35 protein-coding genes (1 of these 35 running past the window's edge) are annotated in these 42,965 nt (G+C 71.8%); 9 read left to right on the top strand and 26 right to left on the bottom strand.

Annotated features, from left to right (window positions below; all coding sequences use genetic code 11):
* Positions 1 to 473: 473 nt before the first annotated feature.
* The 4 genes from A6A27_RS10440 to A6A27_RS43100 form a co-directional block, all read right to left on the bottom strand.
* Positions 474 to 947: a mycothiol transferase gene (locus A6A27_RS10440; protein WP_241825216.1), complete on the bottom strand. Its 474-nt coding sequence runs from the start codon at positions 945 to 947 to the stop codon at positions 474 to 476.
* Between the two features lie 154 nt (positions 948 to 1,101).
* Positions 1,102 to 7,230, bottom strand: coding sequence for a DNRLRE domain-containing protein (locus A6A27_RS10435; RefSeq protein ID WP_143193963.1), 6,129 nt, complete (start codon positions 7,228 to 7,230; stop codon positions 1,102 to 1,104).
* Between the two features lie 130 nt (positions 7,231 to 7,360).
* Entirely contained in the window at positions 7,361 to 10,582 is a 3,222-nt protein-coding gene (locus A6A27_RS10430) for an AfsR/SARP family transcriptional regulator (RefSeq protein WP_073834347.1), read from the bottom strand.
* Positions 10,583 to 10,783: 201 nt separating this feature from the next.
* Complete coding sequence (locus A6A27_RS43100) at positions 10,784 to 11,401, bottom strand: helix-turn-helix transcriptional regulator (RefSeq protein WP_073834346.1); 618 nt, start codon at positions 11,399 to 11,401, stop codon at positions 10,784 to 10,786.
* A 740-nt stretch (positions 11,402 to 12,141) separates the two neighbouring features.
* Between A6A27_RS43100 and A6A27_RS10415 the strand changes: the two genes are divergently transcribed.
* Complete coding sequence (locus A6A27_RS10415; protein ID WP_241825215.1) at positions 12,142 to 12,981, top strand: SDR family NAD(P)-dependent oxidoreductase; 840 nt, start codon at positions 12,142 to 12,144, stop codon at positions 12,979 to 12,981.
* A gap of 186 nt (positions 12,982 to 13,167) precedes the next feature.
* Complete coding sequence (locus A6A27_RS10410) at positions 13,168 to 13,689, top strand: cyclophilin-like fold protein (protein WP_206745058.1); 522 nt, start codon at positions 13,168 to 13,170, stop codon at positions 13,687 to 13,689.
* A gap of 226 nt (positions 13,690 to 13,915) precedes the next feature.
* Here A6A27_RS10410 and A6A27_RS10405 read toward each other — a convergent pair whose 3' ends face one another.
* Complete coding sequence (locus tag A6A27_RS10405; protein ID WP_073834342.1) at positions 13,916 to 15,199, bottom strand: hypothetical protein; 1,284 nt, start codon at positions 15,197 to 15,199, stop codon at positions 13,916 to 13,918.
* A 249-nt stretch (positions 15,200 to 15,448) separates the two neighbouring features.
* Positions 15,449 to 16,126, bottom strand: coding sequence for a Crp/Fnr family transcriptional regulator (locus A6A27_RS10400; protein ID WP_158073977.1), 678 nt, complete (start codon positions 16,124 to 16,126; stop codon positions 15,449 to 15,451).
* Positions 16,127 to 16,496: 370 nt separating this feature from the next.
* Between A6A27_RS10400 and A6A27_RS10395 the strand changes: the two genes are divergently transcribed.
* Positions 16,497 to 17,552, top strand: a complete 1,056-nt coding sequence (locus A6A27_RS10395; protein ID WP_443189962.1) for an LLM class F420-dependent oxidoreductase — start codon at positions 16,497 to 16,499, stop codon at positions 17,550 to 17,552.
* 60 nt (positions 17,553 to 17,612) lie between these two features.
* Here A6A27_RS10395 and A6A27_RS10390 read toward each other — a convergent pair whose 3' ends face one another.
* The 19 genes from A6A27_RS10390 to A6A27_RS10300 all read right to left on the bottom strand — a co-directional run bounded on the left by A6A27_RS10390 (position 17,613) and on the right by A6A27_RS10300 (position 34,957).
* Positions 17,613 to 18,941 (bottom strand): LLM class flavin-dependent oxidoreductase, encoded by a 1,329-nt coding sequence (locus tag A6A27_RS10390; RefSeq protein ID WP_073834340.1) that lies wholly within the window; start codon positions 18,939 to 18,941, stop codon positions 17,613 to 17,615.
* 66 nt (positions 18,942 to 19,007) lie between these two features.
* The gene (locus tag A6A27_RS10385; protein WP_073834339.1) at positions 19,008 to 19,688 is read right to left on the bottom strand and encodes a peroxiredoxin-like family protein; all 681 of its coding nucleotides are present in this window, start codon (positions 19,686 to 19,688) and stop codon (positions 19,008 to 19,010) included.
* A 34-nt stretch (positions 19,689 to 19,722) separates the two neighbouring features.
* The gene (locus A6A27_RS10380; protein ID WP_241825214.1) at positions 19,723 to 21,003 is read right to left on the bottom strand and encodes a cytochrome P450; all 1,281 of its coding nucleotides are present in this window, start codon (positions 21,001 to 21,003) and stop codon (positions 19,723 to 19,725) included.
* A complete protein-coding gene (locus tag A6A27_RS10375; RefSeq protein ID WP_083672534.1) occupies positions 20,991 to 22,553 on the bottom strand; it encodes an AMP-binding protein in 1,563 nt (520 codons plus the stop codon). The genes A6A27_RS10380 and A6A27_RS10375 overlap by 13 nt, the downstream gene beginning before the upstream one ends.
* 2 nt (positions 22,554 to 22,555) lie before the next feature.
* Complete coding sequence (locus A6A27_RS10370; protein WP_073834337.1) at positions 22,556 to 23,290, bottom strand: class II aldolase/adducin family protein; 735 nt, start codon at positions 23,288 to 23,290, stop codon at positions 22,556 to 22,558.
* Positions 23,290 to 24,027: a 2-hydroxychromene-2-carboxylate isomerase gene (locus A6A27_RS10365; protein WP_073834336.1), complete on the bottom strand. Its 738-nt coding sequence runs from the start codon at positions 24,025 to 24,027 to the stop codon at positions 23,290 to 23,292. The genes A6A27_RS10370 and A6A27_RS10365 overlap by 1 nt, the downstream gene beginning before the upstream one ends.
* Positions 24,024 to 24,962 (bottom strand): thioesterase family protein, encoded by a 939-nt coding sequence (locus A6A27_RS10360; protein WP_073834335.1) that lies wholly within the window; start codon positions 24,960 to 24,962, stop codon positions 24,024 to 24,026. The genes A6A27_RS10365 and A6A27_RS10360 overlap by 4 nt, the downstream gene beginning before the upstream one ends.
* Complete coding sequence (locus A6A27_RS10355) at positions 24,959 to 25,756, bottom strand: alpha/beta fold hydrolase (protein ID WP_073834334.1); 798 nt, start codon at positions 25,754 to 25,756, stop codon at positions 24,959 to 24,961. Before A6A27_RS10355 ends, A6A27_RS10360 begins: the two co-directional genes overlap by 4 nt.
* A complete protein-coding gene (locus A6A27_RS10350) occupies positions 25,753 to 26,805 on the bottom strand; it encodes a beta-ketoacyl synthase N-terminal-like domain-containing protein (protein WP_073834333.1) in 1,053 nt (350 codons plus the stop codon). Before A6A27_RS10350 ends, A6A27_RS10355 begins: the two co-directional genes overlap by 4 nt.
* Positions 26,802 to 27,920 (bottom strand): beta-ketoacyl synthase N-terminal-like domain-containing protein, encoded by a 1,119-nt coding sequence (locus A6A27_RS10345; RefSeq protein ID WP_073834332.1) that lies wholly within the window; start codon positions 27,918 to 27,920, stop codon positions 26,802 to 26,804. Before A6A27_RS10345 ends, A6A27_RS10350 begins: the two co-directional genes overlap by 4 nt.
* A gap of 3 nt (positions 27,921 to 27,923) precedes the next feature.
* A complete protein-coding gene (locus tag A6A27_RS10340) occupies positions 27,924 to 28,997 on the bottom strand; it encodes a beta-ketoacyl synthase N-terminal-like domain-containing protein (protein ID WP_073834331.1) in 1,074 nt (357 codons plus the stop codon).
* Complete coding sequence (locus A6A27_RS10335; RefSeq protein ID WP_073834330.1) at positions 28,994 to 30,199, bottom strand: beta-ketoacyl-[acyl-carrier-protein] synthase family protein; 1,206 nt, start codon at positions 30,197 to 30,199, stop codon at positions 28,994 to 28,996. Before A6A27_RS10335 ends, A6A27_RS10340 begins: the two co-directional genes overlap by 4 nt.
* Before the next feature lie 3 nt (positions 30,200 to 30,202).
* Positions 30,203 to 30,457, bottom strand: a complete 255-nt coding sequence (locus tag A6A27_RS10330; RefSeq protein WP_073834329.1) for an acyl carrier protein — start codon at positions 30,455 to 30,457, stop codon at positions 30,203 to 30,205.
* Entirely contained in the window at positions 30,447 to 30,998 is a 552-nt protein-coding gene (locus A6A27_RS10325; RefSeq protein ID WP_073834328.1) for a 3-hydroxyacyl-ACP dehydratase FabZ family protein, read from the bottom strand. The genes A6A27_RS10330 and A6A27_RS10325 overlap by 11 nt, the downstream gene beginning before the upstream one ends.
* On the bottom strand, positions 30,995 to 31,456 hold the full coding sequence (locus A6A27_RS10320) for a hypothetical protein (RefSeq protein ID WP_073834327.1): 462 nt from the start codon (positions 31,454 to 31,456) through the stop codon (positions 30,995 to 30,997). Before A6A27_RS10320 ends, A6A27_RS10325 begins: the two co-directional genes overlap by 4 nt.
* Entirely contained in the window at positions 31,453 to 32,193 is a 741-nt protein-coding gene (fabG, locus tag A6A27_RS10315; protein ID WP_073834326.1) for a 3-oxoacyl-ACP reductase FabG, read from the bottom strand. Before fabG ends, A6A27_RS10320 begins: the two co-directional genes overlap by 4 nt.
* 163 nt (positions 32,194 to 32,356) lie before the next feature.
* On the bottom strand, positions 32,357 to 33,550 hold the full coding sequence (locus tag A6A27_RS10310) for a CaiB/BaiF CoA transferase family protein (RefSeq protein WP_073834325.1): 1,194 nt from the start codon (positions 33,548 to 33,550) through the stop codon (positions 32,357 to 32,359).
* 1 nt (position 33,551) lies between these two features.
* The gene (locus A6A27_RS10305; RefSeq protein WP_073834324.1) at positions 33,552 to 34,727 is read right to left on the bottom strand and encodes a steroid 3-ketoacyl-CoA thiolase; all 1,176 of its coding nucleotides are present in this window, start codon (positions 34,725 to 34,727) and stop codon (positions 33,552 to 33,554) included.
* Positions 34,724 to 34,957, bottom strand: a complete 234-nt coding sequence (locus tag A6A27_RS10300; protein WP_241825212.1) for a ferredoxin — start codon at positions 34,955 to 34,957, stop codon at positions 34,724 to 34,726. The genes A6A27_RS10305 and A6A27_RS10300 overlap by 4 nt, the downstream gene beginning before the upstream one ends.
* A 137-nt stretch (positions 34,958 to 35,094) precedes the next feature.
* On the opposite strand from A6A27_RS10300, the gene A6A27_RS10295 reads away from it, so the two are divergent.
* From A6A27_RS10295 to A6A27_RS10275, 5 genes are all read left to right on the top strand, one after another.
* Positions 35,095 to 36,726: a (2,3-dihydroxybenzoyl)adenylate synthase gene (locus tag A6A27_RS10295; protein ID WP_073834323.1), complete on the top strand. Its 1,632-nt coding sequence runs from the start codon at positions 35,095 to 35,097 to the stop codon at positions 36,724 to 36,726.
* 12 nt (positions 36,727 to 36,738) lie between these two features.
* Positions 36,739 to 38,124: an NAD(P)/FAD-dependent oxidoreductase gene (locus A6A27_RS10290; RefSeq protein WP_073834322.1), complete on the top strand. Its 1,386-nt coding sequence runs from the start codon at positions 36,739 to 36,741 to the stop codon at positions 38,122 to 38,124.
* Between the two features lie 23 nt (positions 38,125 to 38,147).
* A complete protein-coding gene (locus A6A27_RS10285; protein ID WP_073834321.1) occupies positions 38,148 to 38,639 on the top strand; it encodes a VOC family protein in 492 nt (163 codons plus the stop codon).
* Positions 38,636 to 39,844 (top strand): cytochrome P450, encoded by a 1,209-nt coding sequence (locus A6A27_RS10280; RefSeq protein ID WP_073834320.1) that lies wholly within the window; start codon positions 38,636 to 38,638, stop codon positions 39,842 to 39,844. The genes A6A27_RS10285 and A6A27_RS10280 overlap by 4 nt, the downstream gene beginning before the upstream one ends.
* Positions 39,845 to 39,909: 65 nt before the next feature.
* Positions 39,910 to 41,319, top strand: coding sequence for an NAD(P)/FAD-dependent oxidoreductase (locus tag A6A27_RS10275; protein ID WP_073834319.1), 1,410 nt, complete (start codon positions 39,910 to 39,912; stop codon positions 41,317 to 41,319).
* 89 nt (positions 41,320 to 41,408) lie between these two features.
* On the opposite strand, the gene A6A27_RS10270 is transcribed toward A6A27_RS10275, so the two are convergent.
* The gene (locus A6A27_RS10270) at positions 41,409 to 42,467 is read right to left on the bottom strand and encodes an MBL fold metallo-hydrolase (RefSeq protein ID WP_241825211.1); all 1,059 of its coding nucleotides are present in this window, start codon (positions 42,465 to 42,467) and stop codon (positions 41,409 to 41,411) included.
* A gap of 150 nt (positions 42,468 to 42,617) precedes the next feature.
* Here A6A27_RS10270 and A6A27_RS10265 point away from each other — a divergent pair, with 150 nt between their 5' ends.
* On the top strand, positions 42,618 to 42,965 hold the 5' portion of the coding sequence (locus A6A27_RS10265; protein ID WP_083672533.1) for an aldehyde dehydrogenase family protein. 1,179 nt of this gene lie beyond the right edge of the window; 348 of the gene's 1,527 nt are visible here — the first part of the coding sequence; it begins with the start codon at positions 42,618 to 42,620; its stop codon lies beyond the right edge, outside the window.

Genomic DNA, 42,965 nt, shown 5'->3' with positions numbered 1-42,965 from the left:
AAACGCTTCGAGGTCTTTCTACTGCCCGCAATGTTTGACCCCGCTACAGCACCGTAAAGCCCCCGACAAGCGGACCGTCGCGGGCTGGAAGTGGGCCATCTGCCCCAACCAGTCCTGCCGCTGGCAGGGCGACCGTGACCACGGCGCATGGCGGCGGATCGCCGCCCGCGGCCTCACCCATCAGGGCAAGACCGTCATCGACAAGACCAGCGGGCAGATGGTGATCCGCTCGGTCGTGGACACGCGCGAAGCCGCAGCCGTTGTCACCCCGAGCACCTTCAAGACCAGTCGGAGGGATCGGTCGAAGACCGGCCCCACCCGGCCCCGCACCTCACGCCCCGCGCCCAGGCGACGCAGGGCACCCTCCCCCACCCGGCCCCACAGCCGAGCGGGAAAGCGTCCGGAGGGACACGCACCAACGGACCGGCCGAGGCTGCCCCGCGCAGCCCACCGACACCAGAGCGTGAACACGATCAGCACACCCACCACCACCGGCCACCGGCCCCGAGGAGCCGCACTGGGCGCGGGATTCCATCTCCACGCCCATGCAACTCCACCACGGTGGGAAACGATCCCGGAAACCCCATCCGACTCAGGATCGCTAAGCTAATCAGAGACGCTTTGCGGTGTGCGTGCTGGACGGTGGCGATCGTGTCGTCGTCATCGAGGATTAACGACTCCTCAGACGTCGCAGGGATGCCGATCTCAGCGCGCGACTGGCGCGTGACGGCTTCGTCGAACCAGACCTTCTCGACGAAGGTCGCGTGCTTCACAAGACCCAGGAGCGTGGTCCGGGAGGCCACCAGCGACCGGCGCGCCTGTTCCTCTGTCAGCCCGTCCAAGCAGCCGTTGAGCGCGCCGCGGTGCTCGTCGAGGAACGCCTCGAACTGGGCACGGGCTGGCTGTGCGATGACGTGGTCGGCGAAGGTAGGCGGGTAGGAAGGCATGGGCGGAGCATTCCAGACCGTCGCCCAGGAGAACCAGCGGACGTGCGGGCGAGCCGGCGAAGTGGACGGGCATTCTCGGGGCCGGTACGGCGGTGGCCGCCAAGCCTGGTTGGCTTGGCGGCCACCGCTGGGCCGAGCTGCGCGACAGCAGAAGCTAGCGGCGGACTCGGATCGGACGGTAGTAGATGTAGGTCTGGATCCAGGTCAGGTATCCGCCGAACTTCGGGACCGGCATGGGAATCCAGGGCGTCGTCTTGCAGCGCCACACGCAGTGCTTGGTCTTGAAGGAGAACGACCGCTTGGTGAGGATCTGGTAACCGACGATCCAGGTGCGACGCTTGCTGGTGTATATCCAACGGAACAGGCGCATGTCGCGCTGCCGGAACTTGATATACACGCGGTAGATGCCCCGCTTGATCTGTTTCCAGCCGCTCTGCCACACCTTGTTGGGGAGCCACTGCCACTTCCCCGTGGCGTACTGCCCGTTGAGGTCGGTGCAGTTGACCGGGTCGCCGACGCAGTACTCGTAGTTGTTCGCACTGCCACCCGGCACCGGATCGACCTGCAGGAACCGGCCGGTGGTGGGGTTGTAGAGGCGGACACCCATCAACAGGATCCCGCCCGGCGTGTCGGCGGCGCGCTGTTCGGCGCCGAGCCAGCCGTACCGCTGGTTGCCCACGTTTGTCGAGTCGAGCGGGGTGCCGTACTCGGTGGCTTCGCTGGTCCTGCTCAGGCCGGCGTCGTTGCCGCTGATAGTGGCGACGATGTCACCGTGCAGGTTGGCGATCTGCCAGTCGACCACGCCGGTGCCGCTGTTCCAGGTCCCGGCCACGCCGGCCAGCCCGCTGACCGCGCGGGTGTAGCTGCTCGGCGTCTCCTGCGTCCAGACCGGGCTGTCCTCGTCGTCCGCGTAGTGGTGGATTGAGGTGGCGGCCGCACCCGAGACGTTGTCGGTCCACGACCGGACCCGCTCGCCCTCGACGTCGATCAGGTAGTCGGTCGTGCGTCCGCCCTGGGTGATGGTGTCGACCAGGTCGGTGGCGTGGTAGGTGACGGTCACGTTGCCGCCGGCCGGGTTCGCGGTGTCGACCGCCGGGACGGTGGTGGTGCGGGCGAGCGTGTCGTAGGTGTACCCGGCGGTGTTGACCCGGTCCGCGGTGTCGTAGGTCCAGGTCCGGGTGGCCGCCGCCGTCGTGGTCTGGCATGACCCGTCCGAGGCCGGGGCGTACTCCGTCGACGACGTGCGGTTGGTGGCCGCGTCGAAGGCGTACGCCCGGGTGGTGCAGCGGTCTCCCAGGATGTTGCGGACCTGGGTCAGCCGACCGGCCGGGTCGTAGGCGTACTCCTGGTTGGAGAGGGTGGAGCTGTGCACCCGTACCTGGTTGTGGGTCGAGGTCTGGACGGATTCGCGGTAGAGGGTGCAGTCCGCGGCGCCGCAGCCGGTCCTGAGGTACGACCGTCCGACCTCGGCGCCGGTCGCGTCGATGTCACGGCTGACCACTACGCCGTTGGGCCAGCTCTCCGACTTCAGTCTGCCGTCCCCGTCGTAGCTGCCGGCGAACATGCCGGCCTGGCTGTCGTTGACGGAGGTGAGCAGGCCGCGTCGTTCGCTGCCGCCGTCGTAGGTGTAGGTGCGGGTGGCCTTGCCGTCGGTGCTGGTGGCGACCCGGCCGAGCAGGTCGTACGTGGTGGTCGACACGTTCCCGTCGGCGTCGGTGTACGACGTCAGCCGGCCCAGGCTGTCGTAGCCGCGGATGATCTGGGCGGATACCGTGCCACCGCTGATCGACTGGGTACGCAAGAGCTGCCCGCTGGCCTGGTCGTAGATCCTACGCACGACCGGCACGGTCGTGCCGGGGCCGGTGACCACGGTCTCGTAGGCCCGCCCCGCGCCGTCGTACGTCGTGGTGGTGGTGCGCAGCGTGGCGGCACTGGTCTTCTCGGTGACCACTCGGGGCTGGTTGAACATGTCGTAGGTGGTCACGGTGGCGGGCACCTCCGGTCCGCTGGCCGCCTGGCCGCCCGGCTGCACCCGGCAGGGCAGGTTCGCCCATTCGGGCCGGAGGTCGCACTCGCTGTAGCCGGAGCCGGAGGTGGCCCGGTAGTTGATCGCGCGGGTGGTGGCCGGGGTGTTCGTGCTGGTGCCGCCCGCCGGGGTGGTGTTCAGCACCTCCAGCCCGGTGCCCGGGTCGTAGGTGCTGCGGGTGGTCTGGCCAAGGCCGCCGGGGTCCACGGTGGTCACCGTCGGTTCGCGCAGGGACCAGTCGTACTTCGTCGTGGTGGTACGCAGCTCGGCGTCGGTCTCGGTGCCGGTCGGTCCCCAGTAACGCACCAGCTCTTCCTGCTTGGTGACCAGGTTGTACGGCCCGCCCGTGAGCGGCGCACCCTCGTCGTAGGTGCTCCGGGTCATCGGTCGGCCGCGTACCGTACTTCCGTCGGCCAGCATCACGTCCCGCTCGGGATTGAGGGTGTAGAGCAGCCGCTGCCCGTCGCCGCTGAAGACATTGCGGATGGAGTAGCTCTGCGCCAGCATCGTCTCCCGTGCCGCATCGTCGGTGGACGAGTCGGCCAGTGCCCGGGCCCGGTTGGCCGCCGTCAACGAACGCACGGTGTTGCCGAACTCGTCGTACCAGGTGGCGGCGATGTATCCGCCCGGCGCGGCGGCGTTGACCTCGCGGGCGTTGGCGTCCAGGTACGTCACCGATGCGCGCTCCCAGGACGAGGGCATGGTGCCGGTGGCCGGGTTGCCGTTCGGTATCTGGTTGGCCGGGAAGATGGCCGTGGCGTCGGTCGGCGCTTCCGGCTGACCCCACCGGGCGGTCTGCCCGGGCGACAGATCGTACGGCGCACCGGCACCCGAAGGCGGCACCTGGTAGACCATGGTGCTCGTCGCGGTACCCGCGGCGAGCGCCGTGCGGGTCACCTTGTGCAGCCGTCCCGCGCCCGGGTCACCCGGGACCGTGGTGTAGCTGAACTGCCACGACTCCTCGCCCACCGGCTTGGTCGCGGTGAGCACTCCGGTGGCGTCGTAGTCGTACGTTTTCCACAGGTGCCGCGTCGTGCCGGCGTCGGTCCAGTCCAGCCGCGGATCCCAGGCGGCACGGAGCCGGCCGGTGTTGTCGTACGCGTACCGGGCCAGTGGCACGGTACGCATGGCCGGGGTGGGCAGATCCGGGTCCCAGGCGGTGAAGGAGATCTCCTTGACCCGGCCCGGGTAGTCACCCCAGGTGGCCTCGGTGGTGCCGGTCGCGGTGGCGGTGGTGGCGTAGGTGAAGGTCAGCGCCCGGCAGCCCCGGGTCAGGGTGGCGCAGTTGACCCCGTCCGGCACCGGTGCCAGCATCCGGGTCGGCCGGACCACTTCCGCCCCAGCGAGGGTCACCCGCTCCCAGCTGTACGTGGTGGTCTGGTTGCTGGCTGACTCGGCCACCAGCGTCGGGAAGTACTTGCCGGTCGCGGTGCCCGCGACGCGGGTGAACATCACGGTGTCGCCGTCCTCGTCGGTCAGGGCGTAGGAGTCGGTCGCGCTGTCGTACGTCAGCATCATCGACTCCAGCCCGATCTCCGGGTCGAAGGCGGTGCTGGTGCGTTTGGTGAAGCCGATCGTGTCGCCGTCCGGCAGACCCACCTGCACCAGCGACCCGAACACGGTCAGCGACGTGTAGTTGGCCTCAGCCCCGTCCACCGTCGCACCGGACACCCAACCCGGGCCGAACATGTTCGCCGAGTCGGTCTCCGCCGCCCGTCGGCTGTGGTACGAACGCTCCACGGTCAGTTCGGTGCCGTACGAGGCCACCGACACATCGCTGTCCGACAAGGTGTAGTTGCCGGTGATCAGGTTCACCTCACCCGGACCGATCTTCTCGGCCGCCGCGGACGCCTGGTTCCGGTCAAAGGTGATCTTCACTGCGCCCGAGGACGCGGCTGTACCGCCGGTGAAGCTGCCCCGTACCTGCAGGGGGCCGTCCCGGGGCACCTGCTGGGCGTCCACCGCGGCGAGGGTGGCCTCGACGTCCCAGTTCAGCTTCGGGAATTGGCCCCCGCCGCTGGTCGGCAGCGGCCAGATCACCGCCGCGCCCCCGGCCGCGACCGTCACGTGCCCGGCCGGGATGTTGGTCCACGTGTCGCTGTCGCCGCGCCGCCACTGGTAGGTCACCCCGGTGGCGTCCGGCCGTCCCACCCCGCTGATCGCGGTCTTCGCCGCAGTGATGTCACCGGTCTTCGGTGCGGTCACCGCGCCGCCGCCGACCGAGAACGCGTAGGAGCGGATCGGCGACAGGTTGCCCGCCCGGTCGCGGGTGCGTACGTACAGCGTGTGTGGGCCGTCCGAGGTCGGCGTGATCGAAATGGTGGTGGCGGCACCGAGACTGGGCGCGTTCACGGTCTGGTTCGGCGGGTTGACGTCCACGCCGTACTCGTAGGCTGACACGTCGGCGACGCCGCCGGCGCCGAGGGTGAAACTACCGGCAGTGCCCGCCGCGCCGGACCACGCACCCGAGGGGTAAGCCGTCGAGGACACCGACGGCGCCACCCTGGGCGCCTCCGTGTCCACCGTGAACTCACACCACTGCGACCACGAACCCGCCTTCGTGCCGTCACTGCCCTGTACCCGCCACGCGTACGAGCCGTCCTCCACGAACGCGCCGGGCGGCACGTTCGTCGCCAACCACGACCCGGACGCGCCGGGCCCCTCCGTGGCCGAGCCGATCAGCGACCCGCCCGCGACGGACCACTCGAAGGTGGCGTAGAGCGACGCGGCCGCGGAATCGGTGATCTGCGCCCGCAACTGCGGAGTCAAACTCGCGATGTACGGCCGCTGCGCCCCGGTGGCGCACACCGTCGTCGGCGCGGTCGCCATCGCGGTCACCTGCGCCCCCGACTGGTAGGTGATGGTCACCGACGGCGGGTAGGTGCCCTCCTTGGAGTTGAACCGCTTCCAGGTGTAGCTGTCGGTCTCACTCGTCGCCCGGATACCGATGGTCGTCTTGGCCAGATGCCCGGTCGCGGTGCTCTGGAACGCGCCGGTGACCGGGATCGTCACCCAGCCGCCACCGCAGGCGCTGCTGTAGCCCTTCGTCTGCGTCGACGTACCCACCTGCTGCAACCAGGCCGGCTGCGCCGTCCACCGCACCGTGCTGGTGACATCACCGACCCGCCACGCCTGCCACTCCCGCGCCGTACACGAGTACGAGTGGTGATTCCACAGGCTCAGCGTCGCCGACTGCACCTGCTTGTCCCACAACCAGTTCATGTTGTCGAACCGCAGGAACGACCGTGCCTTGTCCGTTCCACCGTTGTAGGTACCCAGCTTCAGCTCGGTCGCCGTCGACTGATCCGACGTGTACGTGTTCTGCACGAACGCGTCGAAGTTCGGCCCGATCGACTGCGACGGGTCGATCGTCACCGGATACACCGTCGACTCGTCGGCCAGGAACTTCGCGTCCGGCGTCAACACCAGCCCGGTCCGCTCGCCCAGGCCGTCCAGTCGCGTGCCCACCGGCGCCCGCCGCACGTGCTCACCCGAGGCCGGGTCCACCCGCGCGTCCCACATCAGCGCCGGCAACTCACCGACCCGCGTTGCGGTCGCCTTCCCGCCCGACGGGCGCCACGGCATCCGGAACTGCCGCACGTGCGCGGCAGCCTTGCGGTCCTTGACTACCAGCAACTGCTCAAATCCGGTACGCGTCGCCGACACGACCAGGTCGACACCTGGACGCACCTCGGGGTACGTCGCCTTCGCGCCTTCCAGCACCGGCGTCGGCAACGCGCCGGTCCAACCCAACGTCGAACGCCGTCCCGCCGTGCCCAGCGACACTAGGTCGTGCTCGCCGGGGCCGGCCGGCCCGGACAGCGTCAGCCCGGCCGGGTGTGCCTTCGGCACCACCGAGCCGTCCGCCTTCCGCTGCAGGGTCAGGTCGACGGCCACCCAGCCGCCCTGGTCATCGCGCATCCGCACCGGCCCGGCGCTGACCTTCGCCTCCACCGACCCCGAGGGCAACGCCCAGAACTCCGTGGTCTCCGTCGTCAGCCCGCTGATCAGCACCCGTTTGCCGGTCATCCGCGCCGTCACCACGGCCGCCGCCTCGTCGGGGCGCTCCAACGGCTCAGCCGGTTGCTGCGCCTGGGTCACCGGCGGCCTTGCCTGCGCCGGGCGCGAGACCACGCCGGCCAGCAGTGCGGCCACCAGCGTCGTGGACAGGCCGACAGCCAGCCCGTAGCCGACCTTCCCCGTGGGTAACTGATCGAGCCGAACGCCTGATCTCCGTCCGCGTGCGCGACCTCTCATCACGACCTCCCTCGGGCGCAGCCGATGGCAGATCACTGCCATCAATGGGGTTCTCGCCCACGCGGACCGTAGGGCACGTGCCGGCAGGACGTCGTGTCCCCGATTTACGGGACACGGGACGGGGTCAACGTCAGGGACGCCGCGCGGCGTCCGCCCCTCGTCGCAATCGACGTGCTTGCCTGAGTAGCGCCAGGGTCCGGATCTTCGCCCGCCGCTGGCCCGACCTCCGCTGCGTCTGCAGGGCCTGCTGGCAGTGGCTGATGCATTGATCGGGGTCACCCATGCCGAGGTAGGCCGCGGCCAGGGCAGTGTGTGCGGCGGCTACCTCGACCATCGCCCCTGATTCCGAGGCCAGGCTCAAGGCCCGGGACGCGTAGCGGTGCGCGGATCGGTACTCGACGAGCGCGCAGTGCGCCTCGGCGAGCGTGAGCAGGACCTTGACGTGACCGCCGCTGTGGCCGGTACGCGCCGCTACCTCCAGTGCGGTGTCGAGCCGTGCCACCGCGGTCGAGACCCGGCCGGCCCGGATCTCGATGCTGGCCAGTCCATTGAGTGCGAGCATCTGGAGTCGCGGGTTGCCGGTTTGCTGCGCGATGTCCAGCGCCTCGTCCAGCCCCTGCTGAGCCTCTCGGTGCCTGCCGGCATCGCGATGGACCTCTGCCGCCGTAATCAACGCCTCCGCCGCCTCGTGGCGCAGCCCGACTTCCCGGCAGATCGCCAGCGACTCACGGACGGCGGCCAGGGCCTCGTCGAGGCGGCCCTGTTCGCGCCGGAGTTCCCCCAGGTTGATGAGGGCTATCGCTTCGCCGGGCCGGCGACCGACCCGACGCAGCAACGGGATAGCCACGCTGAGGTACCGTGCGGAGAGTTCCAGGTCACCGAGATCCTTGTAGGTTCCGGCAATGTTCTGGAGGCTGGCCGCCTCGCCAGGTTCGTTGCCGATCTCGCGGTCGAGCGCCAGCGCCTGCGTGAACCGGTCCAGAGCCGGCCGCAGCTGCCCCAGGTGTGCCAGCGAGACGCCCATGCTGCGCAGCGTCGTGGACTCGCCCGGCTTCCACCGCGCCTGCCGGTAGAGCTCCACGGCGCGCTCATGCTCGCGGATCGACTCGGCGAACTCCGCCGCCTGGTAACGCAGGAAGCCGAGGCAGAAGCGCATGGCCGCCTCGCCGACCACATCGCCCTCCGCTATCGCAGCGGCCAAGCCCGTCTCGGCGATGGCCAGCCACTGGGGCCGCGACGCCGTCAGATACAGGTGACTGCGCAACGCGTCCGCGAGATGCCAGGCCAGCTGACGCAGCCCCCGCGCCGCCGCGTGGCGCAGCCCGGCGACCACGTTGTCCCACTCTGCGATCATCCACTCCCTGGTGCCGGTCACGTCGGGGAACTTCACCGGCACTACGCCGGCCGGTAAAGGTGGGCGGGGCAGTCGGGAGACGGCCGGGACGGTGGCGGTGGCGGCCTGATCGGTGGTGTGCAGGTAGAAGGCGAGCAGGCGGTCCACGGCAGCGTCCCGCTGTGCGGGCGGATCGTCGGCGGCGAGTTCCGCGGCGTATTCCAGCAGCAGGTCGTGGCAGACGTATCGACCGGCCGCGGTGGCCGTGATCAGGTGTAGCCGGGCCAGGGTGTCGAGCAGTTGGCCGGCGTCGTCCACCGCCATCCCGGCGAGCGCGGCGCCCGCTTCGGCCGACCACCCGGCCGGCGCCGGCACGAGGCCCAGTAGCCGGAAGAGCCGCTGCGCCGGGCGCGGAAGCGCCCGGTAGGACAGGTCGAAGGCACCTCTGACCGACGCCCGTCCGTCACCGGAAACCCGCAGGCCGGCCATCCGCCCGCGCCGGGTCAGCTCGTCCACCTGCCGGCGGATCGAATGGTGCGGCTGGTCAGCGAGCCGGCCGGCGGCGATGCGCAACGCCAGCGGAAGGTGGCCGCACAGCCTCGCCAGCTTGGCCGTGGCGTCCGGATCCGCCTCAATCAGCTCGCCGCCGGCCGTGTGCGCCAGCACCTCGATCGCGTCCAGCGGTGGCAGCACGTCGACCGTCATGCGGCAGGCACCGTTCAACGCCACCAGGCCACCAAGCCGATCCCGACTGGTGACCAGGGCGAGACAGCCAGGGCCGCCGGGCAGCAGGGGTCGCACCTGGTCCGGCTCGGCCACGTTGTCGAGGATGACCAGCAGCCGCCGTCCGGCGAGGGCCGAGCGGTACTGGGCGATCTGCGCATCGCCCCCGACCGGAATCTCCGCAGTCGCCACCCCGAGCGCATGCAGCAACTGCGGCAGTGCGTCCATAGGCGAGATGCGGGCACCGGGATCGAAGCCACGCATGTCCACGAAGAGTTGACCATCCGGGAATCGATCCATCGCGGTGTGGGCCCAGTGCACGGCCAGGGTGGTCTTGCCGGCGCCGGCTGGACCCACCACCAGTACCGGGCCGTCACCCCGCGCGGCGAGCGCGTCGAGCTGCTCCAGCTCCCGCACCCGGCCGACGAGCCGTCCAGGGGCCGGCGGCAGCTGGCGCGCTGGCATCCTGGCCGGCGGCGACGACTGGCGGACGGTCGACGCGGCCGACCGCACCGCGGGGAGCGGCGGGTTCAGCGCTGGGTCGCCGGCGAGAATCTGTTGCTGCAGACGCTGCAGCTGTGGCGTCGGTTCGAGCCCCAGCTCTTCGACCAGGCGCTCCCGCAGGCGGGCGTAGAGTTCGAGCGCATCACCACGCCGGCCCGACCGGTACAAGGCCATCATCAGCTGGGCATGGGGCCTCTCCCGCAGCGAATGCCCAGCGACCAGATGCCCCAACTCGGCGACGAGTTCGGCGTGTCGTCCCACCGCCATCATGACCTCGGTACGGTCTTCTGCGACCCGCTCCCGCAGCTCGGTCAGGCGCGCCGCCTCGGTGTCGACGAACGCGCCGCTCACGCCGCCCAGCGCCACGCCACGCCACACCGCGAGCGCCTTGTCGTACTGCTCGACCGCGATCTCCGGCCGGCCTCGGGCCGCCGCCTCCTTGGCCTGGTCGACCGCGTGCCGGAACCTGTCCACGTCGATCTGGCCGGGGCTCGCGCGCACCAGGTATCCGGGCTGCCTGGTCAGAATGAGCCGTTGACCTTCACTTGCGAACGCTCTGCGCAGCTCGGATATCAGCAGCCGCACCCGCGCCTCGGGTGACGCTGGCAGCCGCTGACCCCAGACCGCTTCGGCGAGCTGCCTGGTGGCGACTACCCGATTGGCATTGAGCAGCAGGACTACCAGCAGCGAGCGCTGCTTTCCGTTGAGCGGGAGCTGAATGCCGCCCCGGTACGCCTCAACCGGGCCGAGGAGGCGGAACTCCCACTCACCGTCGCCGCCCACGATGGTCACATTGTTTGATCCTGCCCCACCCGATCCCGGACAACAAGATCATAAATTTGTGACCGCACATCGGCCGATTGTTCATCCCGTTTCTCCGGCCGGCCCCCGAACGGCCCGAATCTGGCAGACGTCGCTTTGTGCATTCAGTACGCACGGCCCGGTCCGGTCATAACCGAGGGGCACCAGGGCGCAGGCCGGTAGCACGACCGATCAGGAGGCGTCGGCCGTCGCCTCCGGGAACGCACCGACCAGCGCCGCCCGCGTCAGCTCGGCCTTGTTGCCGAGGTCGAGCTTGGACCTGACGCGCTTGACGTAGGTGTCCACGGTGTGTCGGCTGATGCCCAGTACCCGGGCTATCTGAGTGTGCGTCAGCCCCCGTGCGATCTGCCGGAGCACCTGCCGTTCACGCATCGAGAGCGGGACGGACTCGACACCAGGCGGATTCGGCTGGCCCGGCGGCTGCGCCCTGCCGAAAAACCGTCCACCGTCGGCCACCGCCCGGACCGCCCGCACCACGATGTCGGCGGGCGCGTAGCGGTCCACGTAGCTCACCATACCCGAGCCGGGGCAGCGCTCGCCGGGCGTCTGGTGGCCGCCAAAGGGAGCGAGCACCAACACGGGTGCCACCAACGACACCTCCGCGGCGAAGGCCCAGAGGGTGCCCACCCGGACCGCTGCCGGGTCGACCAGAAAGATGTCTGCCTGCCGGCAGTAGTCCCCGTCCGTGCTGGATCTGACCTCAATTACCTCGAAACCCTCCACCGCCAGCAACCCGGCGAGCCCACGGGCGAAGACCGGGCTCGTATCGAAGATGCTGACCTTGTTCATCCCGCCTCCTCCTGATCTTCCGCGCCGCCATCCGATCCGCCGCGGCCGGATCATCGGCTCGCCCGCCATGAGGCAGTGCCCGGTGGGCATTCGGGCATTCGGATGAATCGCTGCGTTGAGTCTCGCCAGCGCCTGCATAAAGGGCGCATGTTCGCCGCATACCAGGCGCTTCGCACCACCTTGAGGGCGACCTGATACGCCAACGCGGCGGTGCAGCGGCGAAGCGGATCGCCCCGCCGTTGGCCCGGTAGGCGTCCCGGACGTGCCAGAAGTCGCTGAGGTGGTCATCGTGGACGCCCCCGTCGCCGCCTCGTGCACCCACCTGGTCATGGTCGCCGGCGGCCAGCTTCGAGTTCGAGGTGTTCAGCAGGATCTCCCGATCCTGGGTGGCCGGCCTGCTCGCGCTCGGACTACTCACCCCCGGCGATGCTGTTCGCGCCGCCCCTGGCCGTAGGCGGCCACCGCCGTGCTCTTCGGGGTCGTCGTCCTTGCCGAACTCCGCGCCCACCGCGAAACATCCGAGTAGCCCACCCCATCGATCTGACCTGCGGCCCGACGTCGGGATGCCTTATCAGTACACCTTCCAGCAGAAACTCCTCGCCCGGTCGTGAAATCGGGTTTGCTGGATAGCGCCTACCTCGGCCATCGGCCTGCGCCGGTTCACGGTGGGAGCGCAGGGAACGCATCGCTGACATGGTCGCCGCCGATGTCACCGGCACCGATGCGTCACCTGGCCCTGCATGTCCCGCCCGACTCACCCGCCGAATCGCCTGCCGACGGACCTGCTGCTCATCGAAAGGGCAACCGCAACGATGAACCCGAACTACGACTTCACCGGCCAGGTCGCCCTGGTCACCGGCGCCAGCTCCGGCATGGGCCTGGCCACCGCCCGCGCTTTCGCCGAGGCCGGCACCGCGGTCGCCCTCGCCGACATCAACCGGGCCGCAGTCCAGACCGCCACCGAGGCGCTGGCCACCGCCGGTCACCGGGTGCTCGACGTGTGTTGCGACGTCACCGACGAGGCCAGCGTCGCCGCCGCCGTCCGCTCGACGGTCGAGGAGTTCGGCCGGCTCGACATGGCGTTCAACAACGCCGGCATTCAAGTTCCGCCCAGCGATGCCGCCGATGAGCCTGCCGATGTCTTCGACCGGGTCAACGCCGTCAACCTGCGAGGCGTGTGGGCCTGCATGAAACACGAACTCGCCCAGATGCGCAGCCAAGGCAACGGCGCCATCGTCAACTGCTCCTCTCTCGGCGGGCTCGTGGGCCTGCCCGGCCGCGCCGCGTACCACGCCTCCAAGCACGGCGTGCTGGGTCTCACCCGCAGCGCTGCCCTCGAATACGCGCCGCGCGGTATCCGGATCAACGCGGTCTGCCCCGGGACTATCGCCACCCCCATGGTCACCGACATGATCGACAAGGGCGAGCTCGACCGCGCCGAGGCCATCGCCAATCAACCCATCAACCGGCTCGGCGAACCCGAAGAGATCGCCGCCGCGGTGTTGTGGCTGTGCAGCCCCGGTGCCAGCTTCGTCATCGGCGTCGCACTTCCTGTCGACGGCGGCTACACCGCACGGTGACATCGCGCCTGTGAACAGCACGACCTTCATGGCCTTCATCGTTCGAGCGGGGCGTCAGAGGTGCCCTGCCAGTACGTCTCTCGACAGGGACTCCCTGCGTGCGGAGGAGGCAGGTTGCATAGCAACGGACTGTCCACGGCCTGAACGGGCGAGGCCTGACTGGAAGGGTTTCATCGCATGCGGAAGGTGAATCTCAGGGAGGCGGCAGCGCTCCTGCTGGCCCTCTCCCTCGCCGCGTGCGGTGCGCCTTCCACCGGCGAGGCCACTCCCACCGCCGCGCCGGGTTCCTCGTCGGCACCCCGGAGCAGCACAAGCATGTCACCGCCCAGCACCGATCAGGCCATTGTGGGCACGGTTGTCCGGTTCGCCGTGGGCGCGGAGGCGGTGAACGTGACCATCGGTGAAGACAGCCCCGCCACCCGTGACTTCCTGAGCATGTTGCCACTCACCCTCACGCTCGAGGATTTCAATGGCCGCGAAAAGATCGCCGATCTTCCGCGCGCTTTGCAGTACGAGGGGTCGCCAGGTTCAGACCCGAAGGACGGCGACCTCATCTACTTCATTCCGTGGGGCAACATCGGCTTCTACTACAACACCGCCGGCATCGGGTATTCCGATCAGACCCTTCACCTCGGCACGTACGACGCCGCCGTCGAGGAACTCGAACGCCTCGAAGGCCGAGAGGCGACCGCAGCGATCGTACGCTGAACTCAACACTCCGCCTTCTCGTCCGCGGGAAGCACAGGCCGCTTGTCTCCATAGTCGCTGGCAGCCCACGACGCAAGCAACGGCAACCGCTCCGTCGAAAACGACCCGGGCTCCATCCCCTCGGTGGCGGCACCGCCGGCGAGCCGGCGGCGCGCCGATGATCGCAATCCAGGAGCCAGGAACGCCGGGACGCCGGGCCCGCATGGGCCCGGCGTCGTCGGGCGGGTCAGCCGGCTGCGGCCTGCCGAGCGAGCATCTTGGCGTCCTCGGCACGCCGGCGGCGCCAGCCGCGCCACAGGTTGCGGCCCCACATCGCCAGGCCGCCGCCGTTGAGCAGCCCCGCCAGCACCGCCACTGTGGCGAAGTCGGCCGACGAGAACCGCGTCGGCTCTCCCATCGCCAGCAGCACGAACTGTTCGAGATAGACCCACAGCACCGGCAGAATCGTGAACACCAGGGCGAACAGTGAGAAGATCCGGCCGAACACCCAGATCGCTCCGTACACTCGCACCTTGCGCATTTCGTTGCGCGGTATACCCGCCTGCGAGACCACCTTGTCTCGGCGGAAGGTCAACCGCTTGATCCCGTTGGCCAGGAACCGCTCGGTGTCCGACATCAGGTTGCGGCAGTTCAGGGCAGTCGCGATCACGTAATAGATATCGGTCCGCAGGTAGAAGAAGAACTGGAATCCGATACGCACCAGAAAGGTGAGCAGAGCCGCACTGGCCAGCAGGACCGACCAATTGGGCGCATCGAGGACGCCGTGCCGGGCGGCGAACAGGAACGCGACCAGCAGGGAGCCGAAGAACGCGTCCACGAAGAACCCGGCGAGGAATGCCTTGTACCGCGCGCGCTTCGATGCCATCCAGATGCCGCTGATGTCGGTCTGGGCGACCAGGATGTACATCAGGTTGCTGATGCCGAGGGTCGCCGACACACCCACCGAACGAGCCGCCAGCGCGTGCGCGAATTCGTGCATTGACAGCCCGATCATCGCCAGCGTGACGCTGACCACGGTGAGCAGCGCGAAGTTTCCGCCTTCGAACAGCAGCGCCCGGGCACCGGGCAGCAGGCCCGGATCGCTGGCCGCCAGCACCACGCCGGCCAGGATGACCGCGAGGCCCGGCACGATCACGGCAGGACCGGTGAGTCGGCGCGCGGTGGCGGGCGAGATCCAGTCGAAGCTCCACCGCTTGATCGTCCGATGCCCGTGCTCGTGGGCGGGTTCGGTGGCGGGAGCGGGCTCGCCGCCGCGAGTGACGAAACCCTCGTCGGCCAGCACTGCGACGAAATCCTCGATGTCTGCGCTCTCGCCGTGCTTACGCTCGTAGATCCGGGCGGTCTCGGCGATGGTCCGGCCCTCGGCGAGCGCATGCAGAATGTCCAGCCCCTCGGCCGGAATGGCGAGATAGACCTTGCGGTCGGTGTCGCCGATGATGACCTCCGCGCCGTCAGTGGTCGAGACGAACGGGCGGACGGTGACGACGGAGTCAGCCGTGTTGACGGCCATGGGGTGATCCCTTCCACTTCTGCGATGCAGACGGCGCTCGGCGGGAACCGGGCGACCGCTCGCGCCGGTTCCCGCCGATGATCGGGCCTTGTCAGGCGGCGGACGGAACGCAGTCCGCGGCGGCGCTGGTCTTGATCGGCTCCAGCTTGCGAACAACAAGCTTCTTCATGGCTAACCTCCCTTACGAGTGAGCTGTTGCAAGGCATCTTCTACCGTTGCCCGCCCGGCAGTCTGCTCACTAATGAGCAGTCAATGCGCTGCGGCCGAAATCCACTCGGAAAGGCGCTCCTCGTGCACCGTCAAATGTGACCGAGGGGTGAAATCCACCATTTCCAGTTCGCGGAATCGCTTGAGGAACTGGCCGACTCGGGTCCGCGTGGTGCCGACCATCTCGGACAGGTCCTCCTGGGTGAGGGCGATGTCCACCCGGGTGCCACACGGGCCGCGCCGGCCGAAGCGCTCGGCCAGATCCTGCAGGCACACCGCGAGGCGCAGCTCGCTCGGCATCGTCACCATGTCCGCCACCACCTTCTGCTGGTGCTGCAGGCGGATGCTGAGGTGACGCGCGAGTGCGCCGGCGGAGCCTTCGGCGGCCAGCACAGCGGCGGCGCGCGCTGCCGGAATCCGCCGCAACACGGTACGGGTCAACGCGATCGCGGACTCCAGCCGCTCCAGTCCGAGCAGGGCGGTCTCGCCGAACAGGTCACCCGCCACGTGCACCGAGAGCAGGCAGCGTTTGCCGCTCGCGGCCACCATCTGGGTTTTCACCTGGCCGCGCTCGACGACGTAGACGTGGGCATCGGGTGATCCAGCACGGTAGATGTGATCGTTGCGGGAGAGCTCGATCAGCGCGGCCCCGGGCACTCGCCCGGTCAGCGCCCGGAGATCCGAGATGTGGAGCCTCGGCAGGGGTTCGGCTTGTGTCACGTCGGCCCACCTTCCGCCCGGCACAGCACACGTAGAGGAAACCACATCCTCACCCGTAGATACTAGCTAAGACTGGTAAACCCTAGAGAACACGAGGAGGCGGCCCACCTGATCGTCGACCGGTTCTGTCTGCTCGGACCCGCGTCGCCCCACGTCGACCGGCTGCCGGAACTCACAGCGATCGGGGTGAGCGCAACGTCGTGGCCGGCGAGTGCAGGCCGCGCCCGCTGCCCGAGGCGGAGTCAGCGGCGACGGCCGAGCAGCAGACGCACACCGGCGCCGGAACTTGTGGAAACCCTTCGGGATGACGTAGGAAGGCTTGCACATACTCATACATACGACTTCGGGAGCGTCGCCGATGCGGCTGGGCATGCCTCTCAACTATCGCGCCGGCGTCACCGACATCGCCGACGAGCTGGTCGACTTCGAGCAGGCGGGCCTGGACCTGGTGCTGGTGGCCGAGCTGTACACGTTCGACGCCGTCAGCCAGTTGGGGTTCATCGCCGGACGGACCCGGCGGCTGGGGATCGCCTCCGGGGTGATGCAGCTGTACACGCGCACCCCGGCGCTGATCGCCACCACGGCCGCCGGGCTCGACCACGTCTCATCGGGCCGGTTCACCCTCGGCCTGGGCACCTCCGGCCCGCAGGTCATCGAGGGGTTCCACGGCGTGCCGTTCGACGCGCCCGTCGCCCGGACGCGCGAGGTGATCGACGTCTGCCGACGGGTCTGGCGTCGGGAGCGGCTGGTCCACCAGGGCACCCACTACCGCATCCCGCTCCCCGCCGACCAGGGCACCGGCCTGGGCCGACCGCTCAAGCTGATCAACAAGCCGGTCCGGGAACGGATCCCGATCACCCTCGCCGCCATCGGGCCGCGCAACGTCGAGCTGGCCGCGGAGTTGGCGGAGGGCTGGCAGCCGGCCTTCTTCTACCCCGAGCGGTCGGCCGCTGTGTGGGGCGAGAGCCTCGCCCGCGGCGCCGGGCGGCGCGATCCGTCGCTCGGGCCGCTCGACGTGAACGTCAACGCCCTGCTGGCGATCGGCGACGACGTCACCCACCTGCGCCGGCTGGCCCGGCAGGAGCTGGCGCTCTATCTCGGGGGCATGGGCGCGGTGGGCGCAAACTTCTACAACACCCTCGCGGCGCGGTACGGGTTCGGCGCGGCGGCCCGCACCGTGCAGGAGTTGTACCTGACCGGGCGACGAGAAGCGGCGGCCGAGGCGGTGCCGGCGGAGTTGGTGGAGGGCACCTGCCTGATCGGGCCCGCCTCCTGGGTGGCCGAGCGGCTGGCCGCGTACCGAGAGGCGGGGGTGAGCACCCTCAACGTCACCCCGCTGGCCCGCACGCACCGGGACAGGCTGCGCCTCGTCGAGCGGCTGCGCGACCTGCTCGCCGAGCCGTCAGCGACTGGCGAGCCCCACTGACCACAAACGACTGGCTACCAAAATACGTGGAAGCGCCCACGCGCCGTCCGCGCTGGGCCGTCAGGCGTCCGGGCCGAAGTAGCGCTGCCGCAGCGTCTCGCCCTCCCGGTAGGCGGTGCGGAACATGCCGCGCCGTTGCAGCTCCGGGACGAGCAGGTCGCAGATGTCACCAAGGCCGTCCGAGGGGCTGCAGGGGATCAGGTTGAAGCCGTCGACGTCGGCGACTTCCAGCCACTGCTCCATCCGGTCGGCGATCTCCTCGGCCGTGCCGAACAGGGTCATCGGCGCGTCCCGGCGGGCCCGCCGGGGACGGGACACCAGGTACCGCACGTCGCCGATGGTCCACGACCGCTCGGGGCTCAGCCCGCGCAGGAAACCCAGGAACGACTGGCTGCCCTGGTTCTTCACCTCGTCGACCGGAGTTTCCTCCGGATACGCGGCCAGGTCGATGTCCATCCAGCCGCACCACTTCGCCAGTTGCCCCTCCGGGCTCCACAGGTCGTGGTACTGCGCCGCCTTGCGCTTCGCGTCCGCCCGGTCGGCGCCGACCATCACCATCGTGCCCTGTAGGGCGCGCACGCCGCGCGGGTCGCGTCCCGCGTCGGCCACCCGCTGGCGCAGCCGCCGGACCGTCTCGGCCCCACTCTGGGGATCGGCCATGGTCAGGAAGATCACCTCCGCGTGCCGGGCGGCGAACGCCATCCCCCGGCCCGACGCGCCCGCCTGGTACAGCACGGGTGTGCGCTGCGGGGACGGCTCGCACTGGTGCGGCCCGCGCACGGTGAACCAGTCGCCCCGGTGGTCGATCGCGCGCACCCGCGACGGGTCGGTGAAGACGTCGGCATCGGTGTCGCGGACCACCGCGCCGTCGTCCCAGCTGCGCTCCCAGAGCGCGCGGACCACCTCGAGGTACTCGTCGGCCCGGTCGTAGCGCAGGTCGTGGTCCAGATATTCGCCGAGCCCGTTGTCGGTGGCCGAGCGCAGATACGAGGTGACGATGTTCCAGCCGATCCGGCCCCGGGTGAGGTGGTCGAGCGTGGAGAACAGCCGGGCGCACTCGTACGGCTGGTGGTAGGTGGTGGAGTACGTGACCGCGAAGCCCAGGTCGGTGGTCGCCATCGCCGCCGCCGCGACGACTGGCACCGGGTCGATCGAGGGGATCTGCACGGCGTGCCGGACCGCGGTCGCCCACGACCCCTGGTAGACGTCGTAGGTGCCGTGGATGTCGGCGAAGAACAGCGCGTCGACGCAGGCGGCCTCCAGCCGCCGGGCGACCGCAGCCCAGTAGTCCAGCGACCGGTAGCCGGTGCCGGTGGCGTCGCCGGGCGCGCGCCACATGCCGACGAACTGGGGCGACGGCGAGCATTCGGTGAACACGTTGAGATGCATGTTTCCCCCTTCGCGAGGGTCGCGCCGCCACCCGGCGCAAGGTGGCGACGCGACCGGTGACGCTGGTCAGGACCGGACCGAGCGATCCGGGCTCAGGCGTTCGATGGCCGCGAGCAGGTCGGCCGGCTCCGTTCGCTCCCAGTGGCGCGCGTACGCCGTTGCGAAGCGCAGCACGCCGTCGGTGTCGGCGAGGAACACCCCCGGCATCGTCATGCTGTTGCTGTCGTCGCCGTTGATCTTCGAGAAGTCCATCCCGAAGCTGCCCCACACGTCGAGCAGGTCCTGGTTCATGGTGTAGGTCAGGTTGAACCGCGCGGCGTAGACGTTGCCCCGGTCGCTGAGGATTCGGTACGAGAGTTTGTTGCGGCGGATGGCCGCGCGCAGCAGGGGCATCGTGACGGGCGAGATGGCCACCAGGTCGGCGCCGAGTTCCTTGATCCGCGGGTAGACCTCCTCTAGCGCCTCCAGCTCGAAGTTGCAGTAGTCGCACCAGACGCCCCGGTAGAAGACCACCGCGAGCGGCCCCCGGGACAACAGGTCGGCGGAGGAGATGAGCTCGCCGTTTTCGTCGGGCAGCTCGAAGGACGGGAACGGCGCGCCCACTTTCAGCACCCGGTCCTCGGCGCCCGAGGCGGCCAGTGCGTGCGCCTCCCGGTAGATCACCTCGAGGTGGGCTGGCGTGATCGGTGGCACCTCACCCGCCTCCTGGCGGGACTTGTACTCTCGCAGCCGTTCGTTGAGGGACATCGAGCTCTCCTCTCCGCTGGTCCGGCCCTGGATCTCAGGTCCAGCCCACAGGCATCGACTTGATGCCGTTGACAAAGTTGGACTCCAGTCGGACGACCGGGCCCGTGGTGGCAAGTCGGGGAAGGTGCGGGACGACGGCGTCGAGCAGCGCGGCCATCTCCATCCGCGCCAGGTGGGCGCCCAGGCAGAAGTGCGGGCCCATGCCGAAGCTGAGGTGCGGGTTGGGGGCCCGCTCCAGGTCCACCTGATGGGGGTCGGCGAAGACCGCGGCGTCGCGGTTGGCGGAGACGTAGAACATGACGACCTTGTCGCCCTCGGCGATCTTTGTGCCGGCCAGGGTGGCGTCCCGGGTGGCGGTCCGGCGGAACTGCATGATCGGGGTCACCACCCGGAGGAACTCGTCGACGGCGGTGGCGGTGGACAGCGGCGCGCCGAGCCAGCGCCGGCGTAGCGCCTGGTCGTGCAGCAGCAGGTGCAGGGCGCCGGAGATCAGGTGGCGGGTCGTCTCGTTGCCGGCGACCACCAGCAGCAGCCAGAACTGGCAGAACTCCCGGTCGGTCAGCCGCCGCCCGTCGACCTCGGCGGTGGCGAGCAGGCTGATCAGGTCGTCGCGGGGCGCGGCCCGTCGCCGTACGGCTACGGCCAGCGCGTACTGGAACGCCTCCGCGAACGTCTGCCGGTAGACCTCGACGTCGCCGCCGCCGTACTCCGGGTCGTCGAAGCCGACCAGGTTGTTACTCCAGCGGTACAGCAGATGCCGGTCGCCGCGAGGCATGCCCAGCAGGTCGGCGAGCACGAGCAGGGGCAGTTCCGCCGCCAGGTCGGTGACCGCGTCGAACGTGTCCCGCCGGCGCACGGCCTCGATGAGGTCCCGGGCGTGCCGGGTGACGGTGTCGGCGAGCGAGCGCACGGCGCGCGGGGTGAACACCGAGGTCACCAGGCGGCGGATCCGCACGTGCTGCGGGGCGTCCATGTTCACCAGCAGCTGGCGCATGAATTCCAGGTCCGCCGGGGTGCGCGGGTCGTGCAGGAACGCCCCGCGCAGCGCGGAGGAGAACACCTCGGGCTGCCGGGACACCTCCACGACCGCCTCGTGGGTCGTCGCCGCCCAGAACCCGGCACCCCGCTGCTGGATGCGGCCGGCCGAGCTGTGCCGCCACAGCGCCGGCTCCGGCACCCACCCGACCGGCTCCTCGCGGCGGCGCCGGTCGAACTCCTCGTGCGGCACCCCGCCGGCGTAGGTCGCGGGGTGGGCGATGTCGACCGGGGCCGGCGGGGCCGACTGCGTGGCTGGCATGTCCTTCAGAGCTCCCATCGGTCGTCCCCGCAGAGCGTGCGCAACTGGTCGAGGCGGACCTTGCCGGTCGGCTCGCGCGGGACGGCGTCGACCGACCGCCAGCAGCGGGGCACCTTGAACCCGGCCAGGTGGCGCCGACAGTGGGCGTCGAGCGCCGACCAGGACCGTTGCCCCCCGCCCGGCTTCCACTCGACGACGGCGGCCACCCGCTCGCCGTACTCGTCGTCGGCGACGCCGAGCACGACGGCGTCGTGAACCTGCGGGTGCCGCAGCAGTACCTGCTCGACCTCGGCCGGGTAGATGTTCACGCCCCCCGAAACGATCATGTTCTGGGCGCGGCCGGTGAGGTACAGGTAGCCGTCGTCGTCGAGGTGCCCCACCTCGCCGTACGTGAACACCCCCGGCGCGAGGTGCGCGGCGCGCGTCTTCTCCGCAGCGTTGTGGTAGCGGAAGCCGCGGCCGGGCCGACGGATGAAAATCCGGCCCCGCTGGTGCGGGCCGAGCTCGCGGCCGTCGTCGTCGACGACGAGGATCTGGTTCGGCGGCACGGCCCGCCCGACGCTGCCGGGGTGGGCGAGCCAGTCGGCCGAGTCGATGAGGGTGACCACTCCCCCCTCGGTGGCCGCGTAATACTCGACCAGCACCGGGCCCCACCAGTCGATCATGCGGCGCTTGACGTCAGGCGGGCAGGCGCCCCCGCCGTGCCAGATCCGGCGCATGCTGGCCCCCGAGAAGCCGGCCCGGCTGGCCTCGTCGAGGCGCAGCATCCGCACGAACTGGGTCGGCACGAGATGACACTCGGTGATCCGCTCGGCGTCGATGGTGGCCAGCGTCGCGACGGGGTCGAACCGTTCCCGCAGCACCAGTGCGGCCCCGTTGAGCAGAGGCAGCAGCGCGAAGAACAGCTGGGCGGAGTGGTACCAGGGCCCGACCAGCAGGACCCGGCCGTCGGTGGGCACGCCGAGCGTGCCGGTGGCGTAGTGCAGCAGGCGGGTGACCCGCTCGAACGGCGCCCCGGTGACGAACAGCCCGTTCAGCACGCCCTTGGGCCGTCCGGTGGTGCCCGAGGTGTAGATCATCAGCTGCCCGCACTGCTGCGCCATCGGTGGGGCGTGCGGGTCGAGAGCCGCGAGCGCCGGCTCCGCCGCGGCAAGGCCGTACGCGCCGCGGTCGCCGGTGACCAGCGCTCGCACGGTGCCCGCCTCGGCCGCCGCCTTGGCGCCCACCTCTGCCCGGGGCGGGTCGACCAGGAGCAGCCGGGCGCCGGAGTCCTCCAGCAGGTACGTCACCTCCGGCGGGGTGAGGTGCCAGTTCACCGGCACCGCGGTAACGCCCGCGTGCAGGCAGGCCAGCAGCGCCTCCACGGCCTCCCGGCGGTTGCCGAGCATCAGCGCGACCGCGTCGCCGGCGGCGACCCCTGCCCCGGCGAGCAGGCCCGTCCACCGGTTGACCCGGCGCGCCAGCCCGTCCCAGCTGAGGGCGCCTGCCTCGTCGGCGAGCGCCGGCGCGTCGGGGGCGGCGGCGACGCGGGCGGCGAGCAGGGCGGGCGGTAGCTCCACGCGCGGCATCCTCAGTCCAGCAGGTCCGGGTGGCGGCGCAGGACACCCTCGTACAGCGGCTTGAAGTTGTACCGGCCGATGCCGGGCGAGCCGATCACCTCGCGGGTCCGCTCGGCCTCCTCGTGGTCGATGAGCACCGGCTTGCCGGCGGCCTCGGCGGTGAGCTGCACCTGACAGGACCGTTCCATGGCGACGAACCACCAGGCAGCCTCCTCCACGGTCCCGCCCACGGTCAGCAGGCCGTGGTTGCGCAGGATCGCGGCCTTGGCCGAGCCCAGCGCGTCGGCGAGGCGCTTGCCCTCGCGCTCGTCGAGCACCACCCCGCTGTAGTCGTCGAAGAGGGCGTGGTCGCCGTAGAACGCGCAGGCGTCCTGCGTGATCGGGTCGAGCAGGCGGCCCAGGGCGGCGAACGCCCGGCCGTACACCGAGTGGGTGTGCACGGCGCAGATGACGTCGGGCCGCGCGGCGTGCACCGCCGAGTGGATGACGAACCCGGCGGGGTTGATCCGCCCCTTGCCGGCGAGCACCTGCCCGTCGCTGTCGACGAGCAGCAGGTCGTTGACTTTGACGTGGCCGAAGTACATGCCGAACGGATTGATCCAGAAGCAGTCGGGCCGCTCGGGGTCGCGGGCGGTGATGTGCCCGCCGGCACCCTCGTCGTAGCCGAGTTCGGCGAACAACCGCAGCGTCGCGGCCAGCCGTTGCATGCGCTGCTGCCGGATGGCCTGTGTGTCGAGGGGGAACATCATCCACACCCGCCCGTCGTGTCGGTGTCGTAGCCGCCGGAGGTCACGATGGCCTCCGCCCGGTCAGGAAGCCCCGCGTCGTCCGTTTCGGCGTCGGCGGGAACGGGAGAGGGGGGCGCGTCGGGCCGCCACAGCCGCAGGAACCCGTCGAGGCGGTCCAGTCCCCAGAACCGGTGGCGCCCCCACTTCAGGTACGGGATCCCGAAGACGTCGTCGAGGTAGGCGCGTTCGAGGCAGGCCACGCCCTCCGCCCGCAGCTGTGGGTCGTCGACCGCGCCCGTGACGAGCTCCGGGTCCAGGCCGCTGCGCTCGGCGCACCCGGCCACTACCTTCGGCTCGCAGATGTTCTCGCCGCGTTCCCATCGGGCGGCGACCACCTCGTCGTAGAACGGCTCCGCGCGGCCCGCGCGGCGGGCCGCCAGCCAGCCCAGGTGCGGCACCTCCCAGTGCGGGTCGACGTCGATCGGCCACGCCATCGGCACACCTTCGCGCTGCACCAGCCGTTTCGTGTCCATCAGCAGATAGAGGTGCTTGGCCCGGCTCATCTGCACGTAGTGGAACTCCGCGCCGCGCTCGTCGAGGGCGGCACCGGTGCGCGCGTCGGGGTCCCAGTACGGGAACAAGTCCAGCTCTGTGAAGGCCTGGGGCACCGCTGCGCGCAGCCGACGGATGGTGAGCCAGCTGTACGGGCTGCGGAAGGAAAAGAAGAGCCGGGGGCGGGCGGGCGCGCGGGTCACGGATGCCCCCCGGTGAGGATCGCGCAGACCTCGGGGTCGAGCCGGGCGAGCTGACCGGCGTTCGGTCCCCGGCTGATCGCATACCCGTGCAGGATGCTCGCCGTGGCGACCAGCACCAGCCGGTCGTCGCGCTGGACGTAGCAGTCCATCCGGCCGCTGAACATCATCGACCGCAGCACGTCGTCGACCTGGAAGACGGTGTGCACCGTCTCCTCCATGTGGGCCGGCTCGGCCAGGCGTACCCGGGCCCGCGACACCACCGGGATCCACGCGCGTTCCCGCAGCATGCGCCCCACCGAGATGCCCCGGTCGGCGAGGAACCGGTCGACGACCTCCTCCAGGGCGCGCACGAAGCCGGAGTGCTGTACCCGGTCGGAGAAGTGACAGTAGAAGTACGGCGCCCGCCAGGACCACAGGAAGGCCGCCGAGCCGGCCGGGGTCAACACGGAGGCGGGGTCGGCACCGGCCGGCAGTGGGAGCTCCGCGCGCAGGCCGGTCGCCGCGCCGAGTCCCGGGGCCTCCCATGTCGCGATGGCGGCCGGGGCGGGCCGGTGCACCGGCGCGTCGGTCTCGGGCACCAGGGCGACCGTGACGTGTCCCCGCAGCACCACGACGTCCTGCCCGTCACGGCTCACCGACAGCTGCATCCGCAGCCGGTTCCCGGTGCCGGCGACCACCTCCGCGCGGACCTCGTCGTCCACCTCTAGCACGGCGGGCAGTTGCACCGAGCAGTCGATGATCTCGGTGCCGAGGCCGTGCTCGTGGAAGAGCGCGCGGGCGCCGTGGCCCTGGTCGAGCAGCCACTGCAGGACCGCCTCCTCGACCAGGTACATGAAGTGTTTGAAACCGATCCAGGTGCGGATGTTGGCGCCTTCGTAGCGCGGCCGGCCGGACAGGACGCTCGGGGTGGGCGGGTGCGGGGCGAGGGTTGTCACGTGGCTGCTCCTTTGGGATGACCGGTGACGACGGGGATCGCGTCGACGAAGGCCCGCAGGCGGGACGCGACATCCTCGGGCTGGCGGGCGTAGCAGAAGTGGTCGTAGCCGTCGCCGACCGACAGCGACGCGTGCGGCATGCCGTCGGCGAGGGTCCGCGCGGCCTCCGGGGACAGGGTCGGGTCTGACCCGCCGGCGAGCACCAGCACCCGGGCCGTCACCCGGTCCAGCCGCAGTGACGCGCTGGCGCAGAACTGGTCGAACACGGTCAGGAAGCCGGCGGGGCCGACCCGGTCGACTGCCTTGGCGATCATCAGGTCCACCACCTCGGCCTCCATGGCTCGCAGCCGCTTGCCGAGTCGGCTGCGCAGCGAGTCGTGGATGTGCCGTTCGAAGGCCCGCCGGGCGCGTTCGAACACCTGCCAGGTCACGGCGACGTCCGGCGGCCGGTACAGCGGGCAGATCAGCATGACGGTGTCGGGCACCCGCTGGTCGCGGACGCAGAGCAGTTCGAGCAGGGCGTTGGCGCCGAAGGAATGGGCCACGAGGAGGTCCGGGCGCTGGCCCAGCCGGTCGAGGCCGTCGCCCAGCCACTGGGCGGAGGGGCGGCGCCGCCACTGGTAGTCGTTGCCGGGCCGCCACGGCAGGTCGAGGGCGACCGGGGACCACGCGGGCGGCAGCGCGTGGCTCAACGGCAGCCAGCTCTCCCAGGAGTCCTCCAGCCCGTGGACGAAGGCCACGAGCGGGCCGCCCGGCGTGGGCTGGCGCAGCTCCCGTACGGCCGGCGTCGTCACGGCTGCCTCCCGGTTGGGGTGGCCGGGGTGAGCAGGGCGGTACGCCAGCCGTCGTCGTCGCCGCCGCAGAGCACCGCGACGCCGTCCGCGCCCTCGGCGACGAGCCGCGCGGCCAGCGCCGTCTGGAGCACTCCCTGCGCGCCGTAGCAGTCGCCCCAGGCGGCCGCGGGGTCGAGGTGGCCGGGGCCGACCACGACCCGGGGCCCGGCCGGCCACGGGGGTACGTCCGCGCGGCGGCGGACGGCCGGCCCGACCGTCAGGGTGGCCAGCGGGGCGGCGGCCCGCGCGGCGGGTTCGAGGACCACGCAGGCGGCCCCGGCGCGCAGCGGCGGCGTGGCGGCGGGGCCCCGGCGTACCGCGACGGCGGTCTCGTCGTCGGGTTCCGCGCCGACGACCAGCACCCGGTCGGCCCGGCCGGCACGGAGGAGCAGGGTGCCCAGGGCGAGCGCGTCCAGGCCGGCGGTCTCGCCGGAGCAGACCATCAGGTTCGGCCCGCCGAGCCGGAACCACAGCGCGACACTGCTGGCGATGACGTTGCTGGAGGCGTTGGGCGCCGCCATCGGGCTGACCCCCCGGCTGCCCTCGCGGGCGACGGCGCGGGTCACGTCGATGACCGTGCCGACGTTGCCGAGGTTGCTGGCGGCCACGACAGCGGTGCGGGCATCGAGGGTGGCGTCGGGGCGGACGCCGTCGGGCAGGCCCAGGGCGCGGTGCACGGCGCACAGCGCGAGCCGGGTGGCCGGCTCCTTGTACAGCAACCCCTTGCGGCCGAGCAGGGTGTGCGCGCGGTCGGACGGGCAGGCGGGGTCCACCGGCGGCAGGCCGGCGACGGCCGTGCCGAAGCCGGGTGCCGAGGTCGCGCCGGCGCGCCCGCCGGGTGAGGTCGGCGCCGCAGAGCACGGCGTAGTCGTGGACGTCGGCGGCGCGGGCAGGTGGATGCTCCAGGAGGTGATTGCGACGGCGGTGGCCGGGGTGGATCCCGGTGCGGCGCCGACGGCGAGCGAGGCCGGCGCCGCACCGGCGGCCGGCGGGGTCTGCGTGCCGGTCACGGCGCCTCCACCAGGGTCACCGCGTTCACGCCGCCGAAGCCGAAGGCGTTGACCTGGGCCAGGGTGACGCCGCGGCGGGCGCGGACGTCCCGGACGAAGGTGAGCCCGTCGCCCTCGGGCAGGGGGTGCACCAGCCCGACGACCGGCGGCACCATGCCGCTCGCCAGGCACCGCAGTGCCACGTCGAGGTTGGCCAGGGCGGCGGCGCCCGACAGGTGGCCGACGGCCCCCTTGACGGCGGTGATCAGGGGCGCTCCGGGCCGGGGCAGGCACCGCAGCAACGCGGCGCACTCCGTGGGGTCGTTCAGGGCCGTGCCGGTGCCGTGGGCCACCACCAGGTCCACCTCTTCCGGGCCGCGGCGGCTCCGCGCCCAGGCGTCGCGCATCGCCCGGCAGATGCCGTCCAGATCGGGGGCTGTCTCGTGCACGGCGTCGCAAGACAGCCCGGTGGCGAGCAGCCGGCCGACGGCCGGCCCGGTCCAGTCCTCGGGGACCACGACGAGCGCGGCGGCGCCCTCTCCGAGCAGCACGCCGGTGCGGTCGCGGTCGAACGGGCGGACCTGGGCGGTGGGCGTCGGGGCGACCTTGCCGATCATCGCGAGCATGGAGGCGGTCATCGTGTCGGCGGCGCCGACGACGACCGCGTCGGCCTCGCCGGCGTCGATCAGGTCCTGGGCGAGCGCGAGGGCGTGTCCGCCCGCGCTGCACGCGTTGGCGATGGTCACCACTTCGGCCAGGCCGGGCGCGGCGTCCCGGACGGCGGGCCCGAAGTGCAGGCGGGACGGGGCCGTGGCGGCGCCGGTGAGCGCCAACTCCTCGACCGCGGCGAGTTCCCGCAGCCCGGTGCCGACGAGCGCCACCACCCGGGCCCGCCGAGGGTCGACGGCTGCCCGCGCCAGCGCCTCGGCGACGCACTCCCGCAGCCAGGCGCCGGCCCGCAGCGCGGCTCCGGGGGCGGGCTCGTCGATCTGGTAGCCGGCCGTCACGTTGAGCCGGCCGGCCAGCGGATGTCGCAGCTCGCGCACCCCCGTACGACCGTTCAGCAGCGCTGCGAAGGTGCGCGCGCCGTCGCCGAGACAGGTGCGCAGGCTGCTCGCCGCGATCAGCGCCGGCACGGGCTACCGCCGGACCAGGGCGGCGCCGACGCCGCCGTCGGTGCCCTGGGCCGTGAGCAGGACCAGGCCGGACGGGGGCCGGTCGTCGTGGCCGGACAGGCCCAGCGCGACGGCCAGGGCGAGGGCGGGGGTGGCGGCCCCGCAGTCCCCCGCCGCCCGGCTGACGACGAGGTCGGCGGGCCGGTGCCCGCCGAGCGCCCGCAACGCGGCGGCGCGCTGCGGGCGGCGGCCGGAACTGGTGGTCTCGCTGGTAATCAGGAGAGTGATGTCGGTCGGGGCAGCTCCCGCGACGTGCAGGGCACGGGCGACACAGTCGGTGAGCGCCTGCTCCGCCGTGCCGTCGGGGCCGTACCCGGTCGCCACGGCGCACACCGCGGCGTTCCCGGCGGAGCCGGCGTCGCTGCCGATCACGAACACGGCGGCGCCCTCGCCCGCGGCGACCTCGCCGCCCGCCGGGCTCAGCGCGGATGCCCAGGCCCGGTGCGCCGAGAACTCCTCCACCGCGCCGACGAGCATGGTGTCGACGTAGCCGCGGCGGATAGCGTTGCCGGCGTATCGCAGGGCGTTGAAGAAGGCCAGCGGCCCGCCGGTGACCGTGGCGTTGATCCCCTTGAGCCCGTGTCGGATGGCCGCCTGGCCGGCGGCGCAGTTCATCACGGTGTTGGGGAACAGCATCGGGTTGACCAGGTACGGCTTGTCCTGGACAAGGGTCTCGCGGGTGTAGTCGCTGGTGGACTTCAGGCTGCCGACGGTCGTGCCCAGCACCACGCCGACGCGGGCCCGGTTGGTGTCGTCCACCGTCAGCCCGCTGTCGGCGAGGGCGTCGCCGCAGGCCACCACGGCCAGGGCGGTGGCCCGGTCGTAGAAGCTCGTGCCGCGCCGGCCGAGCCGTGCCCGCACGTCGAAGTCGGTGAGGGCGTGGCCCTCGGCGCGCGGCAGCGGTTCGGTGACGATCCCGCCGATGGGAACGCCCGGATGGCGTTCCCCGGCGAGGGCGGCGACCCGTCGGGCGAGCGCCTCCGGCCGGTCACCGGCGGCGCTCAGCGCCGCGAGGCCGTTGATGGTCAGTGGGGTCATCGGGCGGCTCCGAGCAGCACGATCGCGTTGTTCCCGCCGAAGGCGAACCCGTTGTTCTGCACGAGCCGGACGGTGGCCGGCCTGGCCACGTTCGGCACGGGATCGATGTCGGCCAGCTGCGGGTCCGGGTGCGACCAGTTGATCGTGGGGGGCAGGAAGCCCTGGTCGATCGCCAGGGCGGAGGCGATCGCGCCGAACCCGCTGGCGGCACCCATGGTGTGCCCGATCATCGACTTGATCGAGCTCATGGGCGGCGGTTTCGGCCCGAACACCGCCAGCACGGCCTGCGCCTCGACCAGGTCGTTGGCTGGGGTGCCGGTGCCGTGGGCGCAGATGTAGTCGACCTGGTCCGGGGTGATGCCGGCGTTGCGGTGGGCGATGCGGATGCACTCAGCGATGCTGTCCCGGTCCGGGGCCACCGGATGGTTGGCGTCGCAGTTGAGGCCGTAGCCGAGCACCTCCGCATAGATGTGCGCGCCCCGCGCCTCGGCGTGCTCCCGCGTCTCCAACGCCAGCACCGCGCCGCCCTCGCCGGTGAGGATGCCGGAGCGGTCCCGGTCGAACGGCGAGCAGGCGCTCTCGGTGAGGGCGCCGAGCCGGTAGAACCCGGCGTGCGCCCAGCGGCAGACCGAGTCGGCGCCGCCGGCGAACACCACGTCCGCCTCACCGGTGACGAGCAGGTCGTAGGCGTACCCGATGGCGTAGTTGCTGGCGGAGCAGGCGGTGGCGAGGGTCAGCGATTCGCCGCGCAGGCCCAGCTCCTCACTGACCGCGTGCGCCAGCCGGCCGGCGGGCAGTTGCTCGACCAGCTGCGCCGGCACCGCGTCGAAGCCCGCCTCGACGAGCCGCGCGGTGAACGCCTCGACGACGACGGACTCCCCGCTGGTGGTGCCGATCACGGCGTGCGCCCGGCCACGGTCCACCGTGTCCAGGTCCAGTTTGGCGTCGTCCGCCGCGAGGCGTGCGGCGGCCGCCGCGAACTGGCTGGACCGGCCCCACCGTTCGGGCGGCAGCCGGTGCAGCCAGGCGGCGGGGTCGAAGTCGCGGACCTCACCGCCGTTGCGGTGCGGGAACCCGGACGGGTCGAAGCTGGTGATCCGGGAGATGCCGGACCGGCCCGCCCGCAGGGCCGCGCCGAACGCGGTCACTCCCGTTCCGATGCTCGACACCGGGCCGAGGCCCGTCACGACCACGCGCCGCACCGTTCAGTCCTGCCAGCCGGCGTGCCGCGCGACGGCGTCGTAGGTGGCCTTGAGGTTGCGCAGCTCCGGAAGCTCCGACTGCGGGATCTCCACCTTGAACTCCTTGTCGATGCGGGCCAGGATCTCGATGGCGCGCAGCGAGTCCGCCTGGTATTCCTCGGCGAAGTCCCCGGTGTCGGTCAGCTCGTCGGTCTCGATCTCCAACACCTCGGCGATGATCTCCCGGAGCTGCTCGTACCGCTCATTGTCACCGGACATGTCGGCCTCCTTGGGCACTGGTGTTAGCGGGGATGGTGCGGTCGGCGCCCGTGCCGGTGGGGCCGGGTGCGGGTTCGGCGACCGTGGCGCGGGGGCGGCGGGCGGCGATGAGCGAGCCGACGGTGGCGATGCGCCGTTCGCCGGCCCAGCTCTCGCCTGTGGCGAAGGCGGTGTCGGCGACGACGCGTTCCAGGCGTACGACGTGGCGGACGACGTCGCCTGGGTACGCCCGGCCCTCGACGGTGTACTCGCGGGCACCCACGAAGAGCAGCAGGGCGTCGTCGGTGAGCCGGTGTGACGGGGCGGAGCCGTCCAGCCACAGCAGCGCGGCGCTCTGCCCGAACGATTCGATGAGCAGCGATGCCGGGTAGGCGTAGTCCTCGACGGTGGCGTCGTCGCCGAGGTGGGCGTAGCAGGGCTCCGTCGCGGTGATCGCCTTGACCGTTTCGATGGCGACGCCGGGCTCCAGACTGGTCACCCGGTCCACCAGCAGCAGCGGGTGGCGCTGTGGCAGGGCGGCCCGGATCTCGGCGGCGTTCACGCGCCCGCTCCGGCGTCGAAGACGGCGCGTAGCTGGGCGGTGACCGTGCCGTCGTGCCGCCGGCCGGTGCCGCGTACCGTCCAGCCGGGCTCCGTTGGGGAAGCGGCGCCCGCGGCGGGGGCCGCCGGATCCACGTCGAGGGTGAGCTCCATCTCGTCACCGCCGAGCAGCGCCGCGAGAAACCGGATCGAGGTGACCGCGCGTAGCCGGGGGGTGCCGGGCACGGCCTGGGCCATCGCCTGGCACAGGGTCTCGACCACGAACACGCCTGGGTAGATCGGCTGGCCGGGGAAGTGCCCGGCCAGGTTCGGGTCGCGGGGGTCGACGGCGACCCGGGCGGTGACCGTCCATCCGTCGGCGCGGGGAGCGACGCGGAGCCGGTCGACGGCCGGCAACGGGGCGGCGCAGGGGACGGGGGCAGCGGGCCGCCAGGCCGGCGCCGCGGTCGTGGCGGTCACAGGGTCATCCCCCCGTCCACCTGGAACACCTGGCCGGTGACGTAGCCGGCCTGGTCGGCGAGGAGGAAGTCCACCATCGCCGCGACGTCCTCGGGGCGGCCGAACCGGCGCAGGCCGATCATGCCCAGTGCCCGGTCCCGGGCCTTGGCGTCCAGCGCGTCGGTCATGTCGGTCTCGATGAACCCGGGCGCGACCACGTTGACCCGGACGCCGTAGGGGGCGAGCTCCTTGGCCAGCGACCGGCTCAGCCCGATGATGCCCGCCTTGCTGGCCGCGTACGCGGTCTGGCCGGCGTTGCCGTGGATGCCGGCGATCGAGGAGAGGTTGACGATGGCCCCGGCGCGGCGCTTCATGAACCGGAAGGCCATGGCGCGGCAGAAGTTCCAGGTGCCGCCGAGGTTGGTGTCGATGACCGCCTCCCAGTCGGGGCGGCGGGCCAGCACCAGCGGGCTGTCCCGGGTGATGCCGGCGTTGTTGACCAGCCGGCTGATCGGGCCCAGCCGCCGCTCGGCCGCGGCGATGAACGCGTCCACGGCCGTGTCGTCGGCGACGTCGCAGGGGGCGAAGTAGCTGGGCACCCCGGTCGCGGCGACCTGCGCCTCGGTCTTCTCGGCGGCCTCACTCGGCTTGCTGTAGCAGCAGGCGAGGCCGTAGCCCTGCTCGGCGAGCCGGACGGCCACCGCGCGGCCGATACCCCGTGAGGCGCCGGTCACCAGTGCCAGCGGTTGCTCGCTCACACACGCCTCCTTCGCCCGCCGCGCCCACGCCGGGTGCCCCCGATCGGCGACGGGAACTTGTATCCCGTGCTCCTATGTTGAAGCATCTTCGGCTCGACATCAATAGATGCAGCAGGAGACACGGAAGACACTCGTAGACACTATGCAGACAGCATCGAAAAGCCTATGACCCGTCGGGGTGCGGGGCGGTGTCCCCCAGCACGTCGCGGCTGTCCGCGCCGGCGGCCGGCGCGCCCCGGCGGATCCGGGTCGGCGTGCGGGAGAACTTCACCGCCGGGCCGGTCAGCGGCGCGGTGGCGCCGTTGTGCAGCACCGTCGGCTGGAGCATGTCCCGCTCCCGCACGTGCGGATCGCCCGCGACCTCGGCCAGCGTGCGCACCCGTTCGGCCACCAGGCCCGCGGCGCGGAAGGCCGCCATCACCTCGCCGACCGGGCGGGGCCGGCACCAGGCGGCCACGAGATCGTCGACCGCGCCCCGGTTCTGCCGGCGCTGCGCGCCCCGCCCGTAGCCCGGCGCGCGGGCCAGCTCCGGCCGGCCGATCGTCTCCGCCAGTGCCCGCCAGTGCTTGTCGAGGGCGACGGACAGGTAGATGTCGCCGTCGAGACAGCGGTAGACGTTCGACGGGACCGCGAAGTCGGTCTGGTTGCCCCATCGCGCTGGCGGCGCGCCGGCCGCGGCCAGCGTCAACAGGCCGCAGCTGCTGGCGAGCAGGCTGTCGAGCATGGCCACGTCGACGTGCTGCCCCTCGCCGGTGCGGTCGCGGTGCGCCAGGGCGGCCAGGGCGCCGACGGCCGCGTGCAGGCCGGCCAGCTCGTCGGCGAGGAACGTCGGCGCCCGGACCGGGCGGCCCGCCGGGTCACCGTTGAGCGACATCCAGCCGCTCGCGGCCTGCACCACCGGATCGTATGCCGGCCGGTCGACGTCCGGGCCGTACTGTCCCCAGCCGGTGATGGAGACGACCACGATGTCCGGCCGGACGCGGCGGCAGTCGGCGTAGCCGACGCCCCAGCCGTGAAGCGTGCCGGGCTTGTAGTTCTCCACCACGAGATCCGCGTCGCGCACCAACTCCAGGAACGCGTCCCGGCCGGCGGGCTGGCGCAGGTCCAGCCCCACGCTGCGCTTGTTCCGGTTCACCGTCTCACGGAACCAGGACAGGCCCGTGCCGGGGATCTCCGGCGGCACCTCGCCGTCGCGGCCGTGCGGCAGCTCGACCCGGAGCACGTTCGCGCCCATGTCGGCGAGCAGGCTCGTGGCCAGCGGGCCGGACCAGACCTTGGTCACGTCCAGAACGGACAGGCCGTGCAGGGGGCCGTCCCGGTCGTCGCGGGCCTCTCGGTAGAACTCCTCGCGCCGCACGTCACACCCGGGCCAGGATCGTCGCGGTGCCCAGCGATCCCCCGCAGCACATCGTGACCAGCGCCGTCTGCGAGTCGCGGCGCTCCAGCTCGTGCAGCGCGGTGACGAGCAGCCGGGTGCCGCTGGAGCCGAGCGGATGGCCCAACGCGATCGCCCCGCCGTTGACGTTGACCCGCTCCAGGTCGGTGTGGTGCTGCTGCGCCCAGTTGAGCACCACGCCCGCGAACGCCTCGTTGACCTCGACCAGGTCGAGGTCGGCCAGTGTCATGCCGGCGCGCTCCAGCGCCCGGCCGGTCGCCGCCACCGGCCCGTCGAGCAGGTAGTACGGATCTGCTCCCGTGACCACCTGGGCGACCAGCCTCGCCCGGGGCCGCAGCCCCAGCGCCCGAGCCCGGGCGCGGGACATCCACAGGATCGCCGCCGCCCCGTCCGACACCTGCGAGGTGGTGCCGGCGGTGTGCACGCCATCGGGCACGTTCGGGGCGAGCTTGGCCAGGCCCTCCATCGTGGTCTCGCGCAGCCCCTCGTCCCGGTCGACCCGGCGGCGCCCGGCGGAGCTGACGTCGCCCGGCGCCGGCACGTCGAGACCGACCACCTCCCGGTCGAAGCGCCCGGTCGCCCAGGCCGCCGCGGCGCGCGCCTGGGAGAGCACCCCGTACGCGTCGGCGTCGGCGCGGGTGATGCCCTGCCGGGCGGCGATCCGCTCGGCGCCGCCGAACTGCGCGCGCGGCGGGTCGTCCCACGGGTAGTCGGCGGTCTTGTAGTGGCCCGGTCCGTTGTAGAGGTTGACGCCGATCGGGACCCGGCTCATGGACTCCACCCCGCAGGCGATGCCCACGCTGATCGCGCCGCTGCCGATCAGCGCGGCGACGAGGTGGTTGGCCTGCTGGGCGGAGCCGCACGAGACGTCCACCGTCGTGCAGCCGACCGCCGGATCCCACCCGGTGCTCAGCCACGCGTTGCGGGTGACGTTCAAACTCTGCTCGCCCGCCTGGGTGACACACCCGCCCACCACCTGCTCCACGGCGTCGGGCGCGACGCCCGCGGCGTTGACGACGGCACGCAGCACATGCCGGAGCAGCTCGACGCCCTTCAGCCCGGCCAGCGCCCCGCCGCGCTTGCCGATGGGGGTGCGGGCCGCCGCGACGACGACCGGCTCGCGGTCCTCCGCGGTCACCGGTCCTCCAACGTGATGGCAAGCTTCGGACAGGCGTTGGCGGCCTGCGTCACCTCGTTCCACAGCTCCTGCGGCGGGTTCTCCTGCAGCACGTGGAGGAAGTCGTCGTCGCGCACCTGGAAGACCGCCGGCGCGGCGAGCTCGCAGAGGCCGTTGCTGTCGCACCTGTCGAAGTCCACCCGTACCCGCATCGCCGCCATCCCCTCTCGGTCCCGGTGCTCGTGTTCCACCGTAGTGGAGTACTCGTATCTGGGAAATACGAGCATCGTCTTTGTGAAGGCTCTTGTGTGTCTTCGGGACCGTCGATACCGTGCGTACGGATACCAGCTGGCCGGCTCCAGCCGGTGATCGGCGTACGGGAGGCTCCGTGGCTGCTCGTAAAGGCTTCACCCCTTGGCCGGCGGAGTTCGCCGACCGCTACCGCAAGGCCGGTTACTGGCGCGGCGAGGTGCTCGGCGACCTGCTCCGCCCCTGGGCCGACTGGGACGCCGACGCCCGCGATCCCGGGCGCACCGCCGTCGTCACCCGACATGGTCGGCACACCTACGGCGAACTCGACGCACGCGCCGACGAGCTGGCCGCGGGCCTGGTCGAGCTGGGCGTGCGACCCGGCGACGCCGTGGTCGTCCAGTTGCCCAACACCGTCGAGTTCGTGGTGACCTGCGTGGCGCTGTTCCGCGCGGGCGCGCTGCCGGTGCTGGCCCTGCCGGCCCACCGGCGGGCCGAGCTGACCTACCTGGCGCAGTACGTCGGGGCCGTCGCCCTCGTCACCTCCGACCGGGTGCCCGGTGTGGACCACCGCGCGGTGGCGCAGGAGGTACGCGCCGCCTGCCCCACCCTGCGACACGTGCTCGTGGTCGGGGAACCCGGGCCGTTCCTGGCCTGGTCGGACGTGCGCGCACCGGCCCGGGAACTGTCCCGGCCCGACCCGCAGGACGTGGCCTTCTTCCTGCTCTCCGGCGGGACGACCGGGCTGCCCAAGCTGATCCCCCGCACCCACGACGACTACGCCTTCCAGCTGCGCGCCACCGCCGGGGCGATGTCGTTCGACCACCGGCACGCCTACCTCGCCGCGGTGCCGGTGGCGCACAACGCCGCCCTGGGCTGCCCGGGCGTGCTCGGGGCGCTACGGGTGGGCGGCCGCGCGGTACTGTCGTCCAGCCCCAGCCCGGACGAGGCGTTCCCGCTCATGGCTCAGGAGGGGGTCACCCTCACCACCGTCATGCCGGCCGTGCTGTCGCTGTGGGTGGAGACCGCCGGCCTGTTCGACGTCGACCTGTCCGAGCTGGTCATCGAGGTCGGTGGGGCCGTGCTGCACCCCGACCTCGCCCGCGCCGTGCGCCCGGCCCTGGGCGCGACGCTCACCCACTGGTTCGGCATGGCCGAAGGTATGCTCTGCTTCACCCGCCCCGGCGACGGCGACGAGGCCGCGGCGACCACCCAGGGCACCCCGATGTGCGCCGACGACGAACTTCTCGTGGTCGATGCCGATGGCGCCCCCGTCCCGCCCGGCGAGGTCGGCGAGCTGCTGGTGCGCGGGCCGTGCGCGCTGCGCGGCTACTACGCCGTACCCGAGCACAACCGAACGGTCTTCACCCCCGACGGCTTCCTACGCACGGGCGACCTGGCGCGGATCGACGCTGAGGGTCGCCTGGTCATCTCCGGCCGGATCAAGGACGTCATCAACCGGGGCGGGGAGAAGGTGATGGCCGACGAGGTCGAGGGGCACCTGCTGGCCCACGACCGGGTCCGGGCGGCGGCCGTCGTCGGAATCCCCGATCAGCGGCTGGGCGAGAAGACCTGCGCGGTCGTCGTCGCCGAAGACCCGGCGCCCAGCCTGATGGAGCTGCGCAAGCTGCTGTGGGATCGGGGACTGGCCGACTACAAGCTGCCGGACCGGCTCGAGATCGTCGAGGCGTTGCCGCTGACCACCGTCGGCAAGGTCGACAAGCGGGCGCTGGCCGCCGCGGTCCTCGGCGACCTGAGCGTCATCCGGTAGCGGCGGCGCGACATGACGGCTTCCCCCGACCGGCACCGGCGGCCGGTGAGCCTGTGGCTGGACACGCTGCCCGCGCCATTGCGCGAGCCGCGGCCGGCCCTGTCCGGCGATGTGCGGACGGATGTGGTCGTCGTCGGCGCCGGATTCACCGGCCTGTGGACCGCCTATTACCTGACGGAACTGGCGCCGCAGGCCTCCGTGCTGGTCATCGACGCCGAGCGCGTGGCCTACGGGGCCAGCGGGCGCAACGGCGGCTGGTGCACCACCGAGATGCCCGCCCTGCTGGCCAACCTTGTGCAGCGCTACGGCCCGATGGACGCCATGCGCTTCTACCGTGCGGGCCGGCGCACCCTGGACGAGATCGAGCGGGTCCTCGCCGCCGAGGACATCGACTGCGGGTGGCGGCGCGACGGCTCGCTCTACGTCGCCCGCACCCAACCCCAGGTGGCGCGGCTGCGGAACTGGCAGGACATGCGGCTCAAGCTCGGCATCACCGACATGACGCTGCTGTCGCCCGCCGAGACCGCCGACCGGGTCGGCGTCACCGGGGCGCTGCTGTCCGGCTTCACGCCGCACTGCGCGGCCGTGCAACCCGCGGTCATCGCCGCCGGGCTGGCGCGGGCCGTCGAGCGGCGCGGGGTGACCATCGTCGAGGGCACCCGCGCGGTCGGGCTGCGGCCGGGCGTCGTGGTCACTGACCGGGGCACGATCCGTGCCCGCAGTGTGCTGTGCACCACGGAGGCGTACACGGGGGGACTTCCCGGGCACGCCCGCCGGGTGCTGCCGGTGATCTCCCGCGTACTGGCCACCGAGCCGCTGCCGGAATGGCGGTGGCGCGAGGCCGGCTGGCGGGACCGGGTCACCGTCGCCGACTCCCGGTACCAGTTCGCCTACTTCCAGCGCACCGCCGACGGCCGCCTGCTGGTGGGCGGCCGGGGGGCCGGCTACCGCGCCGGCTCCCGGCCGGACGCGACCGCCCGCTCCGGCGCCCGGGTCTTCGCCCGGCTGCGCGAGTCCCTGGCGGAGAGCTTCCCCGCCCTGGCCGACGCGCGCGTGAGCCACCAGTGGAGCGGCGCGTACGGAATGCACCGCGACGGCGAGCCCGCCGTGGTGTACGACCGCGACAGCGGCCTCGGCCACGCCGGCGGCTACGGCGGCGAGGGCATCGCACTGAGCAACCTCGCCGGCCGCACGCTGGCTGCCCTGGTGGCCGGGGTGAACCGGCCCGAGACGCGGCTGTTCTGGACCGGGCACCGGCCACGCCGCTGGGAGCCGGAACCGTTGCGGGCCGTCGGCGTCCGCACGGTCAGCGCGCTGGCCACCGCCGCGGACCGGTACGAGGACCGGCTCCGGCGTACGGCGCCCCTGGCGGCAGCCGTCATGCGAACCGTTCTTTGATCGTCTTCTGCGAGAGGAACCCCGTGGTCAACGACTCCGTACCCCCGCTCAACGGCGGTACCCACATCAACCTGACGGTCCGGGACCTCGACCGCAGCACCGAGTGGTACTGCCGGGCGCTGGGCTTCACCGTCGTGCGCGACGCCCGGCCGGCCGAGGCGGGGTTCACGTTCCGGACGCTGCTGCACTCCCGCGCCCTGACCTCCATCGTCCTCGGACAGGCCGACCGGCCGGTCGAGGAGCCGTTCGACGAGCACCGGGTGGGGCTGCACCACCTGGCGTTCCACGTTCCCGAGCGGGAGGACCTGCACACCTGGGTGGCGCACTTGGACTCCGTGGGCGTCAGCCACGGCGGGGTGCAGGAGCTGTTCCTGGAGGCCGGACACGGCGTGTGGCTGCGCGACCCGGACAACATCTGGCTGGAGCTGTACTGGCTCAACGCCGACTACTTCATGCGGCAGATGCGGAAGCACCACCGGGCGCGGCGGGCCGAGCGCGTCGGCGGGCAGCCGTGACGCTCCCCGACGCCGTTGCACGGCCCCGGATCGCCGCGGTCGACCTGGCCTGCGCCGACGATCCCTATCCGGAGTACGAGCGGCTGCGTGCGCAGGGCCCGGTCGTGCGGGGCGAGTTCGGACAGTGGCTGGTGGTCGACCACGCCGCGGTCAGCGCCCTGCTGCGTGACGGCCGGCTGGCCAGCCATTTCCCGCGGGAGTTCATCCGCCTGACCCTGGGCGACGGGCCCGCGGCCGAGTTTCCCTCCCGCATCGTCCTCACCCAGGACCCGCCGGAGCACACCCGCGCCCGCCGGTTTCTCGGGCAGGCGTTCGGCCTGCCCCGGGTGCGGGCGATGACCCCGGCGGTGGCCGCGCTCGTCGCGGACCTGCTCGCCCCGGCTCGCGACGCCGGCCGCCTGGACCTCGTCGCGGAGCTGGCCGTGCCGCTGCCGGTCACGGTGATCTGCCGGCTGATCGGCATCCCTGACGCCGACCGGGCGGAGGTGCTGCCCCGGGTGATCGACCTGGCCCGGGTGTTCGACGCGGCGAACCTGCAGCCCGACGAGCGCGGCGGCGTCGACGCCGCCGTCGCCTGGCTGCGCGAGTACGTCACCGACCTGTTGCGGGACGCCCCCGCCGGCGACGCCACCCTGGCCGGCATGCTCGCGGCGGCTCCGGCGGAGGAACGCGGGGACGTCGCCGGGATCGTCGACAACCTGCTGTTCCTGTTCCACGCCGGGTTCGAGACAACCATGGGGCTGGTCTCCAACGGATGCATGGCGCTGCTGGAGCATCCCGACCAACTGGACCGGCTGCGCCGGGACCCCACGCTGGTCCGGTCGGCCGTCGACGAGTTCCTCCGGTTCGACTCGCCGATCCAGAACGCGATCCGGGTGGCCCGGGAGGCCGTCGAGATCGGCGGGCACAAGATCAGGGCGGGCCGGTCGGTGATGCTGCTGCTCGGCGCGGCCAACCGCGACCCGGCGGTCTTCGACCGGCCGGCCGAGCTGGACCTGTCCCGGGCCCCGAACCCGCACCTGGGCTTCGGCGGCGGCCTGCACCACTGCCTGGGCACCGCGCTGGCCCGGCTGATGGGCGAGCTGACGTTCACCGCGCTCGCGACGCGGTTCCGCGACATCGCCGCCGACGGCGACGCCCGCCGCCGCCACCACGGGAGCCTGCGCTCCTTCGAGCGCCTTCCGCTGGCCGTCCGCCCCGCGTGACGCCGTCACCCGCCCGCACCGCGACAGCCGTTCCTGCCCGCGACAGCCGTTAAGGAGAAACCCGTATGGCGCAGTTGTCCACAGAGATGTACTGGCACTCCACGCAACCGACCGACGTCGGCCCGCCGCTGGATGGGGATGCCTCCTGCGACGTGTGCATCGTCGGCGGGGGCTACACCGGCCTGTGGGCGGCCCACTTCCTCAAGCAGGCCGACCCGGGCATCTCGGTGCGGGTGGTGGAGGCGGAGTTCGCCGGTAGCGGCGCGTCCGGGATGAACGCCGGGTTCGTGCAGATGACCGCCGGCAAGGTGCTGCGCCGGATGCTCTGGTACTACGGGGCGGAGAAGGCAGGTGGGGTCTACCGGGCGGTCGCCCGGTCGATCCTGGAGATCGGCCGGTTCTGCCGGCAGAACGGCATCGACGCCCAGTACGAGAACACCGGCATCCTCCAGGTCGCCACGGACACCAAGCAGCTCGCGCGACTGGAGCTGCAGATCAAGCGGGCTCAGCGGGCCGGGGTGACATCGTTCCGCCTGCTCGACCGGGCACAGGCGCAGGAGCGGATCGGCTCGCCGACCGTCGTCGGGGCACTGAAGGTCAGCGGTGCGCTGCTCAACCCGTACCGGCTGGTGCGCGGGCTCGCCCGGGTGGTGCGGGAACAGGGTGTGGTGCTGCACGAGCAGACCCCGGCGCGGACGATCCGGAAGGTCGACGGAAAGTGGCAGATCAGCACCCCGCACGGCACGATCACCGCTGACGAGGTCGTCGTGGCGACAGAGGCCATGCAGGGCGCGTTCCCCGAGCTGTACCCGCGCCAGATGCCGGTGTGGAACTACCTGCTGGTCACCGATCCGCTGACGGAGGAGCAGTTGGGCCGGGTGGCCTGGCCGGGGCGCGAGGGGGTGGCGAACTCGCTGTCGTTCTCCACGGCGGCGCGACTGACGGCCGACAACCGGGTGCTCTGGGCGGGCGGCCTGTGGTACATGTTCGGCCAGCGGGACACCGATCCCCGCCACCGCCGCAACGACGAGGCGTTCGACAAGCTGGGCGAGTCGTTCCGCGAGTTCTTCCCACAGTGGCGGGACGTCGGGTTCAGCCACGGCAACGGCGGCCTCATCAGCTGGAGCCACAGTTTCATCCCGCAGTTCGGCCGAACCGACTCGGGCATGGTCTACGGCCACGGGTACACCGGCAGCGGGATCGCTGCGAGTCACACCGGCGGCAAGATCCTGCGCGACCTCGTGCTGGGTCGCAGGACCGAGTTCACCGAGCTGGCGTTCGTGACGGTCAACCAGCCCAAGTTCCTGCCCGCCCCGTTCGGCGACAAGGGCGGCGAGTTCTTCATCTGGCGGCAACGGGTCGGCGACCGGCTGCCGCTGCTGCTGCCGTACCGGGCGGCGCTGGCACCCAACCGGTTCTTTGCCCGCCGTACGGCGGGCCCCGGCCGGACCGTCGCGGGACGCGGCAGCGACTGACCCGCGGCCGGCGACCGAGGCGCGCCGGCGGCGGCGCCCGCGTGCGGTGGGCGCGGGCGCCATCGCGAGCCGTCCTGGGCCGGCGCCGGTCAGCCGGCGGCCGGCGTGGTCACGGCGCGGTGCAGGGTACGGCTCTCCCCCACCGCCAGGTCCCACAGGTCCTCGGCGGCCCGCCCGCTGGCCTGCCACGCCTGCCTGGCCTGCTCCAGTGGCGCCAGCGGAGCCTCGGCGGAGAGCGCAAAGGTCCCCCAGTGCATGGTGGCCATCCGTCGGGCGCCCAGGTCGCCACAGGCGCGCACGGCCTCGGGTGGGCTCATGTGCAGCGGCTTCATGAACCAGCGGGGCAGGTAGGCGCCGACCGGCATCAGGGCGAGGTCGATCGGGCCGTGGCGGCGCCCGATCTCGGCGAAGTACGGCCCGTAGGCGGAGTCCCCGGCGAAGAAGACGCGCAGGGGTCCGGCCCCGGGGGTGGGACCGGCACCGACGCCGGTGGCCGGGTCCACCGGGCCGGCGCCGGCCCGGGCGGCGGGGCCGGCGTCGGCCTCGAGCATCCAGCCGCCCCACAGGCTCTGGCAGCCGTCGAAGAGCGTCCGGCGGCTCCAGTGGTGCACCGGGACGAACTGGAACTCCACCGCGCCGAGGCGGGCGCTCTCCCACCAGTCCAGCTCCACGACGGCGGTGAACCCCAGCCGGCGGAACCACCAGCCGAGGCCGCCGGGCACGAGCATCAGAACGCGGCGCGGCAGCCGGCGGATGGTGGGCGCGTCGAGATGGTCGAAGTGGTTGTGACTGATGACGACGGCGTCCACCGGGGGCAGGGCCTCCCAGCGCAGGCCGGGCGGAGTGAACCGGGGCCGTACCCCGGGGATGCGGCGCGACCACACCGGGTCGGTGAGCACCACGAGCCCGCCGATCTGGAGCACGAATGAGGCGTGGCCGACCCAGGTCGCCACCACCTCGCCCGCGTCGGCGGGCGGCAGTCGGTCGGTGGCGGGGTGGACGGGAATCCGGTCGACCTGGCTGAGGTCGGGCCGCATCCCTCCCTCGGTGATCAGCTTGCGGACCGCCCGGGAGTCAGGCACCGGATGGGTCAGCCGGTCGGCGAAGCTGGTCGGCCAGCTGCGCCCACCACGCTTCTTGGCAAGCATCCTGTCAAAGACGCGATAAACACTCCGCGGATACCTCATGCCCTACCCCGATGTTTTCGTCGGAAAGATTGAGTCTGGCGGCCTGTTACGCACATAGCTACGTCCGATTGACCGTATGCCGAGCGTGGTCTTTGCGCTAGCGTGTCGTGCATGTCGGCGACCGCAGAAACCGACAGGCCACGTATGTCCTGTCTGGACGAATTACCTCGAGAGTTGTTCATCGGAGGCAAGTGGTCGCCCGCGAACGATGGTCGTCTGCTGACATCTGTGTGTCCGTCCACCGGAGAGACACTTGCGACGGTTGCCCACGCCCATCCGACGGACGTGGCCCGGGCCGTCGCTGCGGCGCGCGCCGCCGGCGAGCCCGGATCCCGGTGGCACCGGATGTCCCCAGCCGCCCGGGCCCGGCTGCTGCACCGGGTCGGCGACCTGATCCTCGCGCACGCCGACCGGCTGGCTCTGCTGGACTGCCTCGACAACGGCAAGCCGCTGCGGGTG

This window comes from Micromonospora sp. CB01531 (genome assembly GCF_001905095.1).
Classification (GTDB): domain Bacteria; phylum Actinomycetota; class Actinomycetes; order Mycobacteriales; family Micromonosporaceae; genus Micromonospora.
This window is presented reverse-complemented; position numbering and strand designations above follow the sequence as displayed.

Bases quoted from the DNA above. Each gene is read 5' to 3' on its own strand.
- A6A27_RS10370 (WP_073834337.1), bottom strand. From the start codon at position 23,290: ATGTTCCCCCTCGACACACAGGCCATCCGGCAGCAGCGCATGCAACGG.
- A6A27_RS10340 (WP_073834331.1), bottom strand. From the start codon at position 28,997: ATGACCCCACTGACCATCAACGGCCTCGCGGCGCTGAGCGCCGCCGGT.
- A6A27_RS10405 (WP_073834342.1), bottom strand. From the start codon at position 15,199: ATGGCCGTCAACACGGCTGACTCCGTCGTCACCGTCCGCCCGTTCGTC.
- A6A27_RS10375 (WP_083672534.1), bottom strand. From the start codon at position 22,553: ATGCCGCGCGTGGAGCTACCGCCCGCCCTGCTCGCCGCCCGCGTCGCC.
- A6A27_RS10390 (WP_073834340.1), bottom strand. From the start codon at position 18,941: ATGCATCTCAACGTGTTCACCGAATGCTCGCCGTCGCCCCAGTTCGTC.
- A6A27_RS10415 (WP_241825215.1), top strand. From the start codon at position 12,142: ATGTCCCGCCCGACTCACCCGCCGAATCGCCTGCCGACGGACCTGCTG.
- A6A27_RS10380 (WP_241825214.1), bottom strand. From the start codon at position 21,003: ATGGGAGCTCTGAAGGACATGCCAGCCACGCAGTCGGCCCCGCCGGCC.
- A6A27_RS10275 (WP_073834319.1), top strand. From the start codon at position 39,910: ATGGCGCAGTTGTCCACAGAGATGTACTGGCACTCCACGCAACCGACC.
- A6A27_RS10290 (WP_073834322.1), top strand. From the start codon at position 36,739: ATGACGGCTTCCCCCGACCGGCACCGGCGGCCGGTGAGCCTGTGGCTG.
- A6A27_RS10330 (WP_073834329.1), bottom strand. From the start codon at position 30,457: ATGTCCGGTGACAATGAGCGGTACGAGCAGCTCCGGGAGATCATCGCC.
- A6A27_RS10270 (WP_241825211.1), bottom strand. From the start codon at position 42,467: ATGCTTGCCAAGAAGCGTGGTGGGCGCAGCTGGCCGACCAGCTTCGCC.
- A6A27_RS10395 (WP_443189962.1), top strand. From the start codon at position 16,497: ATGCCTCTCAACTATCGCGCCGGCGTCACCGACATCGCCGACGAGCTG.
- A6A27_RS43100 (WP_073834346.1), bottom strand. From the start codon at position 11,401: ATGAACAAGGTCAGCATCTTCGATACGAGCCCGGTCTTCGCCCGTGGG.
- A6A27_RS10440 (WP_241825216.1), bottom strand. From the start codon at position 947: ATGCCTTCCTACCCGCCTACCTTCGCCGACCACGTCATCGCACAGCCA.
- A6A27_RS10435 (WP_143193963.1), bottom strand. From the start codon at position 7,230: ATGAGAGGTCGCGCACGCGGACGGAGATCAGGCGTTCGGCTCGATCAG.
- A6A27_RS10385 (WP_073834339.1), bottom strand. From the start codon at position 19,688: ATGTCCCTCAACGAACGGCTGCGAGAGTACAAGTCCCGCCAGGAGGCG.